Source organism: Pantoea sp. ACRSC, from assembly GCF_022346785.1.
Taxonomy (GTDB): Bacteria; Pseudomonadota; Gammaproteobacteria; order Enterobacterales; family Enterobacteriaceae; genus Pantoea; species Pantoea alvi.
This window is the reverse complement of record NZ_JAKRNN010000001.1, coordinates 512572-567994: the sequence shown is the minus strand read 5'-3', so window position 1 is coordinate 567994 and position 55423 is coordinate 512572. Positions and strand designations below refer to the sequence as shown.

Genomic DNA, 55423 nt, shown 5'->3' with positions numbered 1-55423 from the left:
GCGACGCATCCGCTGCGCCAGCCGCTGCATCGCCTGCTGGCGCAGTGCTGGCAGCGCTACCAGCGCCCGCTGCTGCTGGCGGAAACCGGCGCGGAAGGCGAGGCGCGCGCCCCCTGGCTACAGCATATCAGCGAAGAGGTGATGCTGGCGCTCGATCAGGGGATCGGCCTGGAGGGGGTGTCGCTCTATCCGGTGGTGGAATATCCCGCCTGGGCTGACGATCGCCGTTCGCCGGGCGCGCTGTTTGGGCTGGGGGATCCCAACGGCAATCGTACGCTGCACGAGGGGTTAGCGCTGGTGCTGCGCAGCCAGCAGATTAAGTTTCAGACCCGATTTCAGGAGGTGTGAACGGGCGGCTTTTTCGGCGTGCAGCTCTGTACTTCGAGTGAAGGATCGGCGGGATGGCGGACATCGGTAAGCCAGGTCATGGTAAAGAGAAAGACCACGCCAATCAGACAGGCGGCCAGCAGACCAATAATGGCGATCAGTTTGTCATCTCGCGATTCCATACTTTCTCCTTCTGAACATCCCTGCCGCAGGCGACTCTCTCTTTAACTCATCCAAGCGTGACCATCAGAACGACGATTATAAGCGTCACAGAGGTCACAGCAAGCACCACAATGGCGAACTGCGCATCGTCCATTGTCTGGCGAAGAGGCTCATCTTGCGGTTCGTGCGGCGACAGTGGAAGCATAGATTCTCAACAGAAATCGGTGGATCGCCACAGGCTTGCGGCGGCGACCAGTGTAATGGAAACCGGCCCGCCCGCCACGTTTTTCTTGTGCAAAAAAAAAGCGGGACGCGAAGCGCGTCCCGTTAGCAGGTCAGAAGTCGTAGCTGACGCCGGCTTTCAGCGTGCGGCCATCGCCGCGGAACAGATAGGTGCCGGTATCGTCAACGGAGGACCAGTATTTCTCATTGGTTACGTTGTCGAGGCCGACGCGCCACACCAGGTCATTCTCCCTGACCTTCATGCGGTAGCGCATCCCCAGATCCAGCGTGGTATAGCTGTCGACCTTTTTGCTGTTGGCGGCATCCGCCCACTGCGATCCGGTGCGCTGCAGCTGGGCCGTCGCCGTCAGGCCCTCAACCGGCCTGATGTCATACTCGGCGCCGAGCACCAGGTTATAGCGCGGCACGCCGATCGCATCCTTGCCGTTGTTGCTGCCATTTTCCGTTTTCGTCATTTCGGGATCGATCCAGGTCGCGCTGCCGTTAAGACGCACGCCCAGCACCGGCTCGCCGAAGACGTTCAGCTCCACGCCGCGGTTGCGCTGCTCGCCGTCCAGGCCATAGCTGCCGTCGCGGTTGAGAATGCCCGACGGCTTTTTGATCTCAAACAGCGCCAGCGATCCGCCCACGCGCTGGAAATCGACCTTCACGCCCACCTCGTTTTGCTTTGCATGGACAATGCCGGTGGTGGTGCCGTAGTTGCTGGCGTTGTTTGGCGCCACCTCACCCGGCTGCAGCGATTCCGTGTGGTTGGCGTAGAGCGCCACCGACTCAAGCGGCTTATAGAGAATGCCGTAGGTCGGCATCCAGCGGCTGTCGGTATAGCGGCTCGAGGTATCTTCGGCGCCGGTGGCGTTGCTGTAGTTGCGCACCACCACTTTCTGATGACGCGCGCCCAGCGTCAGCTGCACGCGGTCGTTCAGCACTCCCAGCGTGTCGCTCAGCAGATAGCCCTGCGTGCGGTTGCGGCCGGTGGTAAGCGGATCGCCGTAGTTGCCGCCGCTCAGATTATTGGTCGGGTTCGGCACCTTGCTGGTGTGGTAGATATTGGTCGACTCGGTATTTGTGCCGTAGGCCATGCGCCACGCGGTATTATTGCGCGACGTATAGGCGGCATAGCCGACGTTGACCTTGTGGCTGATAAAGCCGGTATCAAAGCGGCCGCGCAGCCCGGCCATGCCGCTGAAGTTGTTGATGATGCGGTTAGTGTCGAGGCGGCCGATTTGCGCATTGCCGTCCGCATCGGTGAGCTTCGGCGAGGCGTAGTCGCCCAGCTCGTGGGAGTGCTGCGCGCCCACCGCGCCATAGAGCGTCCAGCTGTCGGTGACGTCATACTCCGCGCGCGCCATGCCGAACTCTGATTCGATATCGCTGTAGACCCAGTCCTGGCTGTAGTTATGGCTGTTTGACGGCAGCTTCGGTATCGCATCGACGCCGCTGATGTTGACGCCGTTGTCGCCATCGTGGAAGGTTTTTTTCTGGTAGCCGAGATCCAGCGAGGTGCGCAGGCGCTCGCCACGGTAGTCCAGCCCAAGGGATGCGGCGGTGGTGCGCTTCTGCTCGCCGTCAACGCCGGTTTCCCCTTCGCGATGCACCGCATTCAGGCGCACGCCGAACTGGTTATCGTCGCCGAAACGGCGACTGATGTCGGTGGTGGTGCCGATCTGCTGCGCCGAGCTGTAGTCGACGCCAACGCGCGTCAGCGGCAGATCGTCGGCATGTTTCGGCTCAAGGTTGATCATGCCGCCCACCCCGCTGCTGGCGGCGCCGTTGAGCAGGCCGTTGGCGCCTTTAAAGATCTCGACGCGATCGATCAGCGATGTGTCCATTACCTGACGCGGCACCACGCCCGGCAGCCCGCCGAAGGTCATATCATCGCCATCCAGCGTAAAGCCACGAATGCGATAGGTTTCGGCGAAGTTGCCGTAGCCCTGCAGGCTCTGCACGCCCGCGTCGTTTTTCACCACGTCGGCGATGGTTTTCGCCTGCCGATCCTGGATCAGCTTCGAGGTGTAGCCGATAACGTTAAAGGGCACATCCATGGCGTTTTGCTCGCCCAGCATGCCGAGACGGCCGCCGTGCGCCACCTGCCCGTCGAGATAAGCGGGCACCAGCCGATCGCCGCCGGGCTGGAAATCGCTTTGCGGCGCGGCGGTCACGGTCAGGGTCTGTTCGCCGCTGCTCGCGGCAGTCACGGCCTCGCCGGTCGACGCAGCAGGCGTCGAGGCGCTGGAGGTAGCCGCCATTGCGGGCAAACTACCGGCGCTGACCAGCAGCGCCAGCAGGGTTGGTTTACATCTGAAAGAAGAAAGCGCACGGCGCATAGAGCATCCCCAATGCTAAAGTTACTGATAATCATTATTATTACGGTTTGCGATTATGCGCAGCCTTGTTGTTATTGCAAGCGAAATCTTGACAGACGCAAGGCGAAAGAGTGGTAAGGATCTAATAGAGAAGAAGTTTTTATGGAAAGCCGCGTGCTGAAAACCAGAGGGCGCGGCGGCCTGCACCGCCGCGTGGAACAGGCTTAACGCGCCTGCCAGCCGCCGCCCAGCGCGCGATAAAGGGCGATTTGTGCCAGCAGCAGATCGTTTTTTACCGCGACCAGATTGAGCTGGGTATTGTAAAGCGTACGCTGCGCGTCCAGCTCGTCCAGATAGGAGGCGTAGCCGTTTTGATAGCGATTGCGGGCGATGCGCAGCGCCTCTGAAACATACTCCTCCTGCTTCTGCAGCTCCGCCAGCTGCGCCTGCCCTTGCAAGATGGCATCCATGGCGTCATTCACTTCGGAGAAGGCGTTGCGCACCACCTTCTCATAGCCGTACAGCGCCTGGTTGCGCGCCGCCATCGACACATCCACCTGCGCCGTCAGCGCTTCGCGGTTCAGCAGCGGCGCCAGCACGCTGCCGCCGATGCTCCAGAGGCGGAACGGGTTGTCGATCAGCTGGTGCAGCTCGCTGCTTTGCAGGGTACCGCTTGCGGTCAGGTTGAGCGACGGCAGCAGCTTCGCTTTTGACGAGGCGAGCGTCGCGTCCGCCGCCAGCAGCAGGCGCTGCGCCTCAACGATATCGGGCCGCCGGTTAAGCAGCTGCGACGGCAGCACCTGCGGCATCTGCTGCGGCATAATCTGGTTGAACCGGGGGCGACGCGCAATCTCGCGCGGGTTCATCCCCACCAGAATGCTCAGGGCGTTCTCCTGCTGAGCGATCTGATGCCTGAGCTGCGGCACCTGCGCCTTCGCCGTCTGGAACTCAGAGGCCGCCTGCATCCACTCCAGCCGCGAGCTGTAGCCGCTTTCAAACTGGCGCTGCGCCAGCCGCAGGGAATTGCCGCGCGTCGCAAGCGTCGCCTCGGTAACGCGCAGCTGCTCGTCGAGCGCCACCAGGCTCATATAACCCGACGCCACCGAGCTGGCCACGGTCAGTTCCGCCGCCGATGCCGCCGCGCGCTGCGCCTCCAGCGACGCCTGGCTGGCCGCAATGCTGCTGCTGCGCGCTCCCCAGAGGTCGACATCGTAGCTGGCCTGCAGCAGCCCCTGATAAACGGCGCTCTCGTAGGGCTGTCCGGTAACGGAAGAGAGCGCGCGCTGATGCGTTACGCCGACGCCCGCACTCAGGGTCGGGAAGTTATCCCCCTGCGCCGCGCGCAGCTCGGCGCGGTACTGCTCGACGCGCGAACGCGCCGTAAGAATATCGAGGTTGTTGCGCAGCGCCTGCGCCACCAGCCTGTTAAGGCTGTCGTCGCCGAAGGCGCGCCACCACTCCGCTTCCGGCGCGGCGGCGGGGCCGACCTGATTGCGCCACTGCGGCGGGATCGGCAGCGAGGCGGGCGCCTTCTCCACCTCGGTGACGCAGCCGCTCAGCGCCAGCGCCGCCAGGGCGCTGCATAGCAGCCGCCTCATTACTTCACCGCCTTGTCACGCGGCGGCGCAGCGGTGTCGATGCTCACCTCTACTGACATACCGGGCCGCAGTTCGCGCATATCCTCCGCTTCGATGGCGATACGCACCGGAATACGCTGGGCGATTTTAACGAAGTTGCCGGTGGCATTATCCGGTGAAATCGCGCTGAATTCAGAGCCCGCCGCCGGCGAGATAAACTCTACGTGGCCATTAAAGCGCTTGCCGTTGAGCGCGTCGACCCGGAAGGTCGCCGGCAGGCCAGGCCGGATATCGGCCAGCTGCGTCTCTTTCATATTGGCGATAATCCATTTATGGTCCGGCACCACCGAGGTAAGGCGGGTGCCCGCCGTAACATAGGCGCCTTTGCGCACCGCAAGCTGGCCGAGCTGACCGGCGTCCGGCGCCACGATGCGGGTATTTGCAAGGTCGATCTCCGCCAGCTCCAGCGCCGCCTGGGCGCTGGCGACGTCACCCTCAAGTGAGGCGCGGTTGACGATAACGGTTTGCAGATTCTGCTGCGCCACCGCAACCTGCGCCTCTGCCTGACGCACCGCCGCCTGCGCCTGCGCGTTAGCGGCGCGCGCCGCGTCGCGCTCGCGTACCGAGAGCGAGCCGTCGGCGGCCAGATTTTCCACGCGCTTCAGGTCAAAGCCCCCTTTCAGCGCCTGCGCTCTGGCATTTTCCAGCGCGGCCTTGTTGCTGACGATAGTGGCTTCCGCGCTGCGGCGCTGCTGCAGGTTGTTACGCAGTGCCGCCTGCTTCATCGCCAGCTGCGCCTGCGCCTGATGTACGCGCTGCCGGTAGATGCGATCGTCGATGGTCATCAGCAGCTGCCCTTTGCGCACCGGCTGGAGATCCACCACCTCCACCGAGGTGAGATAGCCATTAACCTGCGGGCTGATAAAGGTTACCTGACCGCGCACATAGGCGTTCTCGGTGCTCTGTATCGCGCTGGTAAAGGGCCAGAGCTGCCAGGCGTATAAAATAATCAGCACGCCAATAATGACGATGCCGCTTCCCGCCGCAATCGAAAGTATGCGGCGACGGTTAGCGCGATCGCGCTCTGCCGCCTGAAGTTCATCCTGCTGACTCATCGTGACTCCATAGGTGCTTGTGACGCTGCCGCCAGGCGCTGTTCCATCAGGTTAAAGCGCGCCTGTCGCCAGGTGAGGTATCGCTGACGGGAGAGACGCCACAGCGCCCACATCAGGGTAATAAGCGCCAGCGCCGCCGTCAGTAAATAGGTATCGTTGTAGGCCAGTACGTTCGCCTGCAGCGTCGCCACCGTCTGCAGCTGGCTGGTGCTTTGCGCGCTCTGCAGCACCGGGTCGCCGAGCTGGCTGTTGAAGAGCGCGCCATACTGGCTGAGGCGCTCCGTGACGTTGGGATCGAGCAGCGAGAGGCGATCGCCCAGCAGGCTGGAGTGATATTTTTCGCGCCAGACCTGAAAGGTGCCGAGAATCGCGGAGCCGATCAGCCCGCCGAGGTTCTGGCTCATGCCGAACAGCACCACAAAGCTCACCAGATTCTTCGGCTGCGTCACTACGCTGCCGATGCCGATCAGCATCGCCGGCGCCATAAAAAAGGTGCTGCTGAAGCCGAGCAGAAACTGGCTGAGATACATATTGTTGGCGCGGGTCACCGGGCTGGCGTGCGCATCCATCAGCGAGGCGACGATCATCACCGCCAGCGAAGTGACGATCGGCCAGTTAAGGTGGGCCGGTCGGATGGTCAGCGCGCTGGTGGCGATGCCGAGCGTCATGCCGCCAATAATGGCCAGCGACAGGCCGCGCATCTGATCGTTAAGCAGCCCCAGCTGCTGCAGCAGGCCCACCGCGCCGGTGTTCTGCTCCGCCAGCACGATGCGTATCATAATCATTACGATGCCGAGACGCACCATCATGCCGCTGCTGAGCCAGCGGGTGTTGATCAGCGGGTTTTTGCGGTTGTGCTCAATCACGATCGCCGCGACGATCAGCACCAGCGCCATCGCCAGGCAGATGCCAAGCCAGGGGGTGCTGAACCACCATTCGATGCGTCCCAGCGACAGCACGCCGCAGAGCAGCGCCATGCCCGGCGCCAGCAGCATAAAGGTGACAAAATCGAGCTTTTCAAACGCCTTGATGCGATCGCCCGGCGGCAGCTTCACCACCAGCACGCAGCCCAGCGCGATCATCGCCAGCCCCAGCTCAAACAGATAGAGCCCGCGCCACTCCTCCAGCTGCAGCAGCTCGGTCGAAAAAAGCCGCGCCATCGGAATGGCGAACTGCGAAACGGTCAGGCCGATCACCAGCGCCTTGAGTCGGTGCTTCGCCGGCCACGCCTGCACCTGATAGTAGATACCCAGCGAACTGAGCGCAGCGCCCGCCATACCGTGCGCGGTGCGCACAATAATTGCCGAGCTGAGGTCGTTGGCGAAGAGATGAAAAAAGGCGACCAGCACGTAGAACACCAGAAAAGCCTCGGTGAACACGCGCAGGCCAAACTGCTGGCGAAACTTCACCAGCAGCAGGTTGATAGAGATATTGCCCATCACGTAAACGGCGGGCAGCCAGGCGATTTCGTTGGAGTAGGCACCGAAGGTGCCCTGCAGGTTGGTCAGATTGGCGGTAACCAGCGCGTTGCTGAGCGCGCCGGTCAGAGAGATAAGCAGGCCTATCAGGCCAAAGGCAATCCGCTTCGGTGGCGAATGAATCGGGGTCGAAGGCGACCCCGGCAGCATCGGTTTTTCATGGGGCAACCATTCGCGCTGTGCATAGGGATTGCGTCTGGCCACTGCTACATATTTCCCATGCGCGTCAACAGCTGTTGCAGCACCTGCTCCGTTGTCGCCAGCGCCTGCGGATCGATATCGCTCAGCAGATCGGCGCGCAGCGCGTCCGCCTCGTTTTTCACTAAGGCGAAAGCCTCGTTGCCTTTTTCCGTCAGCACCAGATGGCGCTTGCGGCGATCTTCCGGCGGCTGGACGCGCGTCAGCAGCTCCTGCTTCACCAGGCGATCAATAAGCGGCACCATGCTGGCGTCTTCCAGTCCGAGCATCTGCGCCAGCTCCGTCTGGGTCAGCGGCCGGGTTTCGCTGGCGATAAGGCCAATGGCCATCCAGCTGCTCATGCTCAGGCCGCTGTGTTTAAGATGGCGATCGACGGCCAGACGCCAGGCGTGCGCGGTCTGGTAGAGCAAATGGGTGAAGGTTTTATATTGCAGAGTCAAAGCGTAGCGACCTGATTATTAGAGTTCTGACTAAATGGGTGCGTTATTATACGCCGAGTAAATTGCTAATAAAAATAGCACAAGGCGTTAAATAATGACGCGTATGTCGTCGGGTTTTAAAGCCATATTACTACCCAGACGAGGTAAATCTGGAGTTACTATGCCCGATCGCAACAGCAACTGGATAGATCTGCGACGCGACGCCTTGCACGGCATTGAGACGATCCGCGCGCACTTTACCGGACACGCCTACGATCCCCACTGGCACGACAGCTACCTGATTGGCGTAACAGAGCAAGGGGTGCAGCAGTTTCACTCGCGGCGTAAACAGCATCGCAGCCGACCCGGCACGGTATTTATGCTGGAGCCGGAGGAGCTGCACGACGGCGATGCGGTGGATGCGCAGGGCTTCACCTATCGCATGCTCTATCTCTCGCCACAGCAGCTGGCACAGCAGCTGGCGCCGCTCTCTGCCGCCGACCGCGGCGGCGAACTCCACTTTGCCGCCACGCTGCGCAATGACAAGGCGCTTGCCTACGCCGTCTGGCACTGTTTTGACGCCCTGTGGCACGACCATCCGGCGCTGATCAAGGAGGCCACGCTTGAGCGCCTGTTTCTCCAGCTGAGCCAGCATCCGCTATGGCGCAGCGAACCGCGTGCGGTCAACGGCGATCGCCTGCTGGCGCAGCGGGCGCGCGACTGGCTAATCGCCTGCCATGCCCACAATCCCGGCTTACAGGCGATGGCTGAGGCGCTGCAGGTGGATCGCTTTCGACTTTCGCGCCTGTTTCAGGCGCAGTGGGGGTTACCGCCGCACGCCTGGCTGGTGCAGTGGCGACTCTCTCAGGCGCGCCGCCAGCTGGCAGCGGGCGTTGCCGCTGCCGACGTCGCGGCGGCGCTGGGCTTTGCCGATCAGAGCCACCTGGGACGCTGGTTTAAGCGCGCCTGCCATCTGACGCCGGCGCGCTATCAGCAGGCCTGCACAAATCTTCCAGACGCGGGCTGACGAGCGCGCCACAATGCGCTTTTTCTGTCTGGAGACGTGCTATGCAAGAACCCCGTTGCGTTATGATCCTGCAAAACGACCTCGCCCCTGGTAAAGCCGCTAACGCCGCGGCGGTCATTGCGCTGACTCTCGGTCAGCGCCATCCCGCCCTGGTGGGCGAAGCGCTACAGGATGCCGACGCCTGCCGCTATCCTGGTCTTATCCCCTTCGGCATTCCCGTGCTGGCGGCCACGCATGCCGAGATGGACGCGCTGCGCGCGCGCTGCGCCGGACTGGGGTGCGATCTGGTACTGTTTCCCGAACAGGGCCAGGCCACCACCGACTACGCGGCCTTTAGCGCGGCGATGCGCGAAATTCCGGGCGGCGAGTGGCGTCTGTCAGGGCTGGCGCTGGTCGGCGAGAAACAGCAGGTGCGAAAACTGACCTCGAAGCTAAAGCTTTTTAGCTAAACAGCCGCGGGAGAAGCCGTGCGCTTTTCCCGCATAGCTGTACAATTGCTCCATTGTACAAAAAACCTGTACAGCTTTGACTCATGATGTATACATTTATGCTGTTGATAATTAACAAATAGCACAAATTGACCAATATTGTACTTGTGTCTGTACACCTTCATTGTATAACTTTACCTCCCATGAATCGGATAACGATTCCGTAACGAATGATGCGTTTGCGTCGCCTCTGAAGGTGTCAGTGGATTTCCACCTTCAGAGGTCCTTTTTTTTGATGAGCTGTTACCCTTTACATCTGTCCATGTAAGGGGATTTTCATCGTTAATTGATCCGGTATCCGACCTGAACACCGGGGCTAATTTTTTAGGGCTGACACATGCAAAGCGCTGTTTCACAAACCGAAAAACAGATGGGTGATAACATCAACGCTGCGGCCGATAAAGGTGCCAGCGAGATGGAGATGCTGGGTTTAGCGATCGCAGAGATTCTGCAGGCGGGTAAGCCTGTGACCAATAAAGCAATTATCGCTAAGCTAATCCAGCGGCTGGAGCTGGAGTCCGATGCGGCGACGCTGGAGATCTATCGCCAGCTTCTCGAGCTGGTCGTGCATAAAACACCTGACGATTTAACGGTATAGTCCCGACTCCAGGGATGGAGTCATCCTGCTGCTTCCGCCAGCGCTGGCAAATTTCCCCCTCAGACAGTACTCTCTCCAGCTGAATTTCTGCTGCGCTCCTCGCGTCTGTTGCGAGAGCGAATAATTAAAAAGAGCCTGCAAGTTTATGAGTCAATCTACTGACGTTGCCCAAAACCTGGACAACGACCTGAGCCTGGGCCGCGTGTTGCGTTCCCCTGCCCTGCTCGCCCGTGAATCTCTTGCCGGCGTGATCACCGCGCTGGCGCTAATCCCGGAAGTGATCTCCTTTTCCGTTATCGCCGGCGTCGATCCAAAGGTCAGCCTGGTGGCGTCCGTGGTGCTCTGCCTGACGCTTTCGGTGCTGGGCGGACGCCCGGCAATGGTGACCGCCGCCGCCGGTTCGGTGGCGCTGGTCATCGGCCCAATGGTGCATGCGCACGGCGTGGCCTATATTCTGCCCGCCGTGGTGCTGGGGGGTGTCATTCAGATCCTGTTTGGCGTGGCCGGTCTGGCGCGCATGATGCGCTATATTCCGCGCTCGGTGATGCTCGGCTTTGTCAACGCGCTGGGCGTGCTGATTTTCTTCGCGCAGGTGCCGCACGTCTGGGGGCAAAGCGCGCTGGTGTGGCTGCTGTTCGCCGTGACGCTGGCAATTGTGCTGCTGCTGCCGCGCGTGCTGAAAAGCGTGCCCTCGCCGCTGGTCGCTATCCTGGTCGTTACCGCCGTCGCGCTGCTGCTCGGCTGGCGCGTGCCCAACGTGGGCGATGAAGGCCCGATGAGCGCCGGTTTACCCGGCCTCAATGCGCTACAGGTGCCGTTGAGCCTGCAGACCCTGCAGATCGTCTGGCCGACCGCGCTCAGCATCGCCTTTGTTGGCCTGATGGAGTCGCTGCTTACCGCCAAGCTGGTGGACGATCTTACCGATACGCTCTCCAGCAAGCGCCGCGAGTCCTGGGGATTAGGCGTCGCCAATATTTTCGCCGCCTTTTATGGCGGCATCGCCGGCTGCGCAATGATCGGCCAGACTATCGTCAACGTCGAGCTGGGCAAGGCGCGCACGCGCCTCTCCACCCTGGTCGCCGGGCTGGTACTGCTGCTGCTGGTGACCGGCCTGAGCGCCGTAATGGCGCAGATTCCGATGGTGGTGCTGGCGGGGATCATGATGGTGGTCGCGGTGAAGACGGTAAACTGGCACAGCCTGCAGCCCGCGACGCTCCGACGCATGCCCTGGTCGGAAACGCTGGTTATGGCGCTGACGATTATCGTGACGGTATGGAGCGGCAACCTGGCGCTGGGGGTACTGGCAGGGGTGATCACCGCCGTAATGCTGTTTGCGCGCCGTATCGCACACGTGATCCACGCCGAACGCGAACTCAGCCCGGACGGTCAGTCGGTGCGCTATCGCGTGCGCGGCCCGCTCTTTTTCGCCAGCAGCAACGATCTGTTTGAGCATTTCGACTACGGCCATGACCCGAAACAGGTCACGATCGATCTTACCGATGCGCAGATCTGGGACGCCTCGTCGGTGGCCGCGCTTGACGGCATTGAATACCGCTATCAGCGCCATGGCGCGCAGGTTACCCTTGTCGGCCTGGATACGCGCAGCAGCGACTTTCATCGTCGCCTGACCGGCAAATTTGAGTAATTCGCGACAGATAACAGGATGCGGCGACGTACGCCGCATCCTGTTAAAGCGGTTTGGCCTGACGACGGGCCTTATAGCGCCCAATCAGCGTCGTCATCGCCTGGTAGATCACGCCTGCATAGAGACTTTGCAACACCGCCATTCCCGTTTCCATTCCCTCTTTTTGCCAGAAGCAGAACCACATAAACAGGCCCCACAGCAGGGAAAACAGTAGACAGCCTTTAATAAATTTCATCACGCCCTGCATCTTATATCCTTCTTTATCCCCGCAGCCCGTGCCGCGTTACTGAGGCGTGAAAGTATCCTATAGCGCGGCGTTTTGCACTTCAGGCTGCATCAGATGAGAGGCGGGTCAAATTTTAGGGCGCGGCATAATTTAAGCGTTTCCCGCTGGTGCGCTGGCGCTGAGCTGCTACGCTTTAATTTCATTGCATTTTTATGCTTTCTTTTTCAATACCGGAGAATGAGGTGGCAACGATGAACAACGTGAAAAAAGGCATATGTATTACGCTGGCGGTACTGGCGCTGGCGGGCTGTATGCACCGCAGCGATGCGATTAAGTCCGATGGCCGTCCTCATGCGCCAAGCGGCCAGTCGTCGCCGGGCGGCACGCTGGGCTCAGGTCCGGTTGGCCAGCCGCAGTCATAATCAAACAAACCCGGCGCTGGCCGGGTTTGTTATTTTCCCCCGGCCGTCTGGGATGCAGGATGGCTGAGAAAGCGCGCGGTGGGTCACCTGTTATTGCTCGGCCTGCCTGCCAATCCTTAAACGACACAGGTGAATGGCATCGCCGGCATGTGCGTTTCCACTCTCTCCTTCCCAGCCTGTAAGGATATAAGGTCACGCCAGCAAGGAAATTTGGGCACAAAAAAACCGCCCTGAAGGCGGTCACGACATTGCTTACTACTGCTTTATTTTAATTAGGTTCTTTCAATCGACAGATATGGTGCCCGGGGCGGGACTTGAACCCGCACGACCATAAGCCGAGGGATTTTAAATCCCTTGTGTCTACCGATTTCACCACCCGGGCAGGGTGTAAAGTGGAGGCGCGTCCCGGAGTCGAACCGAGGTGGACGGATTTGCAATCCGCTGCATGGCCACTCTGCCAACGCGCCTTTATCCGCTGTGCCGTCAGGTTAATCCTGACCTGCAAATCTGGAGCGGGAAACGAGACTCGAACTCGCGACCCCGACCTTGGCAAGGTCGTGCTCTACCAACTGAGCTATTCCCGCATTGTTCAGCAATCTAATGGAACTTGCTGATTTTGCTTATCTTCTGGCAGCTTTGCCGCCGTTCGATGCGATGCATTCTACTGACCTGACGCACTGAGTCAACAGAATTATCTTCACAGTGCGTCCGTTTGCTGCTTTTTAAATCGCTTCGATCAGCTATCGAGCAGATCGCCGCGCGCAGCGCTTAAATACTGAAACATTGACCAGAATGTCAGCACGGCGGCGATATAGAGCGCCACGACCCCTACGGCGATAACCGTGGTGTCAGGACGCCACAGCAGCGCGACCAGCGACAGCATCTGCGCCGTGGTTTTCACCTTGCCGATCCAGGAAACCGCAACGCTGCTGCGCTTGCCGATTTCCGCCATCCACTCGCGCAGCGCGGAGATAATGATTTCGCGCGCGATCATGGTTGCGGCCGGCAGGGTGATCCACCAGGCGTGAAAGTATTCCGCCACCAGGACCAGCGCAATGGCCACCATGACCTTGTCGGCCACGGGATCAAGAAAGGCGCCGAAGCGCGTGGTTTGCTTCCAGCGGCGCGCGAGAAAGCCGTCAAACCAGTCGGTGACGGCGGCGACCACGAAGATCAGCGCGGTGGCGAACGGCGCCCAGTAGAACGGCAGATAGAAAGCCAGCACGAAGAAAGGAATCAGGACGACTCGAAACAGGGTGAGACACGTCGGAATGTTAAATTGCATATGCCGGTAACTGTCTGGAATGGGTAGAATTTCCCCTATGTTCCTACATTGCCTCACCTGTTTCAATGCTAGTGTTTTAGCGAATGGTATATTTTTTCCGCCAGTGCGAACGAAATACCGGGCACATTGGCGATCTCCTCAACCGTGGCGTTCATCAAGGGTTGCAGGCCGCCCATATACTTAAGCAGCTGCTGGCGACGTTTTGGGCCGATACCTTCGATGCTCTCCAGCGCGCTGGTGTTCTTTACTTTCGCCCGTTTTTTTCGATGGCCCGAAATTGCATGATTGTGAGCGTCATCACGAATATGCTGAATCACATGCAGCGCCGCGGAGTCTGGCGGCAGCGAAACGCCCTCACCTTCCGCCTCGAAGAAGAGCGTTTCCAGGCCCGCTTTACGATCGCTGCCTTTCGCCACGCCCAGTAAAATCGGCCGCGATTTATCCCACTCCACCTCCAGCTCGGCAAAAACCTGCTTCGCCTGCGACAGCTGCCCCTTGCCGCCGTCGATCAGGATAACGTCGGGAATTTTATCCTCTTCCAGCGCTTTGCCGTAGCGGCGGCGCAACACCTGATTCATCGCCGCGTAATCATCGCCGGGCGTGATGCCTTCGATATTGTATCGACGGTAGTCGCTGCGCAGCGGCCCGTTAGCGTCGAATACCACGCAGGAGGCGATGGTCTGCTCCCCCATGGTATGGCTGATATCGAAGCACTCCATGCGGTTAATTTTGTCCAGCTCAAGGAACTGCGCCAGCGCCGCCAGCCGCTGCTGAATAGTGGAGTGCTGTGACAGCCGCGTGGTGAGCGCCGTCGCCGCGTTGGTGCGCGCCAGCTTAAGGTAGCGCGCGCGGTCGCCGCGCGGTTTGCTCTGGATGGCCACGCGGCGCCCCGCCAGCTCGCTCAGCGACGCGGAGAGCAACTCGCGCTCCGGCAGGTCGAAATCGAGCAGGATATCGCCCGGCAGCGTGCGCGCTTCGCTGCCCTGCAGGTAAAACTGGCCGACAAAAGTCTGTACCACCTCCGCCAGCTCGGTATCGGCCGGGACTTTCGGGAAGTAGCTGCGGCTGCCCAGCACTTTGCCCTGGCGGATAAAGAGGACGTGCAGGCAGGCCATCCCGGCGTCGTAGGCGACGCCGATAACGTCGAGATCGTCGCCCTGATTAGAAACGAACTGTTTTTCGGTAATGCGGCGTACCGCCTGGATCTGGTCGCGCAGACGCGCCGCCTCTTCGAAGCGCAGCCCGATGCTCGCCTCTTCCATGCGCTTCACCAGCATATTCAGCACCTGGTCATCCTTACCGGCGAGAAACAGCCGCACATATTCTGTCTGCTGCGCATACTCCTCTTCGCTCACCAGACCGGCGACGCAGGGACCGAGGCAGCGCCCAATCTGATATTGCAGACAGGGCCGCGAGCGATTGCGGTAGACGCTGTTTTCACACTGGCGAATCGGAAACACCTTCTGCATCAGCGCCAGGGTTTCGCGCACCGCGTAGCCGTTCGGGAACGGGCCGAAATACTCCCCTTTCGCGTGTTTCGCACCGCGATGATAGGCCAGCCGCGGATGCGTATCGCCGCTGAGAAAGATAAACGGATAAGATTTATCATCGCGCATCAGCACGTTGTAACGCGGCTGATAGAGCTTGATATAGTTATGCTCAAGCAGCAGCGCTTCCGTTTCGGTGTGGGTAACGGTGACGTCTATATGATGGATGTTGCTGACCAGCACCTCAGTCTTTCGGCTGCCGACGTGGCTGCGAAAGTAGCTGCTGAGGCGCTTTTTAAGATCTTTGGCTTTTCCTACATAGATCACGGTGTCCGAGGCATCGTACATGCGATACACGCCCGGCTGACTGGTCACCGTGCTGAGAAAGGCTTTGGCGTTGAAAACTTCACTCACTACTGATTAACGGCTCCGCATTGAACAGGCCATGTCGAATGGCCAGATGCGTTAACTCTACGTCTCCGCTGATGTTTAGCTTGCTGAACATGCGATAACGGTAGCTGTTAACGGTTTTAGGACTGAGATTGAGCTGCTCGGAAATTTCCGTCACCTTTTGCCCTTTGGTGATCATCAGCATAATCTGCAATTCCCTTTCCGACAAACAGCTGAAGGGAGATTCCGCTTTTTGCGGCTCGATCTGACTCAGCGCCATCTGCTGCGCGATATCGGATGCGATATAGCGCTGACCGGCGTGGACGGAGCGGATAGCGTTCACCACTTCCTGCGGCGCGGCACCTTTGCTGAGGTAGCCTGCCGCCCCCGCCTGCATCACCCTGGCGGGCAGCGGGTTTTCGGTGTGGATGGTCAACATGATAATTTTGATATCAGGATTAAAGCGCACAATTTTGCGCGTCGCTTCCAGCCCGCCGATGCCGGGCATATTCATATCCATCAGGATGACGTCGACCTGATTGGCCCGACACCATTTGACCGCATCCTCGCCACAACAGGCCTCTCCCGCGACCACAAGACCTTTCATATCCTCCAGTATGCGTCGAATACCGGCGCGTACCAGTTCATGGTCATCCACAAGAAGAACACTGATCAACGGGGAGCACTCCGCTAGCTAAAATGGGGAATAATTCTGATAATGAATTCAGGCATGATACCTGCTTTTCGCCGTAATGAACATCAATAGCCCAAATGTTTGACCGTATTCAATGATTTACATCAACGCTTTCCAGCGCGTAAAAATAATATGCCCGCGCATAAAATATGATCATTTTTTCTTTTTAATATTCTTTACATTTCAATTAGTTAAATTATTAACCCATCAAATAGTTAGCCTGCGCTTAAATGCAGCACCCTCAGGCTGTGAAAATTATTCATCTGCTGCCGCAAATAAAATCCTGCTGATGAGTTAACCGCCTGCGCGCTGCGCTTTAACAGGCCAATGGCGCGTTGTGATATACTGATGCACGGCTGCGCGGAACATGCCGCACGATCGATAAACCACCAAGGAGAACACGATGAGCGATGAAGAATTTGTTACCTCGCACGACACGCTAAAGCTGGCCGACGAAGTCGCCTGCCTGAAAATGATGGTGACGCTGATTCTGAAAGGAATGGGCCAGGCGGATGCCGGTAAAGTGATTATTAATATGGAACGCTACGTGCAGACTCTGGGTGATAAGCCGCAGGCGGAAGTGTTCAGCAATACCATTAAACAGATCAAAACCGCGTATCGCCAGTGATGCGTTCGCCCCCGCCTGATGCGGGGGCGCGCTGTCAGGTGTGCGACTGCCAGTTAACGGAGACGCCCAGCGACGGCAGCACCTCTTCCGGGCTAAAGCGCCGCGTGCCGCGATACTTTTCCGCCAGCGCCGGCTGCGCCACCGGAATACGAATAGCGAACAGATTGTCCTCCGACTGGATCAACCCCGGCGTCAGCGGCTCATAGGCGACCTGGTGATCCTCAAACATCTTCTCCAGCATCGGCGTCGCCGAGCTGATCAAATATTCCATGCCGTTAAGCTCGGCGAGCTGCACGGCGTGCCATAACAGGTTGAACGGCAGTTCCGCGTCCACTTCCAGCTTTGCCGAGAAGCGCGACATCTCCCACACTTTTTCATGGCTGAACGGCACCACCAGCCCTTCGCTCTGCGCTGGCTCATGCCAGGGCATCAGCCGCGCGCAGCCGCTGATGCCGTCGCGCGCGCTCCAGGCCAGCAGCCAGGTGACATCCGAACGATCGTAACGGTCATACTCCTGACCCGGCGTGCTAAGACGCGGCGGAATCGACCAGCCTTCTCCACGCGCAAATACGCTGTAACGGTAGCTGCCTAACTCGGCCAGCAGAGAGGACGGCATATCCTTTAACTGGGTTTGAATTATCTTCATCATGCGCCCCTGACATCCTCATGTTTGCACTGATTTACGCTACGCCAGCCTGGCAAAGTCCCGGCGCAGGGTAGACAACTGCTTCCGGCAACGTAACTACTAAATTTAGTAGTTGCCTTTTCTATATCAGACCTATTGCCGCCGCATAACAGGCAATTTGGGTTTTATTGGAAACATTAAATCGCTTTTGCATATTTTTTTGGTGAAAGTTCACCGTATGTTGCGAGATTGCTAAAATAAGCGAAATTTCAGCCGATGTTTTGCCTTCTGCGGTCCATTTCAAAATTTCGAGCTCGCGCTGACTAAAATCATTTTTCAGCACCATTAGCGCGTCATCAGAAAAGCGCTGAAGCGAACGCAAACTCAGCTCCGCCAGAAAGTGCAGTTTCACTTCCAGCTCGACGTGGTGATAGTGCGTCCGACTTGCCAGGTGAGATGCTATAGATAATATACCAATGGCGCGATTTGATGCCATTGCAGAGCAGGAAAATCCGCTGTTCAGCCCATGCTCCTGCGCCTCTTTCCACAAATCGCCGGCCCCGGTGAACAGCTCATGCGTCCACTCAAGGCCCCGTCCGGGCTGCTGACATAGCATTAAAACGGGATCGATGGCGTAATAGTTTTTTTCCTCATAGCGTTTAATCCAGGCTTTGGGATAGGTGCTATGCAAAAAAATACGTGGTCGGGTAAAAGGCACAGGATGCTGAATCAAAAAGGAATAGCTATCGAACCCTAATGACACGATCAGGGTTTGTATGAGCGTCTTCAATTCTGCAGTTGAAGTGATAGCCTGAAATTCTTTTTCCGTCTCACGGCGCCAGACGAAATAATTGTCGTTAGTCATATTGCCTCGGCGTTATCCTCACGCTGATGCGTCTGTTTATTGAGGTTGCACATTTAAAAAAACAAATTTATATGAGAAAAAAGTTTTATTGAGAAAAAAGCCGGTATGCCAGTAAAAATCACGCGACGTCCGGTTGTGCGTGTTTTACTTAAAGCGTGTTACCAGCGCTTCTCGAAAAGCGATCCTGTCAGCAGCATTATAGCGGCTGAAAAACAGAATAAGATTTTTCTTAAAGAGATTCAATCTGCATTGCGACAATTACTTCCTCATACTTTGGCCGCCATTCAGCATGGCTATTAAGTAAAATTAGTTTATACAGGTAATTTATTTATAAACATAGAGTTAAGCTATTCTAAAGTTAACTTACCTCCAGCGGCGAAAACCCGTGCGCGTTTTTGCCGCCTCGCTTAAGCATAGATCATTTCTATGTATTGCGATTGGGACTACGCTTAACAGCGGAACCCGTGCCTGACCATTACGCCCGGCATGCAGGCGCCTTGCCGCCTTGCGCCGTTTTTACGGATGCGCTTTTACCTTTGCAGGTGGGAAACACTATGTTGAATCAGCTGGCCTTACCCTTCCTGGTATTAGGAATCTGTACCGCTCTGATGATTTTAAAAGATATTTTCCGTCACCCTCACCCTGTCAGGATAATGAACATTATCTGGCCGCTGACCGGGCTCTACATGCCGTTCTTCGGCTGGCTGGCCTGGTGGTATCTTGGCCGAAGTCCATCGCGTCAGCTTAAACTGGCGTTATTAGTCCCGCAAAAAATTCATCATTACGCGGGCTGGCAAACCATATTTATCACGACCTCTCTCTCTGCGGCCGCCTGCATTTTTAGCGAACTGATTACAATTCCGATTATCACTCTGCTAAACCACTACCATTTTGTTACGCCGTTCTGGATGCAGGCAATTATCTTTCTTGCTATTTCTCTGATTAGCGGCCTGTTTTTACAATTTCTGGCAATCAGACAGCGCGAAGCATTTACCCTGTGGCGCGCTTTGCTGGTCGCCTTTCGCACTGAAACTTTTCCGCTGCTGGTTTATCAGGCGGGTATTTTCCTCTTTATGAGCCTGGCCCTGAAATTTGTGCTTCATCAGCAAATCAATCCGCTGCTGGCGGCCTTCTGGTTTATGCTGCAGCTCGCGACGCTGACCGGATTTATATTTTCCTGGCCCGCCAATCATTTCCTGATTAAACGCGGGCTGAACCCGGCGGTATAACTTATCGACAATATCCGGTTCCGCGCATGCCGAAATGAAAATGACCGGCGTGCGCGGCGTTATAATCCGGTCCAAGGGCATTGCCGAAGTTATTACACCCCTCCTGCCACAGCTGATGCAGCAGCGCCGATTTGCTCTCCGGCTGCGTCCAGTTTTTCCCTACCTCCAGCCGCTGCCCGTCGGCCAGCTGAAAGCCGGTGACATCCCAGGCGTCGGCGCTGGCATGCTCGCTTAGCCGCCCTTGCGTGCGGTGATAGATATTGCGGCAGGCGTAGCTGCCGACATGGCTGATGCGCGTCAGCGACGCGCCGGGTTGCACCTGCGCCAGGCGCTGCTGGCTGCGCAGAACAAACATGGTGCTGGCGACGGCCATCGGACAGCTGGCGAGAAAGCTGCTGCTCAGCCCGACCTTGCCGAAACGCTGGATACGCAGCGGATCGGGCAGCGGACAGGCGCCCGTGACGGCGGGACGCACGCTAAAGGTTACCACGCCCGCCAGCTGCGCGCGCCGCATCACGTCGAGACAGGCGGCGGGATCGCCCGCCAGCCGCTTGAGTTTATAGCGGGTCATCCAGCCTGGCGGATCGGTGACCGCCAGCGGCGTAAAGGGGTTGAACTGGGGCGGCAGATGCTGTTTCAGCCATGGCAAACTCCACCATCCCGCGGCTATCAGCACCAGTAGCAGAATAATCGCGCGCATTCTCCCTCTCGCAGCAGCTTGATTTAGAGAACAAAAGTGTAGAAGCTACGCGCCGGTTTAGCGCCGTAAACGGCGCTTTTCGCTTAAAACAGCCGCGTTGTGACGCAAGTTTGTGCCGCGTAAAGATTTTCTGACATGTTAATAAGGGGTAAAGACCGCATTTGTACAAAAAAAATAGTGGGCTTTTAACTTATTCCTCTATCTTATGCCAACTTGCCCCCGGGCAAGCGATCGCAAACAGCCAGCAGAGCTGACACAACATCCAGACAGGAATAACGATTTATGGTTGATCACGTAAAAGAAGCCGTTGCTGAGCAGGAGAATCCTGACAAGCTGCGGCGCAATCTGCATAACCGACATATTCAGCTTATCGCCATCGGCGGCGCCATCGGCACCGGCCTGTTTATGGGCTCCGGCAAAACCATTAGCCTGGCGGGCCCGTCGATCATTTTCGTCTATATGATCATCGGCTTTATGCTCTTTTTTGTTATGCGCGCCATGGGCGAGCTGCTGCTCTCCAACCTGCAATATAAATCCTTTAGCGATTTCGCGGCCGATCTGCTCGGCCCCTGGGCGGGTTACTTTACCGGCTGGACCTACTGGTTCTGCTGGGTAGTGACCGGTATCGCCGACGTCGTGGCTATATCCGCCTATTTCCAGCTCTGGTTCCCCGGCTTTTCCGTGTGGATGAGTGCCCTGCTGTGCGTTTTCGTCTTTCTGGCGCTGAATGTCGCCACGGTGAAGATGTTCGGCGAGATGGAGTTCTGGTTCGCTATCATAAAAATCGTCGCCATTGTGGCGCTGATTGTCACCGGCGTCGTGCTGGTGGCGCTTCACTATCCGTCGCCGGGCGGCGGCACCGCCTCCCTGAGTAATATCTGGGATCATGGCGGCCTGTTTCCGAAAGGGCTGAGCGGCTTTTTCGCAGGTTTCCAGATTGCGGTGTTCGCCTTTGTCGGCATCGAGCTGGTGGGCACGGCGGCGGCGGAAACGCACGATCCCCATAAGGTGCTGCCGCGCGCCATTAACGCTATCCCGCTGCGCGTCATTATGTTCTATGTGCTGGCGCTGATGGTGATCATGGCGGTAACGCCCTGGACGCAGGTGCTGGCGGATCGCAGCCCCTTTGTTGAGATGTTTGTGCTGATCGGCCTGCCTGCGGCGGCCAGCATCGTTAACTTTGTGGTGCTGACCTCGGCGGCCTCCTCCGCTAACAGCGGTATCTTCTCTACCAGCCGTATGCTCTACGGCCTGTCGCAGCAGGGCGTGGCGCACCGCGCCTTTGGCCGACTCTCCGCGCGCGCGGTGCCAACTGCCGGCCTGTTCTTCTCCTGCTTCTGCCTGCTGGCAGGCGTTGCGCTGATTTACCTGATCCCCGACGTGATGACGGTGTTCACGATGGTGACCACGGTGTCGGCGATCCTGTTTATGTTTGTCTGGACCATTATCCTGTGCAGCTATCTGGCCTACCGTAAAAAGTATCCAGAACGCCACGCGGCGTCAGGCTTTAAAATGCCGCTGGGTAAAGTGATGTGCTGGGTGGTGATGGCGTTCTTCGCCTTCGTGCTGGTGCTGCTGACGCTGCAGGAAGATACCCGCCAGGCGCTGATGGTCACGCCGCTCTGGTTTATGATGCTGACCCTGGGCTGGCTGCTGCGCCGTCGCGCCGCCCGTTAAAAGCCTTTCCCCGGAGGTTAAACCGCGACAGAGGCGGCTCAGCGTTAACGCGCGCGAGGCATGAACCGGGAAGCAGCGCGTCCCGCGCCAGGGACAAAAACGCCGGGAGCGTTGCGTTGGCCCGGCAACAGGCGCACCTCAGGGATGAGGTGCGTAACCACGCGGGCGACTTCCTTCTGCTTTTACAGGCGCTCCCCGGTCTTTTTAAAACTCTCCCCCAGCGAAGGACGCGCCGAGGGCAGCCGCTCAGGATGCGCAGCAGGCAACTGCGACGTGCCCAGCCCAAAGGTAAAGGTGTAGCGCCCCTCTTCCCCCATGCGTAAATCGGCAATAACGGTCTGACCATCCTGCTCGCGCAGCGCATAGAAGCCGTGACTAAACCAGGCGACGCGCTCCGCATACCAGCTGCCCCGCAGCGGCGCGAACAGCGCCATATGGCGAGGCCGCCAGCGTATCTGCAGCGCCCGCGTCGGCGACAGCAGCGACCAGTAAGCTTCGCCATAGCGGTCGCCATCAATAATCACCGCACGCCACACCAGCGTATTAAACGCGGTGGGCGTCACCAGCACCTTCTGGTCGGAAACCTGCTGCCGCGCCAGCGACTCTCTTACCTGCCAGCCCGCAACGCTCTGGATCGCCACGCTCCAGACAAGATAGAGCGTGCTCAGGGTTAATCCGGCGCGATTCCAGCGCAGCCCTTCGGCGCCGCCGCGCCGCACTGCCGCCACAAGGCAGATCAGCAGCGGCAGCGTATAGAGCGGATCGACGATATAGATGCTGCCAACGGCAAAGGGGTGATCGGTGAGCGGCAGGCCAAGCTGCGTGCCGTACACCGTCATCAGATCGAGCAGCGGATGGGTAATCAGCGCCAGCCAGATCGCCAGCCACCACGCCCGCCAGCTCACCCCGCGCCGAAACAGGCCAGCAATCAGCCAGGCGAGCAGCGGCGAGATGAGGGTCAGCCAGAGCAGCGCATGGCTCTCGGTGCGGTGCAGCGTCATATTGCGGATGGCGTCGCCGTGATCGATAAAAACATCGAGGTCAGGCAGGGTGCCGCACACGGCGCCCACCGCTGCCGCCTGCCAGAGCGGCACGCGCCGCCCCATCGCCGCGACGCTGACTGACGCCCCCAACAGCAGTTGCGAAACAGAATCCATCGATGACTCCGGGACAGAGCGGCGGCGTCAGCCGTCAGGAAATCAGCGCACGCGGATCCCTTCGATGATCATGCGCTGTACGTTTTCGACCGTTTCATCAAAAAACTGCGGATCGCTCAGGGTCTGACCGGTAATCGCCTCAACCTGGCTGGCGAAATCCGCATAGTGCTGCGTCGCCGCCCACAGCATAAAAAAGAGATGCTGCGGCTGAACGCCCGCCAGCCGCCCTTCGTTGATCCAGCGCTCGACGATCGCCGCCTTATCGTCCACCAGCTGCTTGAGATCGCCCGCCAGCTCGCCTTTCAGCAGCGGCGCGCCCTGCAGCATCTCCAGACAGAAAAGACGCGACGCCTGAGGATGGTCGCGCGACACCTCAAGCTTAAGGCGGATATAGCGGCGGATGGCGCTGAGCGGATCCATATCGTGCTGCAGCGCGCGCAGCGGCGCCAGCCAGACGTCAAGGATCTCTTTTAGCACCGCGATATAGAGCGTTTCTTTCGAGGGATAATAGTAGAGCAGATTGGTTTTTGAGACGTCTGCCCGCTCGGCAACCTGATCCAGACGCGTGCCGTGAATACCAAACTGAGAGAAAAGCGCCAGCGCGGCTTCAAGAATGGCGGCGCGTTTCGCCGCAGTGGCGCGCGAACGTCGCGTCGTTTTTTTTTCATCGGTTTTCACAGCGTTACCTCATTCCTTAAGCGTACAGGCATCATAGCAAAGCCGCTCTCACCTGCCCAACCCGGGCGCTGCACCTTTTTTGCTCAGCCTGCCTGCTAAACGTGCAGTGATTTTTGACCAGATGGTCCAGAACGGACCAATTGCTCTACTTTTTTTACCGCCCCGCCCTCAAGTCATTGTTAAATATATATTTATATTTTGTGGCACAACCTTTGCAAATTTGTCAGCAAGCGCCGCCATCAGGGATGAAGCAGGAAGCCGCGCAGCGCACCAAACCGTTTATCACCTGGCAAAGAGGGTTTGACATGAAGATTGGCGTTTTTATTCCGATTGGTAACAACGGCTGGCTGATTTCCACCCACGCCCCGCAGTACAAACCCACGTTCGAGCTGAACAAGGCGATCGTACAGAAGGCGGAGCACTATCACTTCGACTTTGCGCTGTCGATGATCAAGCTGCGCGGCTTTGGCGGCAAAACCGAGTTCTGGGATCACAATCTTGAATCCTTCACCCTGATGGCCGGGCTTGCCGCCGTCACCTCGCGCATTGAGATCTACGCCACCGCCGCCACGCTGACGCTGCCACCCGCCATCGTGGCGCGCATGGCGTCAACCATCGACTCTATCTCGGGCGGCCGCTTCGGCGTTAACCTGGTGACCGGCTGGCAGAAGCCGGAATATGAGCAGATGGGCATCTGGCCGGGTGACGATTACTTTAGCCGCCGCTACGACTACCTGACGGAGTATGTGACGGTGCTGCGCGATCTCTGGGGCAGCGGCCAGTCCGATTTCAAAGGTGAATTTTTCACCATGAACGACTGCCGCGTCAGTCCGCAGCCGCAAAAGCCGATGAAGGTGATCTGCGCCGGACAGAGCGACGCGGGTATGGCCTTCTCTGCACAGCATGCCGACTACAACTTCTGCTTCGGCAAGGGGGTCAATACGCCTGCCGCCTTCGCCCCGACCGCCGCGCGTATGAAGCAGGCGGCGGATAAGGCGGGCCGCGACGTCGGCTCCTACGTGCTGTTTATGATTATCGCCGCCGAAAGCGACGAGGCGGCGCGCGCCAGATGGGAGCACTACAAAGCGGGCGCTGACGAAGAGGCGCTCGCCTGGCTGACCACCCAGAGCCAGCAGGACAAGCGCTCCGGCAGCGACACCAACGTGCGCCAGATGGCTGACCCCACCTCCGCCGTCAATATCAATATGGGCACGCTGGTCGGCTCTTACGCCAGCGTTGCGCGCATGCTGGACGAGGTGGCGCAGGTGGAAGGCGCCGAGGGCGTCCTGCTCACTTTCGACGACTTCCTGCAGGGGATTGAGGCGTTCGGCCAGTTTATCCAGCCGCTGATGCAGTGCCGCAGCGAGATCAATGACAACAGAGAGGTAGCCTGATGAGTACCGTTTACTGCGCCCATACCGCTGCGCTGCCGCAGGTTGAGCTGCCCGCGCGCCCGGAAGCGATCGCCTTCCCGCCCGCGCAAAGCGCGCTGATCGTGGTCGATATGCAAAACGCCTACGCCACCCCCGGCGGCTATCTCGACCTGGCGGGCTTTGACGTCTCCGCCACCGCGCCGGTAATTGAGAAGATCGCGCAGGCGGTCAGCGCCGCGCGCGCGGCCGGCGTGCAGATTATCTGGTTCCAGAACGGCTGGGATGCGCGCTATGTCGAGGCGGGCGACGCCGGTTCGCCTAATTTCCATAAGTCCAACGCGCTGAAAACCATGCGCAAACGGCCTGAGCTGGCGGGCACGCTGCTGGCCAAAGGCGGCTGGGACTACGCGCTGGTGGATGCGCTGCAGCCGCAGCCAGAGGATATCGTGCTGCCGAAACCGCGCTACAGCGGCTTTTTCAACACCCCGCTCGACAGCATGCTGCGCAGCCGCGGCATTCGTCATCTGATCTTTACCGGCATCGCCACCAACGTCTGCGTGGAGTCGACGCTGCGCGACGGCTTTTTCCTCGAATATTTCGGCGTGGTGCTGGAAGACGCCACTTATCAGGCGGGTCCGCCCTTCGCCCAGCAGGCGGCAATTTTCAATATCGAAACCTTTTTTGGCTGGGTCTCCAGCGTTGATGCCTTCTGCGAAAGCCTGAAAGGCCATAAGGAGTAATGCCATGCCGAAATCTGTGATTATTCCGCCGGGCACCGCCACGCCGATCGCCCCTTTTGTGCCGGGTACGCTGGCCGACGGCGTGCTCTATGTCTCCGGCACCCTGCCGTTCGACAAAGAGAACAATGTGGTGCATATCGGCGACGCCGCTGCGCAGACGCGCCACGTGCTGGAAACCATTAAAACCGTGATTGAAACCGCAGGCGGCACGCTCGACGATGTAACGTTCAACTCGATTTTCCTCACCGACTGGCAGAATTACGCCGCCATCAATCAGGTGTACGCCGACTATTTCGCCGGCGATAAACCGGCGCGCTTTTGTATTCAGTGTGGCCTGGTGAAACCCGATGCGCTGGTAGAGATCGCCAGCGTCGCGCATATCGGCCAGCGGGAGGCGTAATGCATCTGGAGATAGTGGGAAGAGAGGATGCTGCGGCGCCGACGCTGGTGCTGGCGTCGGGCCTCGGCGGCGTAGCGGGGTTCTGGCAGCCGCAGCTGGCGGCACTGAGCTCGCGCTATCGCGTGGTGATGTATGACCAGCGCGGCACCGGCCGCAGCGCGCAGCCGCTGCCGGCCGACTATTCGATGCCGATGATGGCGGCCGAGCTAGCCGAGGCGCTGGCGCAGCGCGGGATTACGCGCTTCGGCGTGATTGGCCACGCGCTCGGCGGTCTGGTGGGGCTACAGCTGGCGCTCGACTACCCCGAGCGCGTCGAGCGCGTGGCGGTGATCAACGGCTGGCTGCGGCTGCATCCCCACACGCGGCGCTGCTTTCAGGTACGGCAGGATCTGCTGCTCAACGCGGGCGTCGAGGCTTTTGTGCGCGCGCAGCCGCTGTTTCTCTATCCGGCCGAGTGGATGGCACAGCATCAGGCGCGTCTTCTTGAGGAAGAGGCGGCACATCTCGCCCACTTCCAGGGACGCGACAATCTGCTGCGGCGCCTGAACGCCCTGATGCACGCCGACTTCACGCCGCTGGCTGCGCGCATTCAGCAGCCGGTGCTGGCGATCTGCAGCCAGGACGACATGCTGGTGCCCTGGAGCTGTAACGCGCAGCTGGCCGGTGCGCTGCCCAACGCGCAGCAGATAGCCATGTGCTGGGGTGGCCATGCGATGAGCGTCACCGACGCCGAAGGCTTCAATTCGCTGCTGCTGCAGTGGCTTAACCAGAGTGAAGCCGCGCCGCAGCGCGCGGCAAGTTAAGGAGATCCCTATGAGTACCCTGACCCTGACGCCTGACGACAATCTGGTCGAGAAGCAGGCATTCCGTGACGGCATGGCGCGCCTGGGCGCCGCTGTGAATATCATCACCACCGACGGCCCGGCGGGACGCGCAGGTTTCACAGCCTCAGCGGTATGCAGCGTCACCGATACGCCGCCGACCCTGCTGGTCTGCCTGAATCGCGCCGCCTCGGTATGGTCGGTTTTCGACGCTAACCGCCAGCTCTGCGTCAACACGCTTGCGGCCAGTCAGGCCTCTCTCTCAACCCTGTTTGGCGGCAAAACGCCGATGGAAGAGCGCTTTCAGGCGGCGCAGTGGCGCAAGGCAGCGACAGGCTCGCCGGTGCTGGCCGGCGCGCTGGTCTCCTTCGACTGCCGCATCAGCAACATTACCCGGGTTGGTACCCATGACGTGCTGTTTTGCGAAGTGCTGGCGCTGACCTTTAGCGATGAAACGCACGGGCTGGCCTGGTTCGATCGCGGCTATTTACCGCTGCAGCGGCAGGATGCCCGCTAATCCGCCCTGCGCGGCCTGATACCCCTCTTTCTGGAGATAACGATGGCGAGTTCCTGGTTTCCTCAATGGCGTAAAAAGTCGGCGGTATCGGACGGCGGTCTTATCGCCCCGGATGAGACGCTGCCGTTTGGACAAACGGCGATCCTTGGTCTGCAGCATGCGGTGGCGATGTTCGGTGCCACCGTGCTGATGCCGCTGCTGATGGGGCTGGATCCCAATCTGGCGATTCTGGTATCAGGCATCGGCACCCTGCTCTTTTTTGTGATTACCGGCGGCCGGGTGCCCAGCTATCTCGGCTCCAGCGCGGCCTTTGTCGGCGTGGTGATCGCCGTGACCGGCTTCAACGGCCAGGGGCTTAACCCGCACCTGAGCGTTGCGCTCGGCGGGGTTATCGCCTGCGGCGCGCTCTATATGCTGATTGGCCTGCTGGTTATGAAAGTCGGCACGCGCTGGATTGAGCGGCTGATGCCACCGGTGGTTACCGGCGCGGTGGTCATGGCGATTGGGCTTAATCTCGCGCCCATCGCGGTACACAGCGTGGCGGCCTCGGGTTTTGACAGCTGGATGGCGGTGATGACCGTGCTCGCTATCGGGCTGGTGGCGGTCTTTACCTCCGGCATGGTACAGCGCCTGCTGATTCTGGTGGGGCTGATCCTCGCCTGGGCGATTTACGCGCTGCTGACCAACGTGCTGGGCTTCGGCAAACCGGTCGACTTCAGCGGCGTGGCGCAGGCTGCCTGGTTTGGCATGCCGCAGACCACCGCGCCCAGCTTCGATCTGCAGGCGATAGTGATGATCGCGCCGGTGGCGATTATTCTGGTGGCGGAAAACCTCGGCCATCTGAAGGCGGTCGCGGGCATGACCGGACGCAATCTCGATCCCTGGATGGGACGCGCCTTTGTCGGCGACGGGCTGGCGACCATGATCTCCGGCACCATAGGCGGCAGCGGCGTCACCACCTATGCGGAGAATATCGGCGTTATGGCGGTGACTAAAGTCTACTCCACCCTCGCCTTCGTGGCAGCGGCGGTTATCGCGCTGATCCTCGGCTTTTCGCCGAAGTTCGGCGCGCTGATCCATGCCATTCCCGCGCCGGTAATCGGCGGCGCCTCCATTGTGGTCTTCGGCCTGATCGCGGTGGCGGGCGCGCGCATTTGGGTTCAGAACCATGTGGACTTCAGCCAGAACGGCAACCTGATTATGGTCGCCACCACGCTGGTGCTGGGCGCGGGCGATTTTTCGCTGAAGATCGGCGGCTTTACCCTGGGGGGCATCGGCACTGCCACCTTCGGCGCTATCCTGCTTAACGCCATCCTGCGCCGACGCGGCGCGGCGCTGACGGAGCGTCCGGCGCGCCAGCAGGGGTGACTATTCGCGCGGCGCCACCGGCGCCGCCTTTTTTCGCTTTAGCTTCAGCTCGCTGACGATAACGCCGCAGACGATCAGCGCGCCGCCGAGAATAGCCGCCGCAGGCAGCCGCTCGCCGGCAATTCGTCCGACCACGCCCGCCCAGACCGGCTCGCCCGCGTAGATAACCGTCGCGCGCGTCGGCGAAACGCTGCGCTGCGCCCAGTTCATCGTTACCTGAATCAGCGCGCTGGCCGCGCCGAGACCGAGCGCGCTCAGCAGCAGCGTCGGGCTGAGCGCCGGCATCGACTCGCCGTTCGGCACCATCAGGATAAAGGCGCACAGCGAGGCGACCGCTAACTGAATCAGAGTGACGCGGCGCACATCCACCTGACCGGCGAAACGGCTAATCAGGATAATCTCGGCGGCGATCGCCAGCGTGCTGAACAAGGTGGCGATTTCGCCCTGGTTAAGGCTGATGCGGCCATCCTGCGGCCCCGCCACCAGCAGCAGGCCGAGGAACGCCAGCAGGATGCCGCACCACGCCATCAGCCCCGGTGGCCGGCGCAGAAACAGCCACTGCAGCAGCGGCACGACCGGCACATAGAGCGCGGTGAGAAAGGCGGACTGGCTGCTGGAGATGGTCTGCATACCCCAGGTTTGCAGGCCATATCCTCCGGCGATCGACAGCCCGATTAAGGCGCCGGCGATCAGCTCCTGGCGCGTGATGCCCGCCAGCACGCGGCGAAAGACGCAGGCAAGGATCAGCGCGGCGGTGGCGAAGCGCAGGCCGACAAAAAAGAAAGGGCCAGAAACGGCCATAGCGCGGTGCACCACCAGAAAGGTGCCGCCCCAGATCATCGTAATCAAAATCAGCACCAGCTCTTCGCGCGATACGCGCAGCGCCAGCGTGCGGGAACTCTCCGACATAACACACCTTCCGTGATTCAACGGGCGCCATTGTGCGCAGGTCGCCGCCTGAATGCAATGCATCAGAAAAAGCGCAAATTTTGCGATCTCGCCGCAGGGCCAGAAAGCTCTTCTATACTTCTGCTTAGGTTTTCACATGCTGAGGAGAGCGCAATGGCCAGAATTCTGGTGCTTTATTACTCAATGTATGGACATATTGAAACCATGGCGAACGCGGTCGCCGAAGGTGCGCGCCGCGTCTCCGGCGTGGAAGTCGACATCCGTCGCGTGCCGGAAACCATGGATGCCGATCGTTTCGCCGAGGTAGGCGGGAAAACTGACCAGGCGGCGCCGGAAGCAACGCCCGACATATTGCCGCAGTACGACGCCATTCTCATCGGCACGCCGACGCGCTTCGGCAATATGTCCGGTCAGATGCGTACCTTCTGGGATCGCACCGGCGGCCTCTGGGCCTCCGGCGCGCTGCACGGCAAGGTCGCCAGCGTTTTTACCTCGACCGGAACCGGCGGCGGCCAGGAGCTGACCATCACCTCAGTCTGGACCACTTTAGCGCACCACGGCATGGTGATCGTACCGATTGGTTACGGCACTAAAGAGCTGTTTGATATCTCGCAGGTGCGCGGCGGCACGCCTTACGGCGCCACCACTCTGGCGGGAGGCGACGGCTCGCGTCAGCCAACGGAAGAGGAACTGAACATCGCCCGCTATCAGGGCGAACACGTTGCCGGACTGACGGTAAAACTCAAAGGGTAAGTGTTATTAAGGAGAAAAGTATGTCGAACGATCAGGCGAAAGCCCACCACGTAGGCGAATGGGCCACGCTGCGCCACACCTCTCCGGAAATCGCAGAGGCTATTTTCGAAGTGGCCAACTATGACGAAAAGCTGGCGGAGGAGATCTGGCGTCAGCAGGGTAACGACGAAGTGCTGTTTCGCGCCTTTGACAAAACGGAAGCCGACGTGCTGACGTGGGACGATACGCCGGTAGAGCGCAAAAATATCTGATTACGAGGCGGGATTTCCCGCCTCACCTTTTTTACTGACCAAGGAGAATCTATGTCTTCCTATCAGAGCATTAACCCCGCCAATAATCAGCTGCTGAAAAGCTGGCCCTCTCACGACGCTGCTGCGGTAAGCCAGGCGCTGGAAACCGCCGATCGCCTGTTCCACTCGTCGTGGAGCAAAGGCGATATTGAGCCGCGTCTGCAGGTGCTCAGCAGGCTGGCTGATTTGATCGAGAGCCGGGTTGACGAGCTGGCCGCCATCGCCAGCAAGGAGATGGGCAAGCTGATTGGTCAGAGCCGGGGAGAAGTAAAAATTTGCGCGCAGATCGCGCGTTATTACGCCGAGAATGCGGCGGAGATCCTTAAGCCGCAGCCCTATCCCAGCGAACTGGGCGAAGCCTGGGTTGAGTACCATCCCATCGGCGTGCTGGTGGCCGTCGAGCCGTGGAACTTTCCCTACTACCAGCTGATGCGCGTGCTGGCGCCTAACCTGGCGCTGGGCAATCCGGTGCTGGCGAAACACGCCAATATTGTGCCGCACTGCGCCGACGTGTTTGAAAAGCTGGTAAGAGAAGCGGGCGCGCCGGAAGGCGCCTGGACTAACCTGTTTATCAGCAGCGAGCAGGTTGCTGAACTGATCGCCGACGATCGCGTGCAGGGCGTCGCCCTGACCGGTTCAGAGCGCGCCGGCAGCGCCGTGGCGCAGCAGGCGGGCAAATACCTGAAGAAATCGACGCTGGAACTGGGCGGCAACGATGTTTTTGTGGTGCTCGACGATGCCGATATCGACGAGGCGGTGCGTCAGGGCGCGCAGGCGCGACTCAGCAACTGCGGCCAGGTCTGTACCGCCGCCAAGCGCTTTATTCTGCACGAAAAGATTGCCAGCGCCTTTATCGATAAATTTAGTTCGGCGCTTAAGGCGGCGCGCCTCGGCGATCCGCTGGACGAGCAGACCACGCTGGGCCCGCTCTCCTCCAGAGACGCGCGCGATCGCCTGGCGAAACAGGTCGATGAAGCGGTGCGAAACGGCGCGACGCTGCTGACTGGTGGCAAGCCGGTGGATGGCGTCGGCTGCTATTTCCAGCCAACTATCCTGACCGATATTCGGCCAGACAACCCGGCCTATTACGAAGAGTTTTTTGGACCAGTGGCGCAGGTTTATGTCGTCGGCGACGACAACGCCGCGGTAGCGCTGGCGAATGACTCCCACTATGGTCTGGGCGGTTCGGTCTGGACGCAGGACAGCGCGCGTGGCCGTCGGCTCGCCTCGGCGATTGAAACCGGTATGGTATTTATCAACTCGCAGAGCGATACCTCAGCCGAGCTGCCGTTTGGCGGCGTGAAACGCTCCGGCTATGGCCGCGAGCTGTCGGATCTGGGGATCAAAGAGTTTGCCAACCAGAAGCTGGTGGTGATTGCGGGCTAACCCGCTACGTCCATAAAAAAACCCCGCCGCGGCGAGGTTTTTCATCTGTGCAGGCGTTACTGCGTAACGGTCTGCTTCGCGTCGCTCTTCTGCGCAGATTCCACCGGCTTCTGCACTGACGCGCTGGCTTTGTCTGCGGCCGCTTTATCGGCGGCGGCTTTCTCTGCCGCTGCTTTTTGCGCCGCGGCGCGCTCTGCCTTCGCTTTCTCCTCGGCCACTTTCGCCTTCTCTTCTGCGGCTTTCGCTTCAGCGGCTTTCTGCTCGGCGGCTTTCTGCGCGGCAGCTTTTTCTGCAGCCGCTTTATCTGCGGCCGCTTTGTCAGCTGCCGCCTTGTCCGCAGCGGCTTTGTCGGCGGCGGCTTTATCGGCGGCTGGTTTACTCTCCGCCGGCTTAGCGGCGGCGTCGCTGTTAGCCGCAGCCGGCTGCGCGGCTGGCTCCATCGGCGTGCCCTGCAGCGCACCGTTCAGCGCCTGAGTGAACTGATCCCAGCTGCAGTAGCCGTTGCCGTCGGTCGGGCAGCCTTCCAGCTGCAGCGTTACGCGCTTCGGCGGATTCTTCAGGCTCAGTACCTCGCCATCACGCAGCTGATCGGCGGTCTGATAGACATACTCCAGCTTCAGCAGATCTTTGTTGTTTTTCGCATCGTGCCAGCGTTCAAACACCAGCTGGCCGCCGATGGGGGTATTTTCCCAGGTGCCTGGCAGCTCATAAGGCTTAACCTGCAGCGCGCTCAGCAGCGAAGCGATATTGGAGTCGTGTCCCACCATCAGGGTGATTTTCGGCGCGTTGGCTTTGTCCTGATCGACCAGCTGGCTGCGGATATAGTCCACCAGCGGCGCGGCGACTTCGCGCGCCACCTCCGGGCTGGTGAAGAGCGCATCCTGATAGCCGTTCTTGATCGCCGACAGCGCTTTCCACTGCTCAGGGGTTTTGATCTGGCCCCATGCGACCTGCTCCAGCGGGAAGCCTTCATAGTATTGCAGCGTGAAGGCGTCCATCAGAGAGTTGCCAACCTTTAGCGGGCCGCTTACGTTTGGCTCTTTGCCGTTTTCCGCGCTGAAAACGTTGTCGCCGCTGCTCAAATCGCACTGTTTTTTGTTGTTGCAGGCGGGCGCAGATTTGTAGTCGACAATTTTATCCAGCTGCTGCAGCGCAGGCTTCAGCGCCAGCTTTTCGTTTTCTGCGGTCATCGCCGCCAGCGCCTTCTTATTAAACTCTTCGCTGTCGTCGGTGATCACCGGGTTGAATACCGGATCCATGCTGCCCATGGCGTCCTGGTGCGTGACGGCGATATCACAGCCGGGGAAAGCACCGTTGACAAAGAACTGAGCCGTCGCGACGGTACGCTGCAGGCTGTTGGCGTAGACGAAGACATTGCTGCTGTCAGGACAGCTGCCGTTCTGCACCAGGCCCTGCTGCGCCAGCCACTGACGCGTGTAGTTGCCCATGTAGACTTCCAGCACGCCGCCTTTAGTGGTGAGCTGTCCGCCCGGCACGCTCCACTGCGGCCAGCTTTTTTTCGTCGACTGTTCCAGCACGCTGCCGTTATCGGCCAGCGGCGCGCGCAGGTTGTGGCGGCTAAACATCAGTACCTGTTGCAGCTGCATATCGCCTTCAGCCGCCTGGGCCGCCATGCCGATCGGCAGCGCGGCCAGCACCGACAGTGCGCAAAGACTCAGTTTCTTGATCATTGTGCCTATTCCATTTATTCAGTAGAGAAACACTCTGGCTATCAACCGATTAGCTCTGATCAGAGCATAGTGGTCCACAGTGTAACCTAAGCTGGCCGCGAAATGCGCCCGAATGTTTGCAAAATCGTGAATGGACTATAGCAGAGTAGAGCAAAAGCGGCCGGGGAAGCGCGATGCGCCGGGGGGTCGGGAAGCAGAAATGCAACAGGCCAGCACGCTGTGCTGGCCTGTCTAATGTGGCGGAGGAAGAGAGATTCGAACTCTCGGATGGTTTCCCATCGGCGGTTTTCAAGACCGCTGCCTTAAGCCGCTCGGCCATCCCTCCGGGGTGTTGCTTGTTGCTCTGGCAAAACAGCGTTGCCGTATTGCCGCTTCCTGCCTGAGCAGGAAAGTGGCGGAGGAGGAGAGATTCGAACTCTCGGATGGTTTCCCATCGGCGGTTTTCAAGACCGCTGCCTTAAGCCGCTCGGCCACCCCTCCGCAATGAGGCGCACTATAAACATCCCCCCGAAGGATGTAAAGCCTGTACGAATTCATTCGCCTGAAAAACAGCCAAAACGGCGTTATTCGTTGGCGAAATCGCCAATCCGCTCAGAGAAACAGCGATTTATCGCGTAAAGAAGGGTAAAACGCCTTTCGCGTTTTAACGTCGCTGCGTATTCTCAGCGCAAACCTCGTGTTCTGATAAAGGAGCGCATTATGGACAGAATTATTACCTCGTCCTCACGGACATCGCTGCTCAGCACCCATAAGGTGCTGCGTAACACCTATTTCCTGCTCGGCCTGACGCTGGCCTTCTCCGCCGTGACCGCCACCGCCAGCACCGTGCTCGGCCTGCCTGGCCCAGGACTGATTTTAATGCTGGTCGGTTTCTACGGCCTGATGTTCCTTACTCATAAGCTGGCGGACAGCCCGATGGGCATCCTGGCGGCCTTCGCCTTTACCGGCTTTCTTGGCTACTGCCTCGGCCCGATCCTCAGTTCGTTTTTAGCCGCAGGCATGGCTGACGTAATCGCGCTGGCGTTAGGCGGCACGGCGCTGGTCTTCTTCTGCTGTTCGGCCTATGTGCTGACCACCCGTCGCGATATGTCGTTCCTCGGCGGCATGATGATGGCTGGCTTTGTGGTGCTGCTGGTGGCGGTCGTCGCTAACCTGTTCCTGCAGCTGCCGGCGCTGCACCTGGCGATTAGCGCGCTGTTTATTCTCTTTTCCGCCGGTGCCATCCTGTGGGAAACCAGCAATATCATTCACGGCGGCGAGACCAACTATATTCGCGCCACCGTCAGCCTCTACGTCTCGCTCTACAATATCTTCCTGAGCCTGCTGAGCCTGCTGGGTTTTGCCCGCAACGACTAACGCGCACGGAAGCAGGTAGCCGTAACAGAGAGCAACCTTGCCATCGCTTCAGGCTACCTCCCCTGCGCCTCCCTGACCCCGCTTCGGCGGGGTTTTGCTTTTTCTGACGGCGCAATTTGCTAGAATGCCGCCGGATAACGCAGTCAGGAGTAAACGTGGAATTTAACGGTAAAATCATCGAAGTCGACGGCGAGGGCTATCTGAAACATCGCGACGACTGGAGCGAGGCGCTCGCAGAGCAGATCGCCCATCATGAAGGCATCGCCATGAGCGACGCACACTGGGAAGTGGTGCGTTTCGTCCGCGCTTTCTATCTGGAGTACAACACCTCGCCCGCCATTCGTATGCTGGTAAAGGCGATGGCGCAAAAATATGGCGAAGAGAAAGGCAACAGCCGCTACCTGTTCCGTCTCTTTCCAGATGGCCCGGCGAAACAGGCGACCAAAATCGCCGGCCTGCCTAAACCGGCGAAGTGTCTCTAATCAGCCCGTAGTGAAGCGGCGCGGCGGCTCAGCGGGTTGATGCGGCTCCATTAATACCCGATCGACGCGCGCGCCGCGCGGCCCGCCCGCCTTCAGCCAGTCGATAAGCGCATCGACTTTGTCCGGCTCACCCCAGGCGAGCACCTCGACGCTGCCGTCATCCAGATTATGCGCGTAACCCAGCACGCCAAGCTGCGACGCCTGTGCCTGAGTGCTGTAGCGAAACCCAACGCCCTGCACCCTGCCGTGTACCCATATTTTAAAACAGGCCGATCTCATCGCTCTCTCCTGCCGCTGCGCGTTGCAATTTAACCTCATCCACCGGACAATGGCGCCTCATTTTTTCAGGTAAGCATAGCAAACTATGACCGTTCGATTGATTCTCGCTAAGGGACGTGAAAAATCCCTGCTCCGCCGCCATCCGTGGGTGTTTTCCGGTGCCGTTGCGCGCCTTGAAGGTAAAGCGCAACTGGGTGAAACCGTTGATGTCTGCGACCATAACGGCAAATTTCTCGCACGCGCGGCCTATTCGCCGCAGTCGCAAATTCGCGCCCGCGTCTGGAGCTGGCAGCAGGAGGAATCAATCGATATCGCCTTCTTCATAAGCCGTTTCGAACAGGCGCGCCAGTGGCGCGACTGGCTGGCGCAGAGAGACGGCCTCGATAGCTATCGCCTGATCGCTGGCGAATCTGACGGGCTGCCGGGGGTGACCATCGATCGCTTCGGCAACTTCCTGGTGCTGCAGCTGCTCTCTGCCGGTGCCGAATATCAGCGCCCTGCCATCCTCTCCGCGCTGCAGCACTGTTTTCCGCAGTGCGCCATCTATGACCGTTCCGATGTGGCGGTGCGTAAAAAAGAGGGGCTGGAGTTGACGCAGGGCCCGGTAACCGGCGAAATACCGCCGCCGCTGCTGCCGATTACCGAACACGGCATGAAGCTGCTGGTCGATATCCAGGGCGGCCATAAAACCGGCTACTACCTTGACCAGCGCGACAGCCGTCTGGCGACGCGCCGCTACGCGCAGGATGCGCGCGTGCTTAACTGCTTCTCCTATACCGGCGGATTTGCCGTGTCGGCCCTGATGGGCGGCTGCCGGGAAGTGATCAGCGTCGACACCTCACAGGAGGCGCTCGACGTGGCGCGCCAGAACGTCGAGCTTAACCAGCTGGATCTGTCACGCGCGCAATTCGTACGCGATGACGTGTTCAAACTGCTGCGCCGCTACCGCGACGTCGGCGAGAAGTTCGATCTGATCATCATGGATCCGCCCAAGTTCGTGGAGAACAAAAACCAGCTGGCGGGCGCCTGCCGCGGTTATAAAGATATTAATATGCTGGCGATGCAGCTGCTTAATCCGGGCGGCATTCTGATGACCTTCTCCTGTTCGGGACTGATGGCAACCGAGCTGTTCCAGAAGATTATCGCTGACGCCGCGCTGGATGCGGGCCGCGAAGCGCAGTTTATCGAGCAGTTCCGTCAGGCGGCCGATCACCCGGTTATTGCCAGCTACCCTGAGGGTCTTTACCTTAAAGGTTTTGCATGTCGTGTGGTGTGACTTGAAAAAGCGCCTTCTGACGCCATATTGATCAGGAGGCAGTTTTTCTGGAGGTCACTATGATTGCCACTAAATTTGGTATTGGTCAGCAGGTTCGGCACCGCCTTTCGGGCGTGCTGGGCGTAATAGTGGATGTCGATCCCGAGTATTCACTGGATACGCCGAAGCTGGACGAGGTGGGCGCAACTGAAACATTGCGTCGTGCGCCCTGGTATCATGTGGTAATGGAAGATGAAGAAGGCGATCAGGTTCATACCTATATCGCTGAGATTCAGCTTTCTGGTGAAACCAGTTCAGAGCATCCGGAACAGCCGGAGATGGACGAACTGGCCGCATCGATTCGTCAGCAGCTGCAGGCGCCGCGCCTGCGCCACTGATCGCAGGCGGCAGTCACATGCCGCCTGTGACATTATTGTTTCTGTCGCGTCACGCCCAGCCGCGGAATTTCCATTTTAGGACAGCGATCCATAATCACGGTCAGACCCGCATCCTGCGCCAGCACGGCGGCCTGCTCGTTGATTACCCCCAGCTGCAGCCAGAGAGTATCGGCGCCCGCCGCAATCGCTTCCTGCGCAACGCCCCACGCCGCTTCTGAATGACGAAACACATCAACCATGTCGATTTTGCCCGGTACCTCTTCCAGCGTCGCGTAGGCTTTCTGGCCTAATAGCGTCTGGCCAGCCAGTTTCGGACTTACCGGAATCACCTCGTATCCCTGATCCAGCAGATATTTCATCACGCCGTAGCTCGGTCGGTCTGGACGATCGCTGGCGCCTACCAGTGCGATGCGCTGAGTACGCGTCAGCACGTCGCGAATAGTTTGATCGTTCATCTTTCTCTCCTTATTTCAGAGCATTAAATGTAGCGTCGCCTTATTAGCGCGCCGCTCTCCAGAAAGCAGAATTTTGCACTGGCGCACAAAAACTTATGTTCAAATGTAAATTTACTGCCATAATGTAAGAATTTGCTACACACAAAACTTTGCGCCCTCTATCTGGAGTCTACATGAAACTCTCTCTGGTCGTGACGGGGTTGACTGTTCTCCTCGTTTCGGCAACCTGTCAGGCCATCACGCTAAAGCTTGACCCGCAGATCGATCTGCTGGTGCTGGACGGGCGCAAAATTTCCGGCTCGCTGCTGAAAGGCGCCGACAGTCTTGAGCTGGAGCGCGGCCAGCATCAGTTTCTCTTTCGCGTCGAACAGCTGCGCGACGCACACAAAGACGCATCGCTGCGCTATCAGTCGGCGCCGATGATCGTTACCTTCAACGCCCAGGTTAAAACCATCACTATTCGCCTGCCCGCGCTGGACAACCGCCGCGAGCGCCACCACTTCGATCTCACGCTCAATTTCCAGCTGGTGGACGAGCACGGCAAAGAGATCGATATCCGGCGAGATCGCCTGCCCGTTTCCGCAGAGAGCGATATGGAAAAGGCGATGATCCTCTACAACCGCAACGGCCAGGTCGCCTCCGTGCCCCATTTCGCCGCCGTGCGCGACGGCGCGGCAACGCGTCCCCCCGTCGAGGCGGAGTTCGTCTGGATAGATGAAGCGCAGTCGCCGGCGATTAAACGCTGGTTTCATCGCTTCGATCAGGCGACCCGTCAGCAATTTATGTCGCTGGTTAAATTGTTAAGGACAAGTTGATAGGCGGGAAAAACGCGGGGTAAACTCGTGCCATCTTCTCGGCACGTGACTCGACCAGGACGCCTTTATGGAACAGACCACCCGCACGCTTGGCCTCAGCAAACATATCGCACTCGTTGCGCACGATCACTGCAAGGCCTCGCTGCTCGACTGGGTAAAGCAGAACCAGCCCATTCTTGAGCCCCATACCCTCTACGCCACCGGCACGACCGGCAATCTGATTAATCGCCATACCGGCCTGAATGTGAACGCGATGCTGAGCGGCCCGATGGGCGGCGATCAGCAGGTGGGCGCGCTGATCGCGGAAGGCAAAATCGACGTGCTGATCTTTTTCTGGGATCCGCTTAACGCGGTGCCGCACGATCCCGACGTTAAGGCGCTGCTGCGCCTCGCCACCGTCTGGAACATTCCGGTCGCCACCAACCGCGCCACGGCCAACTTTATTATCCAGTCGCCGCTGTTTGCGCAGCCGGTGGAGATCGCCATCCCCGACTATCAGCGTTATCTGCAGGATCGTCTGCGCTAATCAGGCTTTACGCAGCAGCGGCACGCCGAGCTGGCGAAACGCCTCGACAAAGGGCGATGGCTGTTCGCGATCGTAGAGCATCCACACCTGCTGGCGCGCGCGGGTTAACGCCACGTAGGCCAGACGCCGCTCCTCCGCATCCGGGAAATCTTCCGGCTGCGGCAGCAGTCCCTGCTCAATCACCGACTCACGCGCCGCGGCGGGAAACCCCTCTTTGCCCGCCTGTAGCCCCAGCAAAATAACGAAGTCCGCCTCCTGTCCTTTGCTGGCGTGAATGGTCATAAAGTCGAGATTGAGCTTTGGCCAGCGGGTTTTTGCTTTATCCAGCACATCCGGGCGCAGATGGTGGTAGCGCGCCAGCAGCAGCACCCGCTCTTCAGGCCTGACATACCCGCTCAGCTTATTCAGCAGCGGCTCCAGCTGCTCCTGCGGCAGCAGCCCTGCTGCTTTTTTATTACCTTTGGTCAGGCTGTTGAGCGGCTTGCGCAGCTGGTGCGGATTCTGCTGCACAAAGCGGTTGGCGATATCGCCGATGCGATCGTTAAAGCGGTAGGTCGTATCCAGTACGCAGCGATCGCCGTCGCCGAAATAGTGATGGAAGGCGGTGGTCAAGGACATCTCCGCGCCGGTAAAACGATAGATCGCCTGCCAGTCATCGCCTACGGCGAACAGCGTGGCGCGTTTGTTCTGCTGGCGCAGCGCCGCAAGCAAGGCGGCGCGCTGCGGCGAGATATCCTGAAACTCATCGACCAGAATATGCTTCCACGGGCTGATAAAACGCCCTTTCTCCAGAATCGCCACGGCCTGCTGGATCAGCCCGGAGAAATCGACCGCGCCCTCCTCTTTCAGCGCGCTCTTCCAGGCTTTCAGCATCGGCGCCATTAGCTTCACTCGCTTGCCGAACAGCTCGCGCACCTCTTCCGGCGCCTCGGCGATCATCGCCGCCTGCGCGCCGCCGTGCATGCGCATCAGCCCCAGCCAGCGTTCAAGACGCGACGCCAGCCGTTTCGCCAGCCGATCGTCCTGCCAGAAGTGCCCTTCGGGCAGCTCCCACTCCAGCTCGTCGCGCAGCCACTGACGCCAGCCGTTCGCCTGCGCTTTTTTCTCCTCGCACTGCTGACGCCAGATGTCAATCAGCAGCGCATGACGCGCCGCGACGTCGCTTTCCAGCTTGCTGATCGCCGGCTGCTTATTGCTGCCTTCGCGGATAATATGCAGCGCCAGCGCGTGAAAAGTACGCGCCTGAATGTCGGCGACGCCCAGCCGTGACCGAATGCGATCGTTCATCTCTTCCGCCGCCTGACGACCAAATGCCAGCAGCAGAATCTGCTCGGGCGCAGCCAGCCTGCGCCGCAGCAGCCAGCCCGCCCGCGCCACCAGCACCGAGGTTTTACCGCTGCCTGCCCCGGCGAGCACCAGCACCGACTCTTCGCCGTTGACCACCGCTTCGCTCTGCGAGGCGTTGAGCGGCGAGGATTCCACCGTTGCAAAAAAGTCGCGATGGGCGCTAAGCATGCGCGCCGTCCAGTCGCGGTTGCGCTGACGCAGCGCCGCGTCGCCCTGCTCCAGCCAGCGCTGGCAGATCAGGTAAGGCTCGCGACAGTCGCTAAACTCCTCCAGGCGCGCCAGCGGCAGCGGCAGCGCGGCGAACTGTTTTTCGATGGTGGCGCGCAGCGCCTGCAGCTCGCTGCGTTTGATCCAGCGATCCTGTTCGCCGAAGCGGTCGATCTCCTGCTGAAGTTCACCTAACACCCCGGCGCAAATTGCGCTCATCTCGGCGCTCCACGCCTGCCAGGCCTGCAGCAGATAGTGATGGAAGCGCTGCGTCTCCTGCCATTCGGTGCCGTGCAGCCGCACCACCTTATCGTCAGGCAGCAGAAACTCCAGCTCGCCCCAGACCATGCCGCGCTTGCAGCTGATGCTGAGCAGCTCGTTGAAAGGAATCAGGTATTCGTGCCGATCGCCGCTTACTTCCACCCCAGCCGCCAGCAGGCGAACCCGGTTATAGGGATGCTGGGCAAGCCGTTTGCCCATCGATGTCGCTTTGAGTTCCATATCCACACCGTCGAACCTGGGAAAAGAATATCGGGAGTTTACCTGTCAGACTCTTGGCGCTCCAGCCTTAAAACAGGCTAAACTTGGCGGCACATCTTGCGGAAAGCAAAAGGAAAAAAACGCCATGCGCACAGTGTTGAACATTCTCAATTTTATCCTCGGCGGGTTTATCACCACCCTTTGCTGGCTGTTTGCCACGCTGGTGAGTATCGTCCTGATCTTCACTCTGCCGCTGACCCGCTCCTGCTGGGAGATCACCAAACTCTCGCTGGTGCCTTACGGCAACGAGGCGGTGCACGTGGACGTGCTGCGCCCGGAGAGCAAAAGCGCACTGCTGAATACCGGCGGTACCTTTCTCAATATCTTCTGGCTGATCTTCTTCGGCTGGTGGCTCTGCCTGACCCATATCTCTACCGGCATCGTACAGTGCATCAGCATCATCGGCATTCCGGTGGGCCTCGCCAATTTTAAAATCGCCGCTATCGCGCTCTGGCCGGTCGGTCGCCGCGTGGTCTCGGTTGAAGAAGCGCGCGCCGCGCGCGACGCCAACGCCCGTCGGCGCTACTGAGGCCACGATATGATGTCGAAAGCCTTGCCGGGCTGGCGCAACTATCTCTTTAACAGCAGCTGGCGCTATCTGTTTCGCATCTTTCTGGCGCTGACCGGCTGCGCAGCGGTGCCCTGGTGGCTGCATCAGATCGACTGGACCATCCCGCTGACGCTCGGCGTGGTGGCCGCGGCGCTGGCCGATCTCGACGATCGCCTCAGCGGCCGGCTGCGCAATCTGCTGATTACCCTGCTCTGCTTTTGTATCGCATCGGTCTCGGTAGAGCTGCTGTTTCCCCATCCGCTGGCGTTTATGGCCGGGCTCGCCCTCTCCACCTGGGGGTTTATTCTGCTGGGCGCGCTCGGCCAGCGCTACGCCACTATCGCCTTTGGCGCGCTGCTGATCGCCGTTTACACCATGCTGGGCATCGGGCTGTTTTCCCAGTGGTATATGCAGCCTATCCTGCTGCTGGTCGGCGCGCTCTGGTACAACATGCTGACGCTGCTCGGCCATCTGATGTTCCCGGTACGGCCGGTGCAGGAACAGCTGGCGGGCAGCTATGCGCAGCTGGCGCAATATCTTGAAGCCAAAGCGAATCTGTTCGATCCCGACGGCGACGCCCAGGATGACGTCACGCTTATTCGCACCGCGATGGTTAACAGCCAGCTGGTGGCGCAGCTGAATCTGACCAAAAGCACGCTGCAGAGCCGCCTGCGCGGCGATCGCGGATCGCGCAGCACCCGTCGCAGTCTGCATTACTACTTTGTGGCGCAGGATATCCACGAGCGCGCCAGCTCTTCCCACCTGCAGTATCATCTGCTGCGCGACGACTGGCGCTACAACGAGATCCTGTTCCGTTTTCAGCGGCTGCTGAATATGCAGGCGCAGGCGTGTCGCCAGCTGTCGCAGTGCATCCTGCTGCGTGAGCGCTGGGAGCACGACGCTCGCTTTGAGCGCGCCTTCGAGCGCCTGCAGACCGCACTGGAGCGCCTGCAGCAAAACGAGCCGGACGCGCCCCATCTGCGCCCGCTGTTCTGGCTGTTGCGCAATTTGCGCGCCATCGACGCGCAGCTGGGATCGATTGAGTCTGAGCAGACTTTAGCCAGCGAAAATCTGGCGGGCGATAACCGGCTGTCGCGCGAAGGGCTGAGCGGCTGGAGCGATATTCGCCTGCGCCTCAGCCGTCATATGACACCCGCTTCCGCGCTCTTCCGTCACGCGGTGCGCATGACCGTGGTGCTCTGCATCGGCTACGCCTTTATCCAGATTACCGGTCTCGATCGCGGCTACTGGATCCTGCTCACCAGCCTGTTTGTCTGCCAGCCTAACTATAACGCCACGCGGCGCAGGCTGGCGCTGCGTATCGGCGGCACCCTGGCGGGTATCGCCATCGGTCTGCCAGTGCTGTGGCTGGTGCCCTCGACCGAAGGGCAGCTGGTGCTGATTGTGGTCAGCGGGGTGCTGTTTTTCGCCTTTCGCCAGGTGCAGTACGCGCAGGCGACGCTGTTTATCACCCTGCTGGTGCTGCTCTGCTTTAACCTGCTGGGCGAAGGCTTCGAGGTGGCGCTGCCGCGCATTGTGGACACGCTGCTGGGATGCGCACTCGCCTGGCTGGCGGTGGCCTTTATCTGGCCTGACTGGCGTTTTCGTCAGTTGCCTGCAGTGGCGGCGCGCACCCTGAACGCCAACTGCCGCTATCTGGACGCCATTATGGAGCAGTATCATCAGGGCAAGGATAATCGTCTCGCCTATCGCATCGCGCGACGCGACGCCCATAACGCCGATGCGGAGCTGGCCTCCGTGGTCTCCAATATGAGCGGGGAGTCGCGGACGCAGCAGAAACATAAAGAGTCCGCTTTCCAGCTGCTCTGCCTTAACCACTCTTTTCTGAGCTATATCTCTGCCCTCGGCGCGCACCGCGATAAGCTGACTGACGGCGCGCTGCTGACGCTGCTCGACGATACGGTCTGCTATGTCGAAGATGTGCTGCAAACCGAGGTGGTGAGCGACGCTGAAGCGGAAACGATGCAGAGCGCGCTAACGCAGCGCATCAGCGATATGGCCGCTAATCAGGAGACGCGCGCGCCGCTGGTGTTGCAGCAGCTGGGCTTACTGGTAGCCCTGCTGCCGGAAATCGCCCGTCTGAGCCGGACGCTGGCGCAGCCTCAGGAGAGGCCACCTTTTAAAGCCTCCTGATACCATGCATTCAGCTCCGCCCTGACCGTTAGTGGCAGGGCGGCTTCATGTCGTCCCTTTATCGCCCCCTCCAGCGCCAGCAGCGTTTTAAAGCCGATATGCTGGTTTATCGCTCTGAGCCTGAGCCAGCAGCGTTTCGATCCCAGCTCCATCAAATGCTGCACGCTTCTCACCCCCGCCTCGTGCAGCAGAAGCTCCATGCGCAGGCTGAGATTGGGCAGATCCTTCAGCCGCAGCGGCCTCTGTCTGGCCTGTAACGCCTGGCGTGCGGTGCGCAACGAAGCGGCGGAAAGAGACAGCAGCTGCTCGGGGTCGCTCCATAGCGCGTCGCCGACGCGATAGTAGTCGAGGCAGACCGCAGTACCGCGCTTGCGAAACAGCAGCGGCTGCATAGGCTGGCGCGTCGCATATTGCCGCAGCGCTTCGCTGGCGCGCAGATAGAGTGCGTCATCGCTAATCAGCGCGAAAACCACTTTTTCAACGGCCAGCGCATAGCCGCCGAACTGGGTGCGCGCCTCGATATGGCCTAGCGCGGCCAGGCGATTACGAGACTGTTCTACAATGGGGTGCTTTTTTTTCATAACACACTCTCCTTGTGCAGAAAATTACTAAAAATCCATGGGTATCAGTTCGTTAGAGATATAGAAAAAATCAGTTAAGGGTTCAATTAATTCTTTTCCTTAAGCCTGACCTTCTGCCTTTTTTGCGAGCCGTTTTCCAAATTTGAGGTTGATCTTTATCCAGGAAGTCATTACTGTATATCCATACAGTCCAATGCTGAGTGGTTAACTTATGCGCACCCAACACTTTAATAATGCAGGCTTTGCTCACCGTCACGTATCCGCTTCTAAGCCGTTGCAGCACAGCGGCTGGATTACGGAATTGCGCTACAGCGAACAGCCCGGCATGATGCAAATGTTGCTGCTGCCGTTACTGCAACAGCTCAGCAAGGAGTCCCGCTGGCAGCTCTGGCTGACGCCCGCGCACAAGCTGAATCGCGCCTGGCTGCAACAGTCGGGTCTGCCGCTGGAAAAAAGCATGCACGTTGCGGATTCTGAGCGTTGCACCTCTGTTGAGGCGATGATTAAAGCGTTGCGTACCGGGAATTACAGCGTCGTGCTGGCGTGGATACCGTACGATCTGGACGAGGAAGAACGGCGCGAATTAGAACTGGCGGCGGCGGAAGGTAAAGCGCTGGGGTTGATAATGCGTCCCAATGGGACGGCAGAACCCTCGCTGCGACCAACTAAAGGGCGAAAAATTCAGTCCGATTTGTTTCATTAAGTAAAAATAAGATTTATCTCGGGTCAATTGCCTTTTTTGTTTCAGCTAAACCACTGATTCTTTTCCCTCCAGCTTTGACAATGGTTTAGCTGCATTTTGCCTTTAAGCGCGACGGTATTAAGACCGCGCCAAATGTTAGAATATGTGTATAAAGCCCTGTTTTTTTGCAGCATCCCCTCACATCATACTTGTAACTTTCCAATCTCGTTGTAGACTTTACCTCGCCAGGGTGCTCAATAATCTCCGTTTTTTAATCGGTAGAGTCATAAGCGAGCGTATTAACCCGGCGAAGGATTACAACCAAGAGCATCCCTTTTTGCTCATTGCCTATTTGGATGATAACGAGGCGCAAAATGAAAAAGACAGCTATCGCAATTGCAGTGGCACTGGCTGGCTTCGCTACCGTAGCGCAGGCCGCTCCGAAAGATGACACCTGGTACACCGGTGCTAAACTGGGCTGGTCTCAGTATCACGATACTGGTTACTACGGTAACGGTTATGGCAACAACAATGGTCCGACTCACGAATCTCAGCTTGGCGCTGGCGCATTCGTAGGTTACCAGGCTAACCCGTACCTGGGCTTCGAGCTGGGCTACGACTGGCTTGGCCGTATGCCGAACAAAGGCACCGTAAACAACGGCGCATTCAAAGCACAGGGCGTTCAGCTGGCTGCTAAACTGAGCTATCCGATCACTGACGATCTGGATGTCTACACCCGTCTGGGTGGTATGGTATGGCGTGCTGACGCAACTCAGAACAACGTTGTCAACGGCCGCATCAGCGACCACGACACCGGCGTTTCTCCGCTGGCAGCAGTGGGTGTTGAATACGCTCTGACTCAGAACTGGGCAACTCGTCTGGACTACCAGTGGGTTAACAACATCGGTGACGCACAGACCGTTGGCGCACGTCCTGACAACGGCATGCTGAGCGTAGGCGTTTCATACCGCTTCGGTCAGGATGAAGTTGCACCGGTTGTTGCTCCGGCTCCGGCTCCGGCTCCAGTTGTTGAAACCAAGCGTTTCACCCTGAAGTCTGACGTCCTGTTCACCTTCAACAAGTCTACCCTGAAGCCGGAAGGCCAGCAGGCTCTGGATCAGCTGTACAGCCAGCTGAGCTCAATGGATCCGAAAGACGGTTCAGTCGTCGTTCTGGGCTTCACTGACCGCATCGGCTCTGACCAGTACAACCAGAAACTGTCTGAGAAACGCGCTCAGTCTGTGGTTGACTACCTGGTTTCTAAAGGTATCCCGTCTAACAAGATCTCTGCACGTGGTATGGGCGAATCTAACCCAGTTACCGGCAACACCTGTGACAGCGTGAAAGGCCGTCAGGCTCTGATCGACTGCCTGGGTCCGGACCGTCGCGTAGAAATCGACGTGAAAGGTATCAAAGACGTTGTAACTCAGCCGCAGGCTTAAGTTACCTCGTAAGAAAAAACCCCGCAAAGCGGGGTTTTTTTATGTCTGCTGTTTAGCTTAACGCGCTGCGCTATTCGCTGCCCGTTTCTGATTTGCCGAGGATAGCCTGCAGATCCTGTTTCAGGCTCGACATCTGCGTGGCATATTTCTCTTTACGTTCTGCATCTTCAATCAGCTGAACGATGGTTTCCGACAGCGTGCAGCCGCGGCGCTGCGCCAGCCCCGCCAGGCGTTGCCACACCAGATACTCCAGATCGATCGACTTCTTACGGGTATGCTGATGCTCTGCGTTGAAGTGCCGCTTGCGGCGCGCGCGAATGGTCTGTTTCAGCCGATTATCCAGATCCGGGTGAATATGTTGCGCGATCCATTCAGCCACATCAACCGGACGGTTTTCCATTGAGAGCAGTTCATCCACCGCTGCCTGCGCGGCGCTAAGCTCAAGATAACGCGTGATCGGCTCGCCTTCCCGGTGCTTTTTCACCAGGTATTTCCATTTCCATCCACTTTCAAGATTTTCGAGTTGTTGGTATTTCATCGGAATCTCATCGTGACCGCGTAACAAACTAAGAATAACAGCTTTTATGCTCGATGCAGTAAGGAAAAAGGCGCGGCAGGTCTCAGGGTTAATCCGAACCATGCAGTGCTTAACAAAGGGCTTTCCTGTATAATCCCGCTTTTCTTTAATTAACCAAATGCGATTATTTTGACCAGCTCCCAACTTTCCTGGCAAGACCTGCAGCCGAATATTACCGGATACGCGTCCGTTTTCTCCCGTATTACCGAAGAAGAGACCGATAGCCTGGCGACGGTACAGCCGCGTTTGCTGAATGCGCTGGCCTGTCTCGATCAGCAGGCCGAGGGCTTTCCCCTTCTGCTGGTATGTAGTCAGGAGAACCTGGACTACCTGGAGCTTATCGCGCGCCAGATGGAGCGTATCGCCACCGAACCCGCAGCACTGTTCGGCGGACATTATCATATTATCGCGGATAACGTGACCCTCCAGCCGCCCGGCGATGCCTCGCATCCTTTTACCGGCAGCGGTCAGGTTCATTTCGCGGAGTGGATTGAGAACGACCAGCTGTTTGGCTGCGTGCGCCTGCACCGCGATCGCCTCCAGCTTGAGCCGGGCCTGATTCACCGCGCCAACGGCGGAACCCTGGTGCTGTCGCTGCGCACCCTGCAGGCGCAGCCGCTGCTGTGGCTGCGCCTGAAGCGCGCTATCCAGCTCGGTCGCCTTGAGTGGCAGTCGCCCGATGAGCGTCATCCCCTGCCGGTTTCCATTCCCGCGCTTCCGCTAAGCCTGAAGCTGGTGCTCTGCGGCGACCGCGATGCGCTGGCGGCATTTCAGGAGAGCGATCCTGAACTGCACGAGATGGCGATCTATACTGAATTCGAAGAGAACATGCAGATCGTCGACGAAGACGATATGCTCGCCTGGTGCCGCTGGGCGCAGGATGTCGCGCTGCAGGCGGGCCTGCCCGCTCCGCAGGTCGACTTCTGGCCGCCGCTGATCCGCGAAGCGGTGCGTTACACCGGCGATCAGGAAGTGCTGCCCCTCTGCCCGCGCTGGCTGCTGCGTCAGATGCGCGAAGCCTTCGCGCAGGAGAACGCCCTCAGCGAGGCGGCGCTGGTCAGCGCCCTTGACGTGCGCACCTGGCGCGAAGCGTTCCTCGCCGAGCGCATGCGCGACGAAATTCTGCTGAAGCAGATCCTGATTGAAACTGAAGGCGACGTCGTTGGCCAAATCAACGGCCTCTCCGTGGTGGAGTTCCCGGGCCATCCGCGCCCGTGGGGCGAGCCCTCGCGCATTACCTGCGTCGTCCATCCGGGCGACGGCGAGTTTACCGACGTCGAACGCAAAGCTGAGCTGGGCGGCAATATCCATGCTAAAGGCATGATGATTATGCAGGCGTATCTTATCGCCGAGCTGGAGCTGGATCAGCAGCTGCCCTTCTCCGCATCGCTGGTGTTTGAACAATCCTACTCGGAGGTTGACGGCGACAGCGCCTCGCTGGCCGAATTGTGCGCCCTTATCAGCGCGCTGGCTAATCAGCCGATTAACCAGCAAATTGCGGTAACAGGATCGGTGGATCAGTTCGGCAACGTGCAGCCGGTGGGCGGCCTGAACGAGAAAATTGAAGGCTTCTTCGCGATTTGCAACGAGCGTGAACTTACCGGCCAGCAGGGCGTAATTATTCCGGCGTGCAATGTGCGTCACCTCTGCCTGAGCCAGGATGTGGTCGACGCCGTTGAGCAGGGCCGTTTTCATATCTGGGCGATCGATCGCGCCGATGAGGCGCTGCCGCTGCTGACCGGTATTGTCTGGCACAGCGAAGAGGAGAACGGCGACGCGCTGCTGCGCCGCATCCAGGATCGTATTACCCAACTCAATCAGCAGGAAGCGAGCCATCGCCCCTGGCCGCTTCGCTGGCTAAACTGGTTCAACCAGAACTGATTGAATTGCCCGGCGTACAGCTGTTCGCTAAACTTCGTGCTTCACTAAAACAAGGCTTATTGAAAACATGGTTGATAAACGCGAATCCTATAGCAAAGAGGACCTGATTGCGTCAGGTCGCGGTGAACTGTTTGGCGAGAACGGTCCGCCGCTTCCGTCAGGCAACATGTTGATGATGGACCGCGTGGTCAAGATGACCGAAGATGGCGGTAAGTTCGACAAAGGCTTCGTTGAAGCCGAGCTGGATATCAATCCGGACTTGTGGTTTTTCGCCTGCCACTTTATTGGCGATCCGGTGATGCCGGGCTGTCTCGGCCTGGATGCGATGTGGCAGCTGGTTGGGTTCTATCTGGGCTGGCTGGGCGGCGAAGGCAAAGGCCGCGCGCTGGGCGTAGGCGAAGTGAAATTCACCGGCCAGGTGCTGCCGACCGCGAAAAAAGTGACCTACCGCATTCACTTCAAGCGCGTCATTAATCGTAAGCTGGTGATGGGCGTCGCCGATGGCGAAGTCTTCGTAGATGGTAACCTGATTTACTCTGCCAGCGATCTGAAAGTCGGTCTGTTTAAAGACACTAACGCTTTCTGATGGCACAAATGAAAACCTCCGCCTGCGCGGAGGTTTCTTCCTTTTCCTGACGGTCGATTACGCCGTAACCGCCCTGTCCTCCATGGCTTGTCGCCAACCTCCCAACCAGTGAGACTTAGCCTCAATCATCTGATACGGACACATCTCTTTTGAGCGTCCTGTAATACCGGCCTGGTAGCCACGTGAGTGAGCGCGTTCAAGGCGGTCTCGTTTCTGTCTCTTCATACTCCGTATCCCTCATATCAGGTCTGTGGAATCTGGTGGAAAGAAATAGAGTGGCGAATAATTACTCAGCCACTATTAAGTTCTACCCGCCCCGCCTCGAAAGGTCAATGCGCAAATTTCACGCCAGTGTCATCATTTTGACGCGAAATCGCCATGATTTTGCCTGCGCGCAGGGCCAGGCTTTCGCTTATCGTCCTGAAGCGGCAATAAAAAAAGCTCCCGATCGCCGCCGCTTTTCGCTGACGGCATCCGGGAGCTGAACACCATCTTTAGCAAATTTTATTCTGTGGTTATCGCCGCGTTGGCAATCTGCTGCGCAGTTTGCTGCCAGCCGATAGCCAGAGTGCGCACCAGCGCGTCATAGCCATCTTCGTTCTGCGGCAGCGCCAGGTCGAATCCCTGCTTCACCACACGTCCGTTATGCTGCAGCACCCATTCGCCGCTCACCACGGCGCGCCCGTCATAGCGGCCCTGGAATCCGGTCACCGTGACGCTCAGCGTGTCATGCTTTTCGCCCAGCGGCGCGGCCGAAACCAGCCGCCCCGGCAGCGCCTTGCTCAGGTTCGCCACCAGCGTTTGCTGCAGCTGCTGATCCAGCGGGCTGGCCCAGAGATTATTGGCAGCGATAACGTATTTCACGTCGCTGGTCTGGTAAACCAGCCCGTTACCCGCCAGATAATCAGGCACCGCCACCTGCTGAACCCATAGCGCTGGCGGCTGCGCGTCGCCGCCGCTGCGTACCTGCATCGCCGCCGGCTTCGACGGCAGCTGGTAATAGGTGTTATCGATGGTGCTGCTGCATGCGCTCAGCAGCAGCGCGGCGCATAAAACGGCTCCTTTTCTCACTGTTTCGCCCTCTTTGGCTGTGGATCCTGACCCGGTTTGGCCTCGAAGACCAGCGCGTTGCTCTTGGTATTAAGGGTTTTCAACACCGGCTGCAGTTCGCGCAGCACCTGATCGAGTCGCTGCATATCGCCCACCAGCTTGTTGTACGCCGGCGAGCCTGGCTGCAGCCCCTTCATGCTGCGATTCAGTTCACGCAGCGTTTGCTGCATATCTTCCGGCAGCGTTTTCATCGCCGGGCTGGCGGTGATCTGGTTGAGGTTTTTCAGCGTGCCCTGCATTTCACGCAGCGTGCGCTGGCTCTCTTTCAGCGTGCCGGTCGCCTCGGTCACCACGTTGTTAAGCGGCAAGGCGTTGATCTTGTCGAGCGCCGCCACCAGCTTCTGCTGGATCTGGCTCAGGCCACCGCTGGTGGTCGGAATAATCTCGTAGCCTGCGATTTTGTTCGGGCCTTTATAGGCCGGGACGTTATCGTAGAAGTCGAGATCGATATAGAGCGAGCCAGAGAGCAGGTTGCCGGTTTTCAACGAGGCGCGCAGGCCGCGTTTTTTGCCATCCTGCAGATGTTGCTCCAGATTAAAGTCCTGACCCAGTCTGGCGATAAAGCGGTCAGGCTCAATGCGGATCAGCACCGGCACGCGATAGTCGTTATTCAGCGCCTGATTCACTCCATCGGTCATAAAGGGCGCCTGTGCGACCGTTCCCAGACGAATGCCGCGGAACTCAACCGGCGCGCCCACCTGCAGGCCGCGAATCGAATCGCTGAAGAACATCAGGAAATCGACGTGATTGGTGTAGAGCGAATCCTGAATGCTGCGCTGGTCGTCGAACAGATGGTAGTCGGCGTTGTTCGCCGCGGCCTGGCCTAAATCCCAGCCGTCCGGCACGTCGAAGCTGACGCCGCCGCTGAAGAGCGTGGTCAGCGAACCCATCTCCACGCGCATTCCCGACGCCGACATATCCACCGCGATGCCGCTGTCTTTCCAGAAACGCACATTGGTGGTCACCAGCCGATCGTAGGGCGCGGCGATAAACAGCTGATAGGTCATCATGCGCTTATCGGTATCGAAGGTGCTGGTCTCCACGGTGCCGACGCGATAGCCGCGGAACAATACCGGATCGCCGGCGTTAAGCTGCCCCGCTTTTTTGCTGTCGAGGGTAATGCGGATGCCTTTTGCATCAGGCGGCGCCAGAGGCGGTGCGTCGAGCAGCTGATAGCGCTCTTTCGGCTCCTCTTTTTTGCCGGGCTGCAGCTCGATATAGGCGCCGGAGAGCAGCGTATTGAGGCCGGTCACCCCTTCGCGGCCAATCTGCGGCTTCACCACCCAGAACACGCTGTCGCCATACAGCAGCTTTTCCATGCCGGAGTTAAGCCGCGCGGTAATCTCAACGTGATGCAGATCGTCGGTCAGCTCCGCTTTTTCCACTACGCCGACGTCGACGCTGCGGCTTTTGATGGTGGTTTTACCCGCTTCGATGCCTTCCGCGTTTTCCGTAATCAGGGTCACTTCCGGGCCGAGGTGGCTGAAGTGGTAAAACAGAATCCATCCGCCGATCAACAGCGTCACGATGGGGACAATCCAGACCGGCGACCAGCGTTTAATCTGGTCGACTTTGGCATGGCCGTGGTTACTTTCCGTCAAGGCGCGGCTCCTTTGTAGTGTGTTCCCGTATGCGATCCCAGGTCAGGCGCGGGTCAAACGTCATAGCGGCGATCATGGTCAGGATCACCACCAGCGCAAACAGCAGCGCCCCGGTTGCGGGATAAACATTCATCAGTTGCCCCATGCGCACCAGCGCAGAGAGCACGGCGATAACAAACACGTCGATCATCGACCAGCGGCCGACAAATTCGACGACTTCATAAATCAGGTGCATCCTTTCGCTGTCGCGCTGGCCGCGTCCGCTGGCGTTCCAGCAGAGCCAGCCAATCGCCAGCATCTTCAGCGACGGCACCATGATGCTGGCGATAAAAATCACCAGCGCCACCGGGTAGGATCCGTCGCTCCAGAGCAAAATTACGCCCGCCATAATGTTAGACGGATAAGGCGTCCCCAGGGTTTCGGTCACCATAATCGGCAGCAGGTTGGCGGGAATATAGATCATCAGCGAGGTAAACAGCAGCGCCAGCGTCCACTGCAGGCTGTGCCTGCGGCGCGCTGCTGCAACCACGCCACAGCGCGGGCAGTCGGGGTGATCCGCAGCAAGAATCGCGGTGCAGCACGGACAGGAACGCATGCCCTGCTCCAGCCCGCTGACGCCTTTTTCCGGCGCATGCGGCAGCGGCGGCATCGGCGCGATCTGGTTCCACAGCCAGCGGCGGTCCACGCACTGAAAGGCGCGCAGCTGCAGCAGGCAGAACAGGCACCAGGGCCAGAAGCTGGTCTCAAGGCCAATATCGCCGTAGGCCATCAGCTTAACAAAGCTGACCAGTACGCCGGCCATAAAGATCTCCGCCATCCCCCAGCTGCGCAGCTGAAACAGAATGCGCGCCAGCCCCAGGCGCAGGCTGGGCGGCATCGGGATGCGGTTCACCAGCAGAATAATGGTCAGCATGCAGAGCGCAGGGATCGCCTGGACAAATACCAGGAACAGCGTGGCGAGACTGCTGTAATCCTCTGACACCATTACCTGCGGGATCTGCAGCAGCGAAATCTGGCTGCTGAACCCCGCCACCTTCATGGTGATAAAGGGGAACAGGTTGGCCAGCAGCAGCATAAACAGCGCCGCCAGCGCGTAGCCGGTTGGCCGTTTGCGCGGCTCCGGCCAGTTAGCAGTCAGCACCGTATGGCAGCGCGGGCAGGACGCGCGGCTGCCCTGCGGCACGTCCGGCAGTTTTACCATTAAATCGCACTGTGGACAGAGCATCCACGGCTGGCTTTCAGCGGCTGAACACATCCCGATACCCTTATGGTTAGGCGCCGTTTTTCAGCGCTTCCAGCTCTTCCCAGCGCGCAAACGCTGTTTCCAGCTCCTGCTCGGCCTGCGCCAGCGCATCCAGCACCGGCTGAGTCTGATCGTGCGGCTGGCTGAAGAAGTCAGGATGGCTCATTTTCGCCTGCAGCTCGCCGATGCGCGCCTCCAGCGTCTCCAGCTTCTGCGGCAGCTGTTCCAGCTCGCGCGTCAGGTTATAGCTTAGCTTGTTGCCGCCGCGTTTCGCGCCATCATTTTTCTCCGCCGCGGGTTTCGCTGCGGCAACGGGCTTCGACGCCTGAGCACTTTTCTGCTGTTTGTAGGCTGCGCGCTGCTGCTGCGCGTCGTGATAGCCGCCGACAAAGCTGCCGATTTCGCCGTTGCCTTCAAAGATCCAGCATTCGGTCACGGTATTATCGACGAACTGACGGTCGTGGCTCACCAGCAGCACGGTGCCCTGATAGCCGTCAATCAGCTCTTCCAGCAGCTCCAGCGTTTCGACGTCGAGGTCGTTGGTGGGTTCATCGAGGATCATCAGGTTGCTGGGGCGCAGAAAGAGGCGCGCCAGCAGCAGGCGGTTGCGCTCGCCGCCGGAAAGCGCGCGCACCGGCGTCATGGCGCGTTTCGGATGGAACAGGAAGTCCTGCAGGTAGCCGAGCACATGACGCGGCTTGCCGTTGACCATGACCTCCTGCTTGCCTTCCGCCAGGTTATCCATCACGGTGCGATCGGGATCGAGCTCGGCGCGGTGCTGGTCGAAGTAGGCAACTTCCAGCTTGGTTCCGCTATGTACGCGGCCGCTGTCCGCCTTCAGCTGCTGCAGCATCAGGCGCAGCAGCGTGGTTTTGCCGCAGCCGTTCGGGCCAATAAGGGCGATCTTGTCGCCGCGCTGCACCTGGGCGGAGAAGTCATGCACCAGCGTTTTGCCGCCCACGCCATAGTTGACGTGCTCCAGCTCGAAAACAATCTTGCCGGAACGTGAGGCTTCGCCGACCTGCATATTGGCTTTGCCCATCACCTCACGGCGCTCGGAGCGCTCGCGACGCAGCGCTTTTAGCGCCCGCACGCGGCCTTCATTACGGGTACGACGCGCCTTGATGCCCTGGCGGATCCAGACCTCTTCCTGCGCCAGCTTGCGGTCAAATTCGGCGTTCTGCATCTCTTCAACGCGCAGCGCCTCCTCTTTCCCTTCCAGGTAGAGATCGTAATTTCCCGGCCAGGAGACCAGCTTGCCGCGATCGAGGTCGACGATACGCGTCGCCATATTGCGGATAAACGAACGGTCATGGGAAATAAAGACGATGCTGCCGCTGAAGGTCTTCAGGAAGGTTTCCAGCCAGTCGATGGTTTCGATATCGAGGTGGTTAGTCGGCTCGTCCAGCAGCAGCACGCGCGGGTTGCTCACCAGCGCACGGCCCAGCGCCGCTTTACGCAGCCA

Annotated in this window: 58 protein-coding genes and 5 tRNA genes (2 of these 63 running past the window's edge); 31 read left to right on the top strand and 32 right to left on the bottom strand. The window is 59.2% G+C overall.

What is annotated here, in order from left to right; all coding sequences use genetic code 11:
* A protein-coding gene (locus MHZ97_RS02750) for a beta-glucosidase (RefSeq protein ID WP_103795430.1) crosses the window boundary here: on the top strand, window positions 1-348 show its 3' end. It extends 807 nt beyond the left edge of the window; 348 of the gene's 1155 nt are visible here — the last part of the coding sequence; the start codon falls outside the window, past its left edge; its stop codon occupies window positions 346-348.
* On the opposite strand, the gene MHZ97_RS02745 is transcribed toward MHZ97_RS02750, so the two are convergent.
* From MHZ97_RS02745 to MHZ97_RS02720, 6 genes are all read right to left on the bottom strand, one after another.
* On the bottom strand, window positions 336-509 hold the full coding sequence (locus MHZ97_RS02745; protein WP_199187308.1) for a hypothetical protein: 174 nt from the start codon (window positions 507-509) through the stop codon (window positions 336-338). The two genes, MHZ97_RS02750 and MHZ97_RS02745, sit on opposite strands and share 13 nt — an antisense overlap.
* Window positions 510-824: 315 nt before the next feature.
* Complete coding sequence (locus tag MHZ97_RS02740) at window positions 825-3056, bottom strand: TonB-dependent siderophore receptor (RefSeq protein ID WP_239312058.1); 2232 nt, start codon at window positions 3054-3056, stop codon at window positions 825-827.
* A gap of 203 nt (window positions 3057-3259) precedes the next feature.
* Complete coding sequence (locus MHZ97_RS02735; protein WP_239312061.1) at window positions 3260-4633, bottom strand: efflux transporter outer membrane subunit; 1374 nt, start codon at window positions 4631-4633, stop codon at window positions 3260-3262.
* Window positions 4633-5727 carry an HlyD family secretion protein gene (locus MHZ97_RS02730; RefSeq protein WP_239312064.1) on the bottom strand — a complete coding sequence of 365 codons (1095 nt, stop codon included), beginning with the start codon at window positions 5725-5727 and terminating at the stop codon, window positions 4633-4635. Before MHZ97_RS02730 ends, MHZ97_RS02735 begins: the two co-directional genes overlap by 1 nt.
* Window positions 5724-7409: an MFS transporter gene (locus MHZ97_RS02725; protein WP_239312066.1), complete on the bottom strand. Its 1686-nt coding sequence runs from the start codon at window positions 7407-7409 to the stop codon at window positions 5724-5726. The genes MHZ97_RS02730 and MHZ97_RS02725 overlap by 4 nt, the downstream gene beginning before the upstream one ends.
* Before the next feature lie 2 nt (window positions 7410-7411).
* Window positions 7412-7843 (bottom strand): MarR family winged helix-turn-helix transcriptional regulator, encoded by a 432-nt coding sequence (locus MHZ97_RS02720; RefSeq protein WP_103795426.1) that lies wholly within the window; start codon window positions 7841-7843, stop codon window positions 7412-7414.
* A 160-nt stretch (window positions 7844-8003) separates the two neighbouring features.
* On the opposite strand from MHZ97_RS02720, the gene MHZ97_RS02715 reads away from it, so the two are divergent.
* The 4 genes from MHZ97_RS02715 (at window position 8004) to MHZ97_RS02700 (ending at window position 11580) form a co-directional block, all read left to right on the top strand.
* A complete protein-coding gene (locus MHZ97_RS02715; RefSeq protein ID WP_239312067.1) occupies window positions 8004-8849 on the top strand; it encodes an AraC family transcriptional regulator in 846 nt (281 codons plus the stop codon).
* Window positions 8850-8890: 41 nt separating this feature from the next.
* Window positions 8891-9298, top strand: a complete 408-nt coding sequence (locus tag MHZ97_RS02710) for a DUF2000 domain-containing protein (protein ID WP_239312068.1) — start codon at window positions 8891-8893, stop codon at window positions 9296-9298.
* 409 nt (window positions 9299-9707) lie between these two features.
* Window positions 9708-9935, top strand: a complete 228-nt coding sequence (locus MHZ97_RS02705) for a biofilm/acid-resistance regulator YmgB/AriR (protein WP_224481511.1) — start codon at window positions 9708-9710, stop codon at window positions 9933-9935.
* Window positions 9936-10080: 145 nt separating this feature from the next.
* Window positions 10081-11580, top strand: a complete 1500-nt coding sequence (locus tag MHZ97_RS02700; RefSeq protein WP_239312069.1) for a SulP family inorganic anion transporter — start codon at window positions 10081-10083, stop codon at window positions 11578-11580.
* Window positions 11581-11623: 43 nt separating this feature from the next.
* On the opposite strand, the gene MHZ97_RS02695 is transcribed toward MHZ97_RS02700, so the two are convergent.
* Entirely contained in the window at window positions 11624-11827 is a 204-nt protein-coding gene (locus MHZ97_RS02695; protein ID WP_239312077.1) for a DUF6404 family protein, read from the bottom strand.
* Between the two features lie 230 nt (window positions 11828-12057).
* Here MHZ97_RS02695 and MHZ97_RS02690 point away from each other — a divergent pair, with 230 nt between their 5' ends.
* Window positions 12058-12228, top strand: coding sequence for a hypothetical protein (locus MHZ97_RS02690; protein ID WP_033751084.1), 171 nt, complete (start codon window positions 12058-12060; stop codon window positions 12226-12228).
* Window positions 12229-12524: 296 nt separating this feature from the next.
* Here the strand turns inward: MHZ97_RS02690 and MHZ97_RS02685 are convergent.
* The 6 genes from MHZ97_RS02685 to uvrY all read right to left on the bottom strand — a co-directional run bounded on the left by MHZ97_RS02685 (window position 12525) and on the right by uvrY (window position 16066).
* Window positions 12525-12610: transfer RNA gene (locus MHZ97_RS02685), tRNA-Leu, on the bottom strand.
* Between the two features lie 11 nt (window positions 12611-12621).
* Window positions 12622-12695 (bottom strand) — tRNA-Cys (locus tag MHZ97_RS02680).
* 41 nt (window positions 12696-12736) lie between these two features.
* Window positions 12737-12812, bottom strand: a tRNA-Gly gene (locus MHZ97_RS02675).
* Between the two features lie 152 nt (window positions 12813-12964).
* Complete coding sequence (gene pgsA, locus MHZ97_RS02670; protein WP_103795420.1) at window positions 12965-13513, bottom strand: CDP-diacylglycerol--glycerol-3-phosphate 3-phosphatidyltransferase; 549 nt, start codon at window positions 13511-13513, stop codon at window positions 12965-12967.
* A 68-nt stretch (window positions 13514-13581) separates the two neighbouring features.
* Complete coding sequence (uvrC, locus tag MHZ97_RS02665; protein ID WP_239312081.1) at window positions 13582-15414, bottom strand: excinuclease ABC subunit UvrC; 1833 nt, start codon at window positions 15412-15414, stop codon at window positions 13582-13584.
* Window positions 15407-16066 carry a UvrY/SirA/GacA family response regulator transcription factor gene (gene uvrY / locus MHZ97_RS02660; protein WP_103795418.1) on the bottom strand — a complete coding sequence of 220 codons (660 nt, stop codon included), beginning with the start codon at window positions 16064-16066 and terminating at the stop codon, window positions 15407-15409. The genes uvrC and uvrY overlap by 8 nt, the downstream gene beginning before the upstream one ends.
* A 421-nt stretch (window positions 16067-16487) precedes the next feature.
* Between uvrY and MHZ97_RS02655 the strand changes: the two genes are divergently transcribed.
* A complete protein-coding gene (locus MHZ97_RS02655; RefSeq protein WP_033751095.1) occupies window positions 16488-16712 on the top strand; it encodes a DUF2594 family protein in 225 nt (74 codons plus the stop codon).
* A gap of 34 nt (window positions 16713-16746) precedes the next feature.
* Here the strand turns inward: MHZ97_RS02655 and MHZ97_RS02650 are convergent, their stop codons facing one another.
* Together MHZ97_RS02650 and sdiA are read right to left on the bottom strand one after the other, a co-directional pair.
* The gene (locus tag MHZ97_RS02650) at window positions 16747-17358 is read right to left on the bottom strand and encodes an acyl-homoserine-lactone synthase (protein ID WP_103795417.1); all 612 of its coding nucleotides are present in this window, start codon (window positions 17356-17358) and stop codon (window positions 16747-16749) included.
* Between the two features lie 121 nt (window positions 17359-17479).
* Window positions 17480-18202: a transcriptional regulator SdiA gene (gene sdiA / locus MHZ97_RS02645; RefSeq protein ID WP_103795416.1), complete on the bottom strand. Its 723-nt coding sequence runs from the start codon at window positions 18200-18202 to the stop codon at window positions 17480-17482.
* 105 nt (window positions 18203-18307) lie between these two features.
* Here sdiA and MHZ97_RS02640 point away from each other — a divergent pair, with 105 nt between their 5' ends.
* Window positions 18308-18502, top strand: a complete 195-nt coding sequence (locus MHZ97_RS02640; RefSeq protein ID WP_239312084.1) for a hypothetical protein — start codon at window positions 18308-18310, stop codon at window positions 18500-18502.
* 164 nt (window positions 18503-18666) lie between these two features.
* On the top strand, window positions 18667-19431 hold the full coding sequence (locus MHZ97_RS02635; protein WP_239312087.1) for a DUF4396 domain-containing protein: 765 nt from the start codon (window positions 18667-18669) through the stop codon (window positions 19429-19431).
* Between the two features lies 1 nt (window position 19432).
* On the opposite strand, the gene MHZ97_RS02630 is transcribed toward MHZ97_RS02635, so the two are convergent.
* Window positions 19433-20131: an extensin family protein gene (locus MHZ97_RS02630; protein ID WP_103795414.1), complete on the bottom strand. Its 699-nt coding sequence runs from the start codon at window positions 20129-20131 to the stop codon at window positions 19433-19435.
* 282 nt (window positions 20132-20413) lie between these two features.
* Here MHZ97_RS02630 and cycA point away from each other — a divergent pair, with 282 nt between their 5' ends.
* Window positions 20414-21808 carry a D-serine/D-alanine/glycine transporter gene (gene cycA, locus MHZ97_RS02625; protein ID WP_239312090.1) on the top strand — a complete coding sequence of 465 codons (1395 nt, stop codon included), beginning with the start codon at window positions 20414-20416 and terminating at the stop codon, window positions 21806-21808.
* Between the two features lie 182 nt (window positions 21809-21990).
* Here cycA and MHZ97_RS02620 read toward each other — a convergent pair whose 3' ends face one another.
* A complete protein-coding gene (locus tag MHZ97_RS02620) occupies window positions 21991-22965 on the bottom strand; it encodes a metal-dependent hydrolase (protein ID WP_239312093.1) in 975 nt (324 codons plus the stop codon).
* 42 nt (window positions 22966-23007) lie between these two features.
* The gene (rutR, locus tag MHZ97_RS02615; protein ID WP_239312096.1) at window positions 23008-23643 is read right to left on the bottom strand and encodes an HTH-type transcriptional regulator RutR; all 636 of its coding nucleotides are present in this window, start codon (window positions 23641-23643) and stop codon (window positions 23008-23010) included.
* 305 nt (window positions 23644-23948) lie between these two features.
* Here rutR and rutA point away from each other — a divergent pair, with 305 nt between their 5' ends.
* Genes rutA through rutG form a run of 6 tightly spaced genes read left to right on the top strand, consistent with a single transcriptional unit; the run spans window position 23949 to window position 28862 of the window.
* Complete coding sequence (rutA, locus tag MHZ97_RS02610; RefSeq protein WP_103795576.1) at window positions 23949-25037, top strand: pyrimidine utilization protein A; 1089 nt, start codon at window positions 23949-23951, stop codon at window positions 25035-25037.
* Window positions 25037-25756, top strand: coding sequence for a pyrimidine utilization protein B (gene rutB / locus MHZ97_RS02605; RefSeq protein WP_103795411.1), 720 nt, complete (start codon window positions 25037-25039; stop codon window positions 25754-25756). Before rutA ends, rutB begins: the two co-directional genes overlap by 1 nt.
* A gap of 4 nt (window positions 25757-25760) precedes the next feature.
* A complete protein-coding gene (gene rutC / locus MHZ97_RS02600; RefSeq protein WP_103795410.1) occupies window positions 25761-26156 on the top strand; it encodes a pyrimidine utilization protein C in 396 nt (131 codons plus the stop codon).
* Entirely contained in the window at window positions 26156-26959 is an 804-nt protein-coding gene (gene rutD / locus MHZ97_RS02595; RefSeq protein WP_239312099.1) for a pyrimidine utilization protein D, read from the top strand. Before rutC ends, rutD begins: the two co-directional genes overlap by 1 nt.
* Window positions 26960-26969: 10 nt before the next feature.
* On the top strand, window positions 26970-27494 hold the full coding sequence (gene rutF / locus MHZ97_RS02590) for an NADH-dependent FMN reductase RutF (RefSeq protein WP_239312119.1): 525 nt from the start codon (window positions 26970-26972) through the stop codon (window positions 27492-27494).
* Between the two features lie 42 nt (window positions 27495-27536).
* Complete coding sequence (rutG, locus tag MHZ97_RS02585) at window positions 27537-28862, top strand: pyrimidine utilization transport protein G (protein ID WP_239312122.1); 1326 nt, start codon at window positions 27537-27539, stop codon at window positions 28860-28862.
* Here the strand turns inward: rutG and MHZ97_RS02580 are convergent, their stop codons facing one another.
* Window positions 28863-29771: a DMT family transporter gene (locus MHZ97_RS02580; RefSeq protein WP_239312124.1), complete on the bottom strand. Its 909-nt coding sequence runs from the start codon at window positions 29769-29771 to the stop codon at window positions 28863-28865.
* Window positions 29772-29924: 153 nt separating this feature from the next.
* Here MHZ97_RS02580 and wrbA point away from each other — a divergent pair, with 153 nt between their 5' ends.
* Genes wrbA through MHZ97_RS02565 form a run of 3 tightly spaced genes read left to right on the top strand, consistent with a single transcriptional unit; the run spans window position 29925 to window position 32200 of the window.
* Window positions 29925-30524 (top strand): NAD(P)H:quinone oxidoreductase, encoded by a 600-nt coding sequence (gene wrbA / locus MHZ97_RS02575; protein WP_103795405.1) that lies wholly within the window; start codon window positions 29925-29927, stop codon window positions 30522-30524.
* A gap of 20 nt (window positions 30525-30544) precedes the next feature.
* Window positions 30545-30775: a YccJ family protein gene (locus MHZ97_RS02570; RefSeq protein WP_033751138.1), complete on the top strand. Its 231-nt coding sequence runs from the start codon at window positions 30545-30547 to the stop codon at window positions 30773-30775.
* A 51-nt stretch (window positions 30776-30826) separates the two neighbouring features.
* Entirely contained in the window at window positions 30827-32200 is a 1374-nt protein-coding gene (locus MHZ97_RS02565; protein WP_103795404.1) for an NAD-dependent succinate-semialdehyde dehydrogenase, read from the top strand.
* 56 nt (window positions 32201-32256) lie between these two features.
* Here the strand turns inward: MHZ97_RS02565 and agp are convergent, their stop codons facing one another.
* The 3 genes from agp to MHZ97_RS02550 all read right to left on the bottom strand — a co-directional run bounded on the left by agp (window position 32257) and on the right by MHZ97_RS02550 (window position 34371).
* The gene (agp, locus tag MHZ97_RS02560) at window positions 32257-33891 is read right to left on the bottom strand and encodes a bifunctional glucose-1-phosphatase/inositol phosphatase (protein WP_239312126.1); all 1635 of its coding nucleotides are present in this window, start codon (window positions 33889-33891) and stop codon (window positions 32257-32259) included.
* 237 nt (window positions 33892-34128) lie between these two features.
* Window positions 34129-34216 (bottom strand) — tRNA-Ser (locus tag MHZ97_RS02555).
* 67 nt (window positions 34217-34283) lie between these two features.
* Window positions 34284-34371 (bottom strand) — tRNA-Ser (locus MHZ97_RS02550).
* A 219-nt stretch (window positions 34372-34590) separates the two neighbouring features.
* On the opposite strand from MHZ97_RS02550, the gene yccA reads away from it, so the two are divergent.
* Both yccA and tusE read left to right on the top strand, forming a co-directional pair.
* On the top strand, window positions 34591-35247 hold the full coding sequence (gene yccA, locus MHZ97_RS02545) for an FtsH protease modulator YccA (protein WP_239312128.1): 657 nt from the start codon (window positions 34591-34593) through the stop codon (window positions 35245-35247).
* Window positions 35248-35402: 155 nt separating this feature from the next.
* Window positions 35403-35729 carry a sulfurtransferase TusE gene (tusE, locus tag MHZ97_RS02540; RefSeq protein WP_239312130.1) on the top strand — a complete coding sequence of 109 codons (327 nt, stop codon included), beginning with the start codon at window positions 35403-35405 and terminating at the stop codon, window positions 35727-35729.
* On the opposite strand, the gene yccX is transcribed toward tusE, so the two are convergent.
* Window positions 35730-36008 (bottom strand): acylphosphatase, encoded by a 279-nt coding sequence (gene yccX, locus MHZ97_RS02535; RefSeq protein ID WP_103795400.1) that lies wholly within the window; start codon window positions 36006-36008, stop codon window positions 35730-35732.
* An 85-nt stretch (window positions 36009-36093) separates the two neighbouring features.
* On the opposite strand from yccX, the gene rlmI reads away from it, so the two are divergent.
* The gene (gene rlmI, locus MHZ97_RS02530; protein WP_239312133.1) at window positions 36094-37284 is read left to right on the top strand and encodes a 23S rRNA (cytosine(1962)-C(5))-methyltransferase RlmI; all 1191 of its coding nucleotides are present in this window, start codon (window positions 36094-36096) and stop codon (window positions 37282-37284) included.
* Between the two features lie 59 nt (window positions 37285-37343).
* A complete protein-coding gene (hspQ, locus tag MHZ97_RS02525) occupies window positions 37344-37661 on the top strand; it encodes a heat shock protein HspQ (RefSeq protein WP_033751160.1) in 318 nt (105 codons plus the stop codon).
* Window positions 37662-37693: 32 nt separating this feature from the next.
* Here the strand turns inward: hspQ and MHZ97_RS02520 are convergent, their stop codons facing one another.
* Window positions 37694-38116, bottom strand: coding sequence for a CoA-binding protein (locus MHZ97_RS02520; protein WP_239312136.1), 423 nt, complete (start codon window positions 38114-38116; stop codon window positions 37694-37696).
* A gap of 173 nt (window positions 38117-38289) precedes the next feature.
* On the opposite strand from MHZ97_RS02520, the gene MHZ97_RS02515 reads away from it, so the two are divergent.
* Together MHZ97_RS02515 and mgsA are read left to right on the top strand one after the other, a co-directional pair.
* On the top strand, window positions 38290-38931 hold the full coding sequence (locus MHZ97_RS02515; RefSeq protein WP_239312139.1) for a DUF2057 family protein: 642 nt from the start codon (window positions 38290-38292) through the stop codon (window positions 38929-38931).
* A gap of 67 nt (window positions 38932-38998) precedes the next feature.
* A complete protein-coding gene (mgsA, locus tag MHZ97_RS02510) occupies window positions 38999-39457 on the top strand; it encodes a methylglyoxal synthase (protein ID WP_103795396.1) in 459 nt (152 codons plus the stop codon).
* On the opposite strand, the gene helD is transcribed toward mgsA, so the two are convergent.
* On the bottom strand, window positions 39458-41512 hold the full coding sequence (helD, locus tag MHZ97_RS02505; RefSeq protein WP_239312142.1) for a DNA helicase IV: 2055 nt from the start codon (window positions 41510-41512) through the stop codon (window positions 39458-39460). It lies immediately after the preceding gene.
* A 124-nt stretch (window positions 41513-41636) separates the two neighbouring features.
* Between helD and MHZ97_RS02500 the strand changes: the two genes are divergently transcribed.
* Together MHZ97_RS02500 and yccS are read left to right on the top strand one after the other, a co-directional pair.
* A complete protein-coding gene (locus MHZ97_RS02500) occupies window positions 41637-42080 on the top strand; it encodes a YccF domain-containing protein (protein ID WP_103795395.1) in 444 nt (147 codons plus the stop codon).
* 9 nt (window positions 42081-42089) lie between these two features.
* Window positions 42090-44255 carry a YccS family putative transporter gene (gene yccS, locus MHZ97_RS02495; protein WP_239312145.1) on the top strand — a complete coding sequence of 722 codons (2166 nt, stop codon included), beginning with the start codon at window positions 42090-42092 and terminating at the stop codon, window positions 44253-44255.
* On the opposite strand, the gene MHZ97_RS02490 is transcribed toward yccS, so the two are convergent.
* On the bottom strand, window positions 44225-44836 hold the full coding sequence (locus MHZ97_RS02490) for a TfoX/Sxy family DNA transformation protein (protein WP_239312148.1): 612 nt from the start codon (window positions 44834-44836) through the stop codon (window positions 44225-44227). The two genes, yccS and MHZ97_RS02490, sit on opposite strands and share 31 nt — an antisense overlap.
* A gap of 211 nt (window positions 44837-45047) precedes the next feature.
* On the opposite strand from MHZ97_RS02490, the gene sulA reads away from it, so the two are divergent.
* On the top strand, window positions 45048-45539 hold the full coding sequence (gene sulA, locus MHZ97_RS02485; protein ID WP_239312151.1) for an SOS-induced cell division inhibitor SulA: 492 nt from the start codon (window positions 45048-45050) through the stop codon (window positions 45537-45539).
* A gap of 353 nt (window positions 45540-45892) precedes the next feature.
* Window positions 45893-46960 (top strand): porin OmpA, encoded by a 1068-nt coding sequence (gene ompA, locus MHZ97_RS02480; RefSeq protein ID WP_103795391.1) that lies wholly within the window; start codon window positions 45893-45895, stop codon window positions 46958-46960.
* A gap of 70 nt (window positions 46961-47030) precedes the next feature.
* On the opposite strand, the gene matP is transcribed toward ompA, so the two are convergent.
* Window positions 47031-47498 (bottom strand): macrodomain Ter protein MatP, encoded by a 468-nt coding sequence (matP, locus tag MHZ97_RS02475; RefSeq protein ID WP_146053810.1) that lies wholly within the window; start codon window positions 47496-47498, stop codon window positions 47031-47033.
* A gap of 162 nt (window positions 47499-47660) precedes the next feature.
* On the opposite strand from matP, the gene MHZ97_RS02470 reads away from it, so the two are divergent.
* Together MHZ97_RS02470 and fabA are read left to right on the top strand one after the other, a co-directional pair.
* Entirely contained in the window at window positions 47661-49418 is a 1758-nt protein-coding gene (locus MHZ97_RS02470) for a Lon protease family protein (protein WP_224481777.1), read from the top strand.
* Window positions 49419-49485: 67 nt separating this feature from the next.
* Window positions 49486-50004: a bifunctional 3-hydroxydecanoyl-ACP dehydratase/trans-2-decenoyl-ACP isomerase gene (gene fabA / locus MHZ97_RS02465; protein WP_033751185.1), complete on the top strand. Its 519-nt coding sequence runs from the start codon at window positions 49486-49488 to the stop codon at window positions 50002-50004.
* 57 nt (window positions 50005-50061) lie between these two features.
* On the opposite strand, the gene rmf is transcribed toward fabA, so the two are convergent.
* From rmf to MHZ97_RS02440, 5 genes are all read right to left on the bottom strand, one after another.
* Window positions 50062-50229 (bottom strand): ribosome modulation factor, encoded by a 168-nt coding sequence (gene rmf / locus MHZ97_RS02460; RefSeq protein ID WP_103795388.1) that lies wholly within the window; start codon window positions 50227-50229, stop codon window positions 50062-50064.
* Between the two features lie 279 nt (window positions 50230-50508).
* Window positions 50509-51075 (bottom strand): membrane integrity-associated transporter subunit PqiC, encoded by a 567-nt coding sequence (gene pqiC / locus MHZ97_RS02455; protein WP_239312170.1) that lies wholly within the window; start codon window positions 51073-51075, stop codon window positions 50509-50511.
* Window positions 51072-52715, bottom strand: a complete 1644-nt coding sequence (pqiB, locus tag MHZ97_RS02450; RefSeq protein ID WP_103795386.1) for an intermembrane transport protein PqiB — start codon at window positions 52713-52715, stop codon at window positions 51072-51074. Before pqiB ends, pqiC begins: the two co-directional genes overlap by 4 nt.
* Window positions 52702-53970, bottom strand: coding sequence for a membrane integrity-associated transporter subunit PqiA (gene pqiA / locus MHZ97_RS02445; RefSeq protein ID WP_239312178.1), 1269 nt, complete (start codon window positions 53968-53970; stop codon window positions 52702-52704). The genes pqiB and pqiA overlap by 14 nt, the downstream gene beginning before the upstream one ends.
* Window positions 53971-53986: 16 nt before the next feature.
* On the bottom strand, window positions 53987-55423 hold the 3' portion of the coding sequence (locus tag MHZ97_RS02440) for an ABC transporter ATP-binding protein (RefSeq protein WP_103795384.1). The gene runs 480 nt beyond the window's last position; the window shows 1437 of its 1917 coding nt (coding positions 481-1917); the start codon falls outside the window, past its right edge; it ends in the stop codon at window positions 53987-53989.

Bases quoted from the DNA above. Each gene is read 5' to 3' on its own strand.
- MHZ97_RS02745 (WP_199187308.1), bottom strand. From the start codon at position 509: ATGGAATCGCGAGATGACAAACTGATCGCCATTATTGGTCTGCTGGCC.
- MHZ97_RS02740 (WP_239312058.1), bottom strand. From the start codon at position 3,056: ATGCGCCGTGCGCTTTCTTCTTTCAGATGTAAACCAACCCTGCTGGCG.
- MHZ97_RS02735 (WP_239312061.1), bottom strand. From the start codon at position 4,633: ATGAGGCGGCTGCTATGCAGCGCCCTGGCGGCGCTGGCGCTGAGCGGC.
- MHZ97_RS02730 (WP_239312064.1), bottom strand. From the start codon at position 5,727: ATGAGTCAGCAGGATGAACTTCAGGCGGCAGAGCGCGATCGCGCTAAC.
- MHZ97_RS02715 (WP_239312067.1), top strand. From the start codon at position 8,004: ATGCCCGATCGCAACAGCAACTGGATAGATCTGCGACGCGACGCCTTG.
- MHZ97_RS02710 (WP_239312068.1), top strand. From the start codon at position 8,891: ATGCAAGAACCCCGTTGCGTTATGATCCTGCAAAACGACCTCGCCCCT.
- MHZ97_RS02705 (WP_224481511.1), top strand. From the start codon at position 9,708: ATGGGTGATAACATCAACGCTGCGGCCGATAAAGGTGCCAGCGAGATG.
- MHZ97_RS02700 (WP_239312069.1), top strand. From the start codon at position 10,081: ATGAGTCAATCTACTGACGTTGCCCAAAACCTGGACAACGACCTGAGC.
- MHZ97_RS02695 (WP_239312077.1), bottom strand. From the start codon at position 11,827: ATGCAGGGCGTGATGAAATTTATTAAAGGCTGTCTACTGTTTTCCCTG.
- MHZ97_RS02690 (WP_033751084.1), top strand. From the start codon at position 12,058: ATGAACAACGTGAAAAAAGGCATATGTATTACGCTGGCGGTACTGGCG.
- pgsA (WP_103795420.1), bottom strand. From the start codon at position 13,513: ATGCAATTTAACATTCCGACGTGTCTCACCCTGTTTCGAGTCGTCCTG.
- MHZ97_RS02655 (WP_033751095.1), top strand. From the start codon at position 16,488: ATGAGCGATGAAGAATTTGTTACCTCGCACGACACGCTAAAGCTGGCC.
- MHZ97_RS02650 (WP_103795417.1), bottom strand. From the start codon at position 17,358: ATGAAGATAATTCAAACCCAGTTAAAGGATATGCCGTCCTCTCTGCTG.
- sdiA (WP_103795416.1), bottom strand. From the start codon at position 18,202: ATGACTAACGACAATTATTTCGTCTGGCGCCGTGAGACGGAAAAAGAA.
- MHZ97_RS02640 (WP_239312084.1), top strand. From the start codon at position 18,308: ATGCCAGTAAAAATCACGCGACGTCCGGTTGTGCGTGTTTTACTTAAA.
- MHZ97_RS02630 (WP_103795414.1), bottom strand. From the start codon at position 20,131: ATGCGCGCGATTATTCTGCTACTGGTGCTGATAGCCGCGGGATGGTGG.
- cycA (WP_239312090.1), top strand. From the start codon at position 20,414: ATGGTTGATCACGTAAAAGAAGCCGTTGCTGAGCAGGAGAATCCTGAC.
- MHZ97_RS02620 (WP_239312093.1), bottom strand. From the start codon at position 22,965: ATGGATTCTGTTTCGCAACTGCTGTTGGGGGCGTCAGTCAGCGTCGCG.
- rutA (WP_103795576.1), top strand. From the start codon at position 23,949: ATGAAGATTGGCGTTTTTATTCCGATTGGTAACAACGGCTGGCTGATT.
- rutB (WP_103795411.1), top strand. From the start codon at position 25,037: ATGAGTACCGTTTACTGCGCCCATACCGCTGCGCTGCCGCAGGTTGAG.
- rutC (WP_103795410.1), top strand. From the start codon at position 25,761: ATGCCGAAATCTGTGATTATTCCGCCGGGCACCGCCACGCCGATCGCC.
- rutD (WP_239312099.1), top strand. From the start codon at position 26,156: ATGCATCTGGAGATAGTGGGAAGAGAGGATGCTGCGGCGCCGACGCTG.
- rutF (WP_239312119.1), top strand. From the start codon at position 26,970: ATGAGTACCCTGACCCTGACGCCTGACGACAATCTGGTCGAGAAGCAG.
- rutG (WP_239312122.1), top strand. From the start codon at position 27,537: ATGGCGAGTTCCTGGTTTCCTCAATGGCGTAAAAAGTCGGCGGTATCG.
- MHZ97_RS02580 (WP_239312124.1), bottom strand. From the start codon at position 29,771: ATGTCGGAGAGTTCCCGCACGCTGGCGCTGCGCGTATCGCGCGAAGAG.
- wrbA (WP_103795405.1), top strand. From the start codon at position 29,925: ATGGCCAGAATTCTGGTGCTTTATTACTCAATGTATGGACATATTGAA.
- MHZ97_RS02570 (WP_033751138.1), top strand. From the start codon at position 30,545: ATGTCGAACGATCAGGCGAAAGCCCACCACGTAGGCGAATGGGCCACG.
- MHZ97_RS02565 (WP_103795404.1), top strand. From the start codon at position 30,827: ATGTCTTCCTATCAGAGCATTAACCCCGCCAATAATCAGCTGCTGAAA.
- agp (WP_239312126.1), bottom strand. From the start codon at position 33,891: ATGATCAAGAAACTGAGTCTTTGCGCACTGTCGGTGCTGGCCGCGCTG.
- yccA (WP_239312128.1), top strand. From the start codon at position 34,591: ATGGACAGAATTATTACCTCGTCCTCACGGACATCGCTGCTCAGCACC.
- yccX (WP_103795400.1), bottom strand. From the start codon at position 36,008: ATGAGATCGGCCTGTTTTAAAATATGGGTACACGGCAGGGTGCAGGGC.
- rlmI (WP_239312133.1), top strand. From the start codon at position 36,094: ATGACCGTTCGATTGATTCTCGCTAAGGGACGTGAAAAATCCCTGCTC.
- hspQ (WP_033751160.1), top strand. From the start codon at position 37,344: ATGATTGCCACTAAATTTGGTATTGGTCAGCAGGTTCGGCACCGCCTT.
- MHZ97_RS02520 (WP_239312136.1), bottom strand. From the start codon at position 38,116: ATGAACGATCAAACTATTCGCGACGTGCTGACGCGTACTCAGCGCATC.
- MHZ97_RS02515 (WP_239312139.1), top strand. From the start codon at position 38,290: ATGAAACTCTCTCTGGTCGTGACGGGGTTGACTGTTCTCCTCGTTTCG.
- mgsA (WP_103795396.1), top strand. From the start codon at position 38,999: ATGGAACAGACCACCCGCACGCTTGGCCTCAGCAAACATATCGCACTC.
- helD (WP_239312142.1), bottom strand. From the start codon at position 41,512: ATGGAACTCAAAGCGACATCGATGGGCAAACGGCTTGCCCAGCATCCC.
- MHZ97_RS02500 (WP_103795395.1), top strand. From the start codon at position 41,637: ATGCGCACAGTGTTGAACATTCTCAATTTTATCCTCGGCGGGTTTATC.
- yccS (WP_239312145.1), top strand. From the start codon at position 42,090: ATGATGTCGAAAGCCTTGCCGGGCTGGCGCAACTATCTCTTTAACAGC.
- MHZ97_RS02490 (WP_239312148.1), bottom strand. From the start codon at position 44,836: ATGAAAAAAAAGCACCCCATTGTAGAACAGTCTCGTAATCGCCTGGCC.
- sulA (WP_239312151.1), top strand. From the start codon at position 45,048: ATGCGCACCCAACACTTTAATAATGCAGGCTTTGCTCACCGTCACGTA.
- ompA (WP_103795391.1), top strand. From the start codon at position 45,893: ATGAAAAAGACAGCTATCGCAATTGCAGTGGCACTGGCTGGCTTCGCT.
- matP (WP_146053810.1), bottom strand. From the start codon at position 47,498: ATGAAATACCAACAACTCGAAAATCTTGAAAGTGGATGGAAATGGAAA.
- fabA (WP_033751185.1), top strand. From the start codon at position 49,486: ATGGTTGATAAACGCGAATCCTATAGCAAAGAGGACCTGATTGCGTCA.
- rmf (WP_103795388.1), bottom strand. From the start codon at position 50,229: ATGAAGAGACAGAAACGAGACCGCCTTGAACGCGCTCACTCACGTGGC.
- pqiA (WP_239312178.1), bottom strand. From the start codon at position 53,970: ATGTGTTCAGCCGCTGAAAGCCAGCCGTGGATGCTCTGTCCACAGTGC.